The following is a 40,638-nucleotide window of genomic DNA, read 5'->3' as shown; positions in this document are numbered from 1 at the left end:
TTTTAAAAAAAAAAAAAAAATAATATAAAACAAAAATTACTTTCAAATTTGGGCCGGGGGCTATTTTTTGGGGGGTGGCCAATGTGGGGGGGGCATAGGGGAATCGGGCGGGCAAGTCTCGCCGACCTGACCAGGAGGGCGGCAACAGAGGCTATCCCCGGAATACTGGTTACAGGGGCGGGGGCGGCGTCTCCGCATGGCGCCTTCAGAAACTTTGGCATGGTGGGAACGGCAAGCCCTGAAGACGTGTATTCCGGATTGGAAACCGCCTGGGATACCCAGGTGATGTTTGGCAAGCTCATGCGGCGAATGGCAGAGCTTCACACGTTCAACGATAAAACCCCTTCCGACAACGCTCACAATTTCAATCCGGACGTTCCGGCCGGCTATACATATCTCGCGCAGTTCGTGGCGCACGACATCATTCGCAACTCTGTCTCCGTTGCCACTCTGACATCTCCTGAATACGGCCGCAGAAACATTCGGGAGCGTTCGCTGATGCTGGACGCGCTCTATGGCGAAGGCCCGGTTTTCAGCGAGTTTCTATACGAACTGCCCGTTGGTACCGAGGGATTCCGGACGATGTTACGAACCGGATCCGTTGCAACGAACACGGTTCCGGCATCTCCGGCCAAATGTCCTTATCCGCATCGCGACATTCCGCGGTTCCAGCAAATGGATCTGAGTGGCGCCAAGGTGGTGGGGTTGCCCGATATCCTCATCCCCGATCAGCGCAACGACGACAACGCTGTCATCGCCCAGATGACTGCCCTGTTTCATCACCTCCACAATGCAGTGGTGACGGCGTTGCGTGCTCTGCCCGACATGCCAGCGTTTGATCCGGCAGGTTCCCGAGGGCTGAACCTTTTTGAGAACGCGCGCCGCGTGACCACTGCGCTCTATCGTGGTGTTGTGCTGAACGACCTGTTGCCGCGCCTGCTTTCCGATGCAGTGTTGGATAGGTATCGCGCAAACAGATTCACACCGCTGGTCGACACGTCATCCGAGGGTATTCCTGTCGAGTTTTCACACGCCGCGTACCGCCTCGGCCACTCAATGGTGCGCATGGCGTATGTTTTCAACGGGGACCATCCCCAGGGAGAAGGTATCGAGGAGGTTCTGAAAATCCGCTCTTCGGTTCGCCCATGGAAATTTCCACCGTCCATCCAGTGGATCGCCGATTGGTCGAGATTCTTCCAGATCGGTGACTCGAGGCCCCAGCCAAGCCGCCGGATCGGACCGTCTTTCAATGATGTCCTGATGACGGATGCCGAGTTTGACGTCTCGCTTGTCGGCCCGGATTGTATCCTTCTCGACACGGCGGACCTCGGCGGTCTGTCCGCGCAGGACAGGGCCAGACTTCCCGACCCCGATCATTCCGGCCTTTTGTTCAAGGACCTTGTTCGGGGAACCATTGGCGGTCTGCTTACTGTACCTGCCATGCTGAAGGCCATTCCGGCCGACCTCAAGATTGCAGGAGGGTTGTCTTCACAATGGCCGTCCATGCAACTCCGCAAGTGGCTTGAGAATTCCAGTGTCGAATTCTCGCCGGCCGAACTTGATCATCTTTCCGGCAATCCGCCGCTCCTTTTCTGGCTTCTCTACGAGGCTGCGGAAGAGGCGAATGGCTGCAGCCTTGGAACCCTTGGCTCGGTCATTGTGGGCGACGTCTTCACCGCTCAGCTCACAGCGACAAGGGATAAGATCGAGGATGATCCGCGAACTGCTCTTCTGTTGCGGGCACTGTTTCACGGGAAAATGCCTTCAACCATGCCGGAAATCGTCCTTTTCACAGCCCGTATTCTCGGCCTCGAAAAGGCCGCCCCGACATTCGTTTCAACGTAGACCACACCATCAACCGAGGAGAAAGTAGCATGCCGGATCCTGTGGACAATGCAGAGGTGCTTCCTGAGCCAATGAAGATCCTGAACTTCAAGGAAGCCGGGAAAAAGGTTGTTGAATGGGCGCAAAACCCGAGCTCACGACCGCGCGATCTCGCCGAGTTCAAACAGCAGCTGGCTGGACTGGTCGACGTTCCCGCCCGCTTCAAGGAGATCCAGATCGTCCAGGGTTACGACCACGTCTTCTTTTTGCGCCTGCCTCCGAACAACCAGGTCACGCAATCGAAGAAGCAGCTCGAGACTGAAAAGGGTGGATTCCTCGACTACGGAATTCCGGACTTTTACCTCGATACGTTCAACAATCCCGACAGCAGTGATCCGGACAAGTTCGACCGTGAGAGCTTCTTCTATTCACGCATCGCCGACTACACCATTCGTGGCTGTCGCTGATCCGTAAGTCAATGATGGCATCGGGAGACAGGCTTGCGGAACGGGCAATCCCGCAAGCCCAAGACCGTGGCGCAGATTTTCTAGCGCGGGGGTGCCGGCTATCGGAAAACAATGCAGCAGCCATCGCACCACCTCGCTGTCGTCAGGTTCCTGCGGCGCGAACCAGTTGGAACGGATAAGAGACACAAACTTCTTTGACTCGGACCTAGCGGCAGCGAGCTCGCCGGTCAAGGCGTGTGCGGCCGCCTTCCATCCGCCGATGTAGAAGAGGCTGTCTTCGGCCAGTTCGGCGGCTTCGATGCACCCCGGAAAGTCCTCGAGCACAAACCTCACACCCGCCTGATAGCCCCAATGAAGCTTTGAGACGCCAAGGCCGATATCAAGCGCCAGCCTCGACAAACGCTTGGCGTTCTCGGCATCGTTGCAATACGCCAGGCCAAGTGAAGAGGACACCAGCGTCCAAGGATCGTTCGAATTGAGATCGCAGGCGAGAAGGAAATTGATGCAGGCTCGCTCCGGCATCCCGTTCATCGCATGCGACCAAGCCAGATGAAGTTGCGTCCTTGAATCGATAGGGTCGATCTGGGCTGCTTTCTTGGCAAGGCCGAGCGCTTCGGCATGCTCCTCGCTGTTCCGGAAGATGCCAGGAAATATGAGGTGCCGTGAATTCAGGATGCCCGCTATCCCGGCATAGGCCGGGGCAAAATCGGGCGCTTCTGCGACGATCGACCGGAAGAGCATTTCAGCCTTGGCCTCGTCCGGTGGCCGCCACCTGAAAATCAGCTCCTGTCCCTTCAGCCATTTGTCGAACTGGTCAAGTGACAGATCCGGGATGCTGGAAATCTGGGCCAGCCTTGATGACGACATACCGACGTCAAGCGCAATTGCAATGCGTCGTATTATTTGCTGCTGCGTCTGGTACCAGCCGGTTGCCTCGATTGAACATTGTTCGCTCCAGATAAAGCGGCCTGTTGTCACATCCTTGAGGGTGAGAACGAATCGCAGCCGTCCCTGGTCCTCGAAGCTCGTAGCCTCTATAAGGAAGGCAGGTCGATGAATATCGACCGGTATACTCCCTTCAAGCTCGACAACGCCCCAGTCCCGAAAGCGCACCAGGGAGGCGACAAGCTCGCGGCGAAAGATGCGCATTGACGCTTCCGCAAGCGGGCTTCCGGCGCTGATATCGAAGACGCCGACAAACAAAAGCAGCGGCTGATTAATCGCAAGCGGCGGAAGCCCGGGCTCCCATCCGCGAGGCAACTCGGCCGCCCGGGGAGGTGATACCCGCCCCATCTTGATGTCCAGAACCAGGTCCTGTGTTTTCTCCGAGGGCTCGGAATCGAAATCGTCTCCCAGGACGTCCCACAAGCTCTTGTAGAGGCGTAGTGCTCCCGCGGTGTCACCCAGACGTGCCGACGCTTCCATCGCTGCCCGGCACCCCCCCTCGTGGGTTGGATCAAGATTAAGCAGCGCCAGCCCGAGACGTTTGAGGATGACGAGCTCGGGTTGCGCGGCGATCATGTCCTCCAGATATCTCACAAACTCGTCATGGAGACACTGACGCTGCACCATCAGCCAGGTTCTGAAGGCGGGGTCCAGATCCTCGAACCCGGCAAGAAAGCTTTCGGAGATATATTTGCGCTCCAGCAACATCGGATCGATGATGCCGGCGGCGAGCAGATCGCGAATCCTGTGCAGGTCGACCTCAACCATTGGCAGGTGAAGCGAAAGGTTCAATCTGTCTGCGACGAACGGTGTGCTGTCGCAAATGCCGAGGCAAGCCTTCAGGTCTCCGACAGTCTGCCGCAGCGAGGCTCGCGCCCTTTCCTCACTCGATTCACTCCAGAGGATGCCGGCGAGACGCTCACGACTCTCGGAGCCATGCGCGGTATTTGCGAGATAGGCCAGTAACGCCAGGGATTTCCGGTTTACTATTGGTATTTCAGCATCGCGATATGCCACCGCAGGCTTGCCCAAAGTGGTCAGCCGCAGTGGCCCAGCATTTTCTGTCCTGTTACCTGGCACTGCCTTCTCGAGACCCTGCCGGCTGCGGTCGACCATTCCACTATCCCCATGGCCACTTCCCGGTCACTGCTAAAATAGATCAATTCCGTTCGAATAGGGAGATTTGTCTCGCGCTTGCGGAGGAGCTGACGAAAGACGGGAACTGACAAAGCTTGATGGATAAGGTTGCAGGCCGGGCACGACAACACGCGCCACAGGTATGCCAATCTCGGGGCGTGTCAGATCCACTGCAAATGCGTCGTAGCCGTGGCCGGCGAGTCTTTCGAGTGTTTCCTGCAATGCGCTGGCGTCACCGTCCGCCAACTTGGCACTAAATGAGACGGGTCCTGCAAGACCCTCAAGCAAACAGGTCTGGTCCGGCGCAATACCGGTGGCACGGTGCTCCTGTCTGAGGTCGTGATCATTCAACATTTCGGCGCCGGTTCTTTCGCGTTTGAGCGCCACGACCTCCTGACCAAGCTCCATCTGGCACAGTTCCACAAGCGCTGACCGGCACGCTTTTGCCGGATCGAGATTGCAACCAAAACCGGTCGCAAATCCCTCCGCCTCCCTGTTGAAAGAAACTGCTGCAATGCAGGGAACGTTGATGTCGCTGGTGATGTCGATCAGCGTTGTCACACGAGTGTCACATCCCTGTCTGATGCTGACGAGCAAATCGATCGATCCCATATCAAACAGACGCTCCATGGCCAGCGGCCTGCCAGCGCGACCGCCTTTCCACCACAGGGCGACAGCGTCCCTTTCGATGGTCTCGAAAAGTGCCGCCGTGACAGCACCCGTCCATGATGGCGCGGCGGCACAACCGCTTCCGACGCCGAGGCGATACTGCGCATTGTCGCTGTGCCCTGGATTGCGCAACACAAGATCGGCTGGCAACAGCCCGGTCTGGTTGTCATAAAGTCTCTCTCCAGCAATCCATTCGATGACGGTATGCCGGTCAGCTCTGTCCAACCCTAGCCACTCCCTCATACGTTCTGACAGGCGCGCGTCATTCCAGGGATCAATATCCGGCAATGTACCTGTTACCAGCTCATCGTCACCGCGCCTGAATTGGGAGAGATACTCTACCCCCTCGCCGATACACGCCTCGAAGGCCGCCTGGGCCGTATCTCCGGCACCATTGAGGCTAGCGGCAAGTTGCTGGCCGCCAGACGCCGAACAGGCGCCTGGACTTACACTGCCACCAAAAGAAAACAGTCCGGGGGCATTGCGCGAACGGAGCCGGAATACGCCCCCAAAGGCCGACGCCGCCCGCAGCAGGCAAATGCGATTCCGGTTCATCGCGGTATCCGGTGCCGCTTCGTCGTCCGGGCTGGAGTAGGACAGAAGCTGGAGAAGCCGGTGCGCCCGGTCAAAAGCTTCGCCTGAACCCGAAATTCTTTCCTCGAGAATATCCGCGGCGGTCCCGAAAACAGTCGTGACCTCGTTCGCGCCTGTGACGTTGAAAGACATCAGAGAGCAGACCCTCACCCAGACTTCGCACGCACCTTACGGCAGCAGCCGGCGTCCCGCGACCGCCCACGAGGGCCGCGATGAACGCCGCGTATACTGCTTCATTCCTTCTGTCGTTTGATCTCCGGCATTGCTTAACGAAATATTCCCATACGTTCCGGAAAGCACTTCTCCGTCACATCGCGCAGGTTCCGAAGATGCTGTATGCTACAAAAATTACTTCGCAACTAGGTTCGCGACGGAAAATCGTTTGCGCTGGCTCGTTGCTCCCCTTTCCGGTTTGCTATTCGTCTGTTCAGTGAATCCGTCGCCTGCCGCGACATTGTACGGGACGCCCCGGGGACCCGGTTACGATGCGGAGGGTCGGCAAATCGCCAACCGGACCTCCAACCTGTCCGAGCGCAAGCCGATCATTCTTGCTCCGGGTGACGTCCTGTAGCTTCTCGTCGACAATCGGACACCGCAAGCACAACCAGTTTTCGGCTTCGTTTGAATGTCTCAAAGACTGGAACTCCTACGTCTGCACCCCGTCGTCATTAGAGGTCTCGGGAGCCGCACGCGGATTGTCGGAAAGACCCTGGAAGTCCTGGGCACATGTGATGCTCCGGCCAGCACAGAGGAGAAAGCATGCGGTCAAGATCTGGCCGCCATCATCCCGGACGAAAGGGATGATCTTCTCGGCAGCCTGCTGGCTGCGCCCGAACCCGTTATAATAGATCCAGCAGGCAACAGAGCCATTCGCCATTAGCCATTAGCCCGCATGGCAATTCAAAGCTTCTTGCCATCGCAGCCTGTATTGATCTTGACGGCGTGAGCGGAGATAACCATCGAGACATTGCATTCGAGGACTGCTGGCTATCGTCCATACGCGCAGCCAAAGCAGCCGAATTGCCCTTCGCAATCTTCTCATAGATGGCGGAGTTGCGGGCTGGCGGTCAAGGGGTTCGAGCAGCGTCCCTGCACCTGATATCAGGGTTGAGAATGTAACCTGAATCCAGGACAACCGGCTACTGGCCGATCGGCAATGACGGGTTCTCCGTTGCCGTGGTGGGGGCAAACATCGGGCAAACACCCTTACGGGTGCGCCGGCGAGATGTGGATGCGAATTCCGTGGGGTTCGTCTCACCATGGCACCTACGACATTACAACGGTGCGTTGCTCGAAGGGTTGATATCGCCGGCTCATCATACCATATCTTGGGGAAAGCGGATCGACACTGTTTTTCGACTGCTTCAGATGGCTCTCGTACGATGAGTCCGGCGCAGACCTTCCACACCGGCGAGCCGGTTCGACTATGACGTCAGCAATAATGGGTTTCCGCCGAACTCAAGAAGATTTGAGGGTTTCGAATCCAGCGGACGACGTGCCGAACCGGGATTTGCCGATGCAGCCAACGGAGATTTCGCTCGGACGGGGACAGCAGCAGCTGGCCGCTCGGCCTTCACGGTCGTTCAGACAATAAGGGACGGTTGTCCTGTCAGGTGGCGCGCCGGATGCGTCATTTGGAGGTGCAATATCCCCGGATGGAACTCTCTATTCAGGACCGTCTGGCGCCATGTTTCTTCCGCCGCCCCTGAGCCTGCTGACTTCCGCCAGCGTCAGGGCAACCAAACCTCCAGCGTCCCGGCGTGGATATCAGTTATGGCTTTTGGGCTTGCCTCCTGTCCAAGCGCACGCAAGTCGGCGGCGAGCAGTTCAGCCGCTTTCTGGTCTACCTCATCTTCGGGGTCATAACGAACCTCGGCCGGATCGATTGAGGCCTTTACCCGCTCCTCACCGGGAACCACCCACCCGACCGCCTTCAATGCCTGGCTGACCTCGATTGCCCGCTCTCGGGAGGTCGTCCCAAATTGCAGATAGACTTTCTGACTGGCCGGGGGCTGAATCCTCAGAGAAAACACTAGATCATCCAGATGACTCTGGGTGGGAGGTCCCACCTCGACCTGACCAGCCATTTGCCGTAGGCGCAGGTCTCCAACAGCACGCCTTGCACTTGCCTTAAGATCGATCCACCCATCGTCATTCCACCTGGAGGCGGGAACGCTGGAGAGAGCGGACAGCAGGCTCAGGCGACCTTGTGCGGTAAGTGCCCGCATCGATGCGTCGCCAGCCATTTTCACGAGCGGTGCAACAATCAACTTTTGGTCGCTTGCTGACAATTCCTTGTCGGTGAGCGCCGCGGCTATTGCGTCCTCGGTTTCACGTCGAACGTCCTGAGACTCCGAGTTCAGGTCGCCCACACGCGAAGCCAGCAACTCGCCCAAGGTGATGCTTTGCGGCGGCAACTCGCCGACATGCATCACTGTCGGAAAATCGAGGTCCGTGCGCCTTTCAAGCTCGGCGACGGATATACGGAAAAGCTCCGGCGTGAACGCCGTGTCCTTTTGCCGACCAGTGTCAACATTCTCAGCGAGAAAAGCGTCCACGATCAGACGGTCTGTGCGCTGCGGATCCTGTGACACCGCGATTTTCCAGAAAAACTGCGGCACCTGCACTCCTGAATCCACGGGGTCAAGCGGACTGAATACCGGCCCCGAAAAGATGGTTATTCGCCGGGCCGTCGGGTTATGTTGTGTCAAAACCCAGTTCTCTAGCCTTAGCCACGTATGCCGGTTGAATTCATCGAACTGTGGCGTGGCGTTGGTATAGACATCAATCGCCCTGGCGAGACGCCTCGAGGCCATTCCGGGATCAGAACCGAAGAATGGACCCCATGCGATCTCTCCTCGTGTTACGAGGTGACCCCGGTCGAGAGAATTGTTTTCAAACCATGAAGGCAGGGCTTGGTAGCGGCGCTCGATCCTCGGATCGAAATCGAAGCCCCCGCCGTATCTCTGGAAGCGCTGAAGAGCGGCGCGATCCACATTGCTTGCAGTAACAATGGGCATGCGACGCGGTACACTGGTGATAATGCTGTAGTTCGGGTACGCTGTCGGCTTGCCGTGGTTCAGGGCCGATGCAGCAAGCGCATCTCCCATGGCCGGCATCGGCAGGTCAACGTCCAGGAAGTCCTTGTGGTAGCCGTTGATGCCAAGGCCGAGAAGCGGAAATACAAGCTCCCTGAGTTCCTCCGGGACTTGATCCGGTGTGATCGTGTTGTTTCTGGCAAGCGTTTCAATGTAGTCAAATGCGTCAACAAGCTGTCCCGTGAGCTCCCTGCGCTCTTGCGCGAACTGCTCCTGCTGCTCTGTATTGTTGGAAATCAGTGCAGCGAGCTCCGCCGCTTCCTTCTGCGCCTTTTCCGTCTCGTCGTTGGCCTTTATGCGCGCTTCCTCAGCGCGCTGCCTCGCCTCCTCGGCTTTCACGCGAAGTTGATCGGCATTTGACTTTGCTTCCAGGGCAATCTGCCGCGCCTGCTCAGCCACCTCTGATTTGTAGTAGGCAAGGCCGGCTGCGACGCAGGCCAGGATCGCAAGAACTGAAAGCAGGCCTATGATGATATTCTTGTTGCGGCTGGCCAGCCTGATTGCTGCGGCCTCATTGGCCTGGCTGGCAGCAACAAACCGGTCTATGTCGTCATCGCGATTGCGATATTGGGCAGCCTCTTCCAGAGCTACGCCGGTAAGTAGGTAGCCCTCATCTTCGCCGGCGTCGCGCCATTGCCTCGACTGTGCCAAAAGTCGAATGACATGCCGGCCCGACGGAACCCCCGTTTGAGCGGTTGCATCCACAATATCGTCTGCCTCGCGCAAATCGAACTGTGCGGTAATGCCATCTCTTGCGGGCTCTGCCAGTCGTGCTGGCCTGAAATCGGTTTGACTGATGCCCCGGCACGCGAGCAGCTCGGCGCTCCAGTAATCCAGGATGCGCTGCGCCGCCTCACGCTCCAATTCGTCATGAAGTCGAGTTCCGGTTTGCCGCGCCTTTTCACGAAATGCACGTACCTGGCCCGGATCCAGTCCTTGCGTGGTGTCCTTCGCAGCGGTGGCGCTCCTGATGAAGGCAAGATGAGCCTCCCGCAGCGCCTCCAGTGTTTCGAAACCCTCAGCCATTATCATCCAGCCTCGCCAGAACAGCCTTTATCGGGTCGCTGATTGCAACCAGCGCCTCGCATTCCGATTTTAGCTCGGTGTCGACAACCAGGAACTGGAAACGGGTTTCGCGCCAATAGTCGCCGAACGCTCGCTTGAGCCCGGCACCATCGTCACCCTCGCGCTCGATTTCCTGATCTATTGCCTCGGAATATCTGCCAACATTGGTCGACCATTCTTGGCCCGGCGACAACGCGGCAAGCTCCGTCACACGCCGTTTGGCGTCATTCCAGTAAGGAAGAAATTCGTCTTCTTCCTGTGGTTTTTTGCGATCGAAAAGCTCGTCCAGTGCGGCGATGCAATTGTCCGCGTCCTGCCACCTCTTGTGCTCGACCACTCTGGCATCGATTGTCGGACGCACGATCTGGATTGCGCTGTGCGCCTTCTCGATTTCCGAGTTTTGAGCTCCGATTGCCTCGGCAACTTTCCTCAGAACACCTGAAAATACATCCAGCCTGATCCCTTCCACCATCAGGAATATCTGCTTGTTGAGATGGCTGGGGACGCGCCGCATCGTGCCCTTGATGTCGCGCAGTGCGAGAAGCGTTTCCTCCTTGCTTTTCTGATCGATGCCCGACTGGAGGCGTTTGATTGCGTCCGTGAGCTCGACGTGCCAGACGTTTTCCATCGGTTTGAGCTGTGGATTGTCAATTCGCTTGATCTGCTTTTCGATTGTGACCGAGGCGTTCCTGAGCTGAGCCTGGTATTCCTGCAGCATTTCCTGACGAAGCGCATCGGTCGGAAAGTCGCGCGCCGCCGCCCTGAGGCTGTGGTACTGCCTGACCTGAAGCTGGTGGAGGCAGTCGTGCAGCCTCTTGTAGACGTCAAGCAGGACAAGCGCCTCGGCGACCCCTTTCAGTTCCGTCTTTGCCCTGGCAATTTCTGATCGCACGGCGTCCTTGTCCATGCGCAGCCTGATCTCTTCAGTTCCCTTGATGATGTCCCTGACTTGGCTCGCAGTGTCCGGCAGGTCGTTAAGAGCTTCCGGGCAGGCACGGCCAATCAGGTCCCTAAGCTGATTGTCTCCTGCTTTGAGGGACAGCATTGCGCTGAGAACGACGAGATGAGTACCGAGATCGTCGAGACGCTTGACCAGATCGAAGGCCATCGTCTCGCGTGTCTGATTTTCGCCCTTGGCAAAAGCCTGGAACAGACCCTTGCCCGTTGTTTTCATAACAATGCGGTCGAGCTCCCGGGTATCAAATGCCGCTGCAATGGCGAAAGCCAGCGGCTCCAGCAACTCGTGCGGAATTTTTCCGGTCATACATTGCCATCAGAATTCACGGGTCAGCCTGTATTGCTGGGCCGTGACCCTTGTTGACGATCCTGTCGTGAACCAGGCCAATCGGAATTCCCTCATTATACTGTGGGGTACCCCAGGCGGGATCGCCGCTGTGATGCAAGGCGACAAGGTCCCAGTCCATGCTGAAGCAGGGCGATCCGGACGAGCCACGGTCAGTATTGGTAGTGTAGCGGACCCGGGTTCCGTTGGAATTGAGCGCAAGGATCGCCTGGGTATCCATGGCCAGTTTCATCGGCGCCCCGTCCGGGTGCTGTACGATGAGAAGCGGGGCATTGGCCTTGAGGCTCCACGCTTTGCCGGTAAGCTTGATAAAGCCGCGGCGCGCGCCCGCGTCAAGCACATCGTCTGCTACCGGTTCTGCCAGCGCCAGCAGGGCGTAATCCAGCTCTTCCGGTGTTGGCAAGGCCATGCCCTGGACCGGCTTGTCCTCACCCTCTGCATAGGGGCTGAAATCAACAAGTCCATCTTTCCGAACTTTTGACACGCGGCCTTCCGTCCGGGTCCCGTTGCTCAGCCGCACATGGTTGAAACGACAACACAGGCCGGAAAGATCATCCCGGGGAAGCTCCTCGACCACGTGCCAGTTTGTGAGTAGTGCCTGCGGCCCCACCAGAAAGCCGGTGCCAACTGCATTGCCGTCATGTTCTATCCGGCAGACCTGGTTCTCGATCCGGGCAAGTCGCTGCACCCAGACGTGAAGATCGAGCGTCTGAAGATAGGGCCGGACGTTGCGCTCAAGAGCCGGCGCATAGGCATTGACCGGAGCGTCGTCGCCCTGCTCGATCACGCCAGCGCGCTGACTCAGCACCGGTGCGGTTGGCAATGGTGGTTCAGCCGCAGCTTCGGGACACGCTGCAGCAACGGCATTCCTGACATCCTCGCGCCCAGGTCTGTCGCGATAGATCTTGCCGAGGACCTTCCGTTCGATGCCACGCGCAGACAGGCGCGTCAGCAACTGGAACAATGCCTCGTCCAGGGTCGCGTTTTCGCTGACATACTGTTTGAACAGTCGGTCACCGGTTGAAGTGTAGACAATGCGGTCGAGCTCGGCTGCGTTATCAAGTGTGTCACTCAGCAGCGGAACCAGGTTGTCTATGTCTTTGGCAGCAAGTGTCAAATTCCACCCCGGCAGGCACCTTTGGCGAAAATTTTGCATTTCACAATATGACGTGAATCTACTGCATTCGTAAGAGGAGCCGTTTTTTATCTGATAGAGTTGTGAACTTCTGGGTGTGTATTCAGGAACATTTTCGTCAAGGTGACCGCGCGTAGTCCGACGCTGGCCATGCCCGGTCACTTCTTCACCGACACATGCACATGGGCGCTGTCCTCGAAGAACACCCAGTCAAGCCCCGCATCGACCGCTAGCCGCCCCAGCCGCCCAAGCTTGGCGCCATCGCGCGGATCGGTGGTGAGGTCGGCGCCACGCCCCTCGTAATGTAGCGAGTTGCCGTGGTGCTCGTCGTTCTCGTCCCATGCCTCGGTCACGCGGAGCTTGAAGCCCGGCCACTCTGCAGCCACGAGGACCGCCAGCGCGTCCAGCCCTGTTTTCATACGCGGCCACATCATGCGGTCGGCACCGGTGCCTTCCTCGTTCTTGAGACTATGGCCGGGTTGAGGTTCTCGACGAGGGCATCAAACTCGGGATCGGTGCGCTTGATCTTGCTGGCGACTGTCCCGCAGATGCTCGCCTCGCTGGCATTGGGGACTTTCTGGTGCAGTGCCAGCTCGTCAGGGAGGGCGGCAATCTCGATCCCGATCGCCTTTTCGAAGCCGAACGGCATTCCGTGGCCAAAATTGGTTTCCGCCTGCGCAGCCAGTGCACAGAAATCCACGGCTACCGAGGCAAGGCTGGTCGAGTTGAGATAGGTTACTTCCACACGGGCGACCGGATGGCCGGACCGCCGCACACCGGCCAGTGCCTGGGCCAGCAGATCGGCCTGACCCGGTGGTTTCAGCGGGAATGCTGTGGCCAGCGGATCGCCGAACTCGGCCAGCGCCTTGACCAGCCTTTCCCGGTAGTCGGCTACTCCGCCGCCATTATAGGTAACCGCGCCGTCGACAAGGCGATCGCGAGAGAGGTCACCGCACTGGTAGCTGCGGTCGCCGGCATGCGTATTAATGCGATGGATCAGATAGAGCGTGCCCCACAAATAGCTGTGCGCCGGGGCGAAAGCAGCGTTCTCGTGGCCGTCATTCAGCTTGGCCAGCAGGCTCCGTTGGGCAGCGGGGAGGAAAGCAGCATCTTTTTCGGCGGCATCGCCAAGCTCGTTTGCCCAGAGGTTGCCGAGGTCCGGAAAACGGACGAACCGCGAACCGTTGCCGAGCTGGCCCGTGAATTCTTGCCACCATGTGTCCTTCGGGTTGCCGCATTGGATGGGATCGCGCGCCGGCTGGTTCTTGCCGGTGGTCCCGTGGCGGCTCTCGACAATTGATACGGCGCGCAGGATCGCCAGCAGACGTGCCCTAGCAGTGCTGTCGATCGCCTCGTCGTGGCCGGCCCCCTTGCGGCAGCCGAGGAAGCTTATGGCGAAATCAAGTGCTTGACTGGCCGTAGCCTCCTGTAGTTTCCAGAGGGCGGCCTCGGATGCCGCCTTGCTATTCCTCTTCCCGGGCCTGTGTGCCATCACCTTTTCCTTCGTGAAACGTGGAGGGCGACCTGGCTCCATTGGGAGCCGGGACTGATGGACCTTTAACGATCGAGTGGACGGCTGCTTCTTGCCGGTCTGAAAATGCGAACGAGCGCGATGCCGGCAAGGAATATTGAGAGGCTGGACATCGCGGCAATGAAGATCGGCTGGACTATCGGAAAGAATGTTGTCGATCCATCAGCCGAGTCGGTTCTGTCACCGTAGTGATAGGCATTGCTCCAGCGGCTGCCTTCTGCTCCAGGTTGCGGACTTACGAGCGAATAGCGGCCGGCATCGGGGTGAGTGCACAGATGCACACTTTCTGTGTCGCAGAGCTGTCCCGTCGCCCTCAGCCCGGCTGCGTCATAGCCAAACCGTGCCGGATAAATGTAGACATAGCCTTCGTCATGGAACTGCCGGATGAAGTGCACCTGAGCGGCCAGTGGCAAAACAACAAACGCGATAATCCCAAGCGCAGCTGCGACGCGGCCGGCAGCAGGTCGTGGCAGTGTCTCGAAACTCCCGAATGAGGGGACCCGCATCCACCAGTCGTGCTCGCGAAATGCGGTAGCAAATGCTATCAACATCACCAGCAGAGCCGGCAGGAAGAAAGCCACGACATGCATGCCCCAGAACGTGGATAGCTGTTTGTGGGCACCGCCAATCGAAAAGAAGCGGAATGATTCAATGCCCCGGTCGACTGCCCAGTGGCTGAGGATAAGAAAGAAAACCGCAGCCGCGTAAAGCGTCCAGACGCGCCCGAATGAGGGCGTTAGATTGTGCGTTTCGAAAGGCAGATCCGGGGCGACACTCAGGATGTCCGCCGTCGGGATCATGTATGCGATGCGCTGCGATTTCGACACATTGCGCGCAACAACCATGCCGACGACGGCCTTGTGGACTGTGTCCCAAACAGCAGCTCCGCTGTAGCCGGGTTCTATGAAGGCACCGGACTCATTGGCACCATCGATCTGCACCCAGGCAGCAGTTGTCGACCCCATGAATCTCGCATCGACGTGGTAACCGACGCGATGGCCGGGAGGAAGACCGAACACGCCGAGCGGATCCGCATCGAGAGGCACTGACGTGACATCAGCCAGTAACGCGAAGCCAGCCTCTTCAGGCGGGCTCTTTTCAAGTTTCAGTATTGCGATGTCGTCGCTCGGGGCGTCCCCGGGTCCCTTCCAGCCCACGATGGCTGCTTGCAGAATGGTATCTGCAGCGATCATCGGAAAGGTCAGCCGGACACGCGCGGTGTCGGGGGCGCGCACCGGCTGATAGATATCCTCCACATCAAGTGCTGCATTGACGACATGGGCACAGGTGATTACGTGTCCCGCATCAACCAGGATGCCCATGCCCACGTGATCTTTGCCTTCCAGAGCCAATATCCTGGCTATGCCGGCATTCTTCCCTTTCAGTCTTTTTACCATGGTGGTACCCCCGGCCGACGCAGCAAGTTCACTTCGGCGGCGGCGCCTGGACCATTCCGTGCACCACGTCACGCTCGCTTATCGCCGGGCCGAGCGGGACGCAGTCTTTCCTGATAAGATCAATGACGCCGGCGGCACTTTCCTTACCGGTTTGTTTGAGCTGCCACTCCGCCCAGAGCGCCGCCACGCCGGCAACGTGCGGTGTCGCCATGCTGGTCCCGCTCATCGCTACCAGATCCGTTGCACCGGCTCTTGCCGACCAGATCTCCACGCCGGGAGCAGCGACCTGTGCTCCCTCGTTCGAGAAGGGTGCAATGACAAAATCCTTTCCTTTGCCGGGTCCGAGCGCGGCGACAGACATGAATTCCTCAGCGGCGGCGGGGGGAGCAACGATAATCGAATAGTTCGGACGGTCGCTTTCATTGCCTGCTGCCGCGCAAACTACTGAGCCCGCCAGAAGGCCGCCGTGACCGACCGTCGCCTTCGACAGATCATCGAACAGTCGCGTATTCAAGCGATACCCGGCGAGAGCAATTGAGGTTGCCTGCATCGCGGGCAATCCGTGTTCTTCCATCAGGATTTTCTGGTACCCTGGAAAGTCCATCCCGAGCGACATCGAGATTACATCGGCATCATTCAACTGGGCCCACTGGATCGCCTTAACGATCGACTCAGTCGATCCGCCATCCTCGCCGATGACCTTTCCGATCAAGGCCCTGGTTACCCCCCTGGCAATTCCAATCCGGGTACCATCGACATCGCGGCCGAAAATCGTGCCGGCACAGTGAGTCCCGTGGCCGTCGGTGTCCTTGCCGGATTTGTCTTTGGTAAAGTTATGGGTGACGAGCTCCACGCCGTCAAAGGCCGGATGGTTCGGGTCGATACCTGTGTCGAGGACAGCGACAACGACGCCGGCACCCGTAGCTTCGCCTGAAGTGGCCCCGACGGCTTCAACACCCCAGCTTGTCTTTGCCGGTTTTGCCTTCGGTTTCGCCGAGGCGAGCGACCGGATGAGAGTAATCGGCATTTTGGGCACAACGCCCAGCACATCCTTCTGTTGACGAACCTCTTCAGTCTCGCCCGGGGACATTTTTTCCGTGCTGACGTCGAACGCACCGCCCCTCGGTTTCTTCGCCCCTGCGCCTGCAGTGCCGGCCGTGAGTTCGGTGTGCGGATCCCGCCCGGCTCGACGGCTCTCAAGCCCGGATCTGCCTGCTTCGGGAGCCCGCGATTTGACTACAACCCAGTCCAGCTTGAATTTCCCGGCCATCGTCTCTTCCTTTCGTCAGGTGTTCCACTTTCTTCATCGATGGACTGCCGAAACCCCCGCCGGCAGCCCAAAATAAGTGCAAGCTCCGGATCTAGACCCTGATGTCCGACAGCGTCTTGATGCGCGACGAGATCGTAAGCCCGTCCTGCGCATCTTCCTCATTCGAAAAGCCGTCATAGCTGGCAAGGGGACCGAAAGAGATTCCGGAAATCTCCTCGATGTGCTTCACACTACGCTGATAGGTCTTATATGCGCCGAAGGCTGCCTCAAGGCCGGAAAGCTCCTGGTCCTGCTCGACAACATAGGCTGTCGCCGATGGTTTTCCCTCGTTCGAAATGAACGCCACGACCTTCCAGAAGGCTTTGGGGATAGACACGTCGCGATAGCGTAGGTCCGATTCTGAACAGACCGGACCTGTGAACACGCTGCAGGATTCCTTCCAGGCCCTGGCGTTCTGAAGGAGGTACTCCTCGAGGCCAAGCCAAGTCCTTTGATTGACGACATCCATCTGCGGAGCACAATTCGTGAAATGGAAAGTGTCTTCGTTCGCTGCTTCGGCATCCTCGCCCCAGTTGGGGTCCTCGCGCCTTACAAGATGTCCCCGGTCGAGGCGATTTCCTGCATAGAGATCTTCGCCTATCTGTGCCTCGACCGGTATCCGCCCGTCGAGAAACCATGTGTCGCCGTCGCGTGGAACCTTTACCGATCGCGCTCCCGCGATGTTGACAGCGGTAAACATCGCCGTGCGCCGAGAGGCTGACACCACGATTGAAAAGTGGTGGTAGTGGAGTCGTCCTTCCCTGTCCGCGCCCACCGGAGTGACATCACGCGCCTGTGCCCCTTTTGGTTTGGGGAAATCGACCCTGAAGCCCTCCAGAAAATTCGGCGAATATCCGACTCGCCCCCTGAACTTTTCGGGGGGTGATATGCGCAGCTGCGCCGCAGCCTCCGCCACCGCTGAAGTTCGCTCCAGCGCCGACTTGCTTGCCGGGTGGAGGGGAAGCACACGCTTGAGATTGGCGAGACGCGGGTGGTAGTCCAGGTCGATTTTTTTCGGTCCTTCGTGTGAAGTCATTTCTGCCCCCTTCAGGCGTGTTCCGTTTGCAAGCTGACTAGCGACAGAGGCTTCAAATAAAGCCTCCGAAGGCTGAAAGATCGACCAGACCTTTTTCGGACTGGACCGCCGTGCGTATCGCGAAGAGGCTGTGCGCCAGATTTTGCCGAAGTGGCTGGCCGCCGAAATGCAAACCACCTGCCGCAAACGGCGCGCCGAGACTGACAACCGGCGAGCCGGAGGCGCCTCCAAGAGTGGTCGCATCATGGCTCAGCGCCCATCGACGGGCGTCGCCGGCAATCTCTCCAGGCCCGAGGGCTACTTCACCCGGGCTGAGATATTTGTGGCTGTAGTCGTTCTGGAACAACTCCCAGAGCCTGTCCCAGATGGCTGTTGAGACCTCCCCTGTTGCCGGGTCGGTTGCACCCTCAAGTGACGGCTTCGCTGGATAACCTATAACGACAAGGGTCTTCTTCCCGTCAGGTTCCGACACCAGCGCTCCGGAAGGCAAGGCGACCGGCAATGCCTTGCCTTCGTCGTTGCTTGTCTCGACTTCGAGAATTGCCACGTCCAGTTTGGACACGTCGGCATAGGGACCGATCGGTGTCGGCCCCGCGGCGACAATGCTTTTCACCTTGAAGCGCCGTGTGGGATCCTTTCCCTTCTCGTCAAAACAGATCGACACCGGAAGGTTGAGCAGGAATTTTGGCTTGCGACCCCTAGTCGGCATGGGCTCCGAAAATACTTCGATGACGTGCCGGTTGGTCATGAGGAGACCTTTTCCGATCACCGACCCTGTGCCGACATGATGGAATTCGCCATCGACTTCGACATCAATCCTGCCAACGGCATCCACCAGTGGTTTCAGCGCCTTTCGCGCCGGTCCAAGATCGCCTGCCCAGGCTTCGATCTGCGGATCGGCCGGATCGATCATCCCATCGGTAATCCGAAGTGCAGGCCTGCCGGTAAGCTTTACCAAAGCCTCCAGCGCAACTCTTGCCGAGCCGTGGAAGTCCGCGCTGGTGCGGGCACCCCTGGCGAGGCCCGTTGCCACTTCCTCCGCGCAGGACAGCACCTCACGCCTGAGCTCGGAAACAGCCGGGCTTCTGTCCCTGGCAGGATCGTATTTCTTCAGCCTGGCTTCGAAACCATCAAGAATTTCCTTGCGGCCGGATCCCTTGAGATAGGAGCGGACTGCAGCTTCGCTGAGGCCTCCGCCACGCTCTGCGCTGCCCGACTTGTGTCCGGCGAGAAAACGCAGCGCATCCTCCGGACCGATGTAGGGGGTCAGTGGAGAGACGACGACAGAAGGCGCAGCGGCGAAGTGCCGTTTGGCGCCTGACTTGCGCAGGGCGGCCGCGAGCGCGCTGCTGGGAGCCGGACCGATTGCGCTCTCAAGGGCACCAAGGCGCCCCGGAAGGGCGCGTTGGGCACGGGCGGCCTCCAGATAGCCAGCCTCCGCAACAAACCGGCCCGGATCGGCGACGGACTGAAGAACGCTGTTGCCGGGATTTGCGCTTTCGACTTCCACTGGAGCCGGAATATCGGAGAGAGCCAGAGCCAGCAGATTCTCGGCATTGACAATGCCCGCACCCATTGACCGTGAATTCCAGCCGGAGGGCTTGCGTGCCGTCTTGCGCACCGCAGACCGGAAAAGCTCCTGAACAGGGATGCCGCGTTTTTCGGCCTCCTTGCGGACAAGTGCTGGCGTGAAGTGCGCCAGCCAGAGCGCTGCGCAACCTGCGGTGATTGCGACCGCGAACGAGGTACCTTGGCCAGGCTCGACGAGCGACTTGTCCATATCGGTGGTCTTGTCGCGCCGGGCGATGTAGACATTTTCACCTGGTGCGGAAATATCGACCTTCCGCCCCCGCGACGACCCCTTCCACGGCTTGTCGTGCTCGTCGGTCCCCGCCACCGCAATCACGTTCCTGTCCCACGCGGGATATACAACAAACGGGACGCAGTTGCCCGCTGCGGCAAGCACGATCATGTCAGCCTTTACCGCGCGTTCGATCGCCCGCTTGAGATCAGCGCCCTCGATCGGACCGCCAAGGCTCATGGTGATGATGTCGCATTTCGCAAGCCTGGCGTGATCGATAGCGGCCGCAACAGCGGACCCTCCCCCGATAACGACCGCGTTTATGCAGCGGACGGGTACAAGAGTTGCGTCGGGAGCTGATCCTGCAATCTTAAGTGAGGTGCGGCTGACGACGGCGCTCGACGTTGCAGTGCCGTGCCCGGGGTTTGACATCGAAGAGGCAAGCGGATCGATCGGCTTGCCGCCGCCTGCAAGGATGTCTGTACCCTTGTTGAGATCTAGAGCGTTGTCGAGCTCACGATGATCTGCCACGCCGGTGTCTGGCTGGCCGATCAGGATCCCCTGTCCCCGGGTTCCAAATTTGGCCCAAGACTTGTCGGCTCTGACGGCGCTGACTGCCCATGCAGGCTTCACTGGCAGTGTTGCGTCGGATTTGCAGAGAGCCCAGACAATGCCACCAACAGATTCCGGCGCAGCACGGTCAAGTTCATCTCCGGCTAACCAGCCCGGATGGACGTCAGGCACGCAGGATTTCAGTTTCAGGTCGTCGGTCAGGCGCTGCGCCACCTCAAAGAGAAAACCGGCGGACTGCAGACGGGGCACACCCGGAAACTGAAGTATGTAGATGAGCGGGTCTTCGCCAGGCGGCAGGTTGAAAAACTCAAAGCCTGTCCCGTTGATCAAACGGGCGATGCGGGTTCTCTCGGTTTTCGGGTTCGGGGGCCTGGCGTATTCAAACGTGAACCGTAAAATTCCGGGGGTCAGGAGACTTTCATTGGCCGACCGCGCAGCCGAGGCAGCCGCAGTTAGGAACTCTAGATATTTGTTCTCGTCAGCTTTCAATGTGGCCTCCTCTGCCGGTGGCCGGACATGCGACAACGCACGCGTCCCACCTCGTCCTTTGCCGTATCCAAATCGCCCTGCCAGTTCCCCGGGGAGGGACGGAGCCGCATTGGAGGTCAAGACTCCGTCCCGGACGAGGTACCGTGCGCGCCGGCCTCGCCAGTTGGACAAGTCTGATCACGTTACAAACCTGCACAGCAGTCAGTGACCTGGCTCGGCGGAAGCTTTGCCATTGGGATCGCTCTTGCAACGAACCTCGAGGAGACTTCGGTTGCGGCCGCCGACAGCACCTGTGCCTTGAAGCCCGCCCAGTCAAAGTGGCGCCCCGGGTCGCTTCTGCGCTCCGGATCGAGTGCGGCGTGCGACACTACAGTCTCGATGTTGGGGTACTTGGCCCAGCAGTACCGGACGATCTTTGCGGTGACGGCTACCTGCCAGTCGGAGAACTGGTCGCCAGCTCCGTTCTGGGCATTCACAACCTCGATGCCCAGGCTCCAGTGATTGACCCTGGTCGCACCACCGTTCACCTGCGGATGACTCTTGTCGTTCCGGACGTGCCAGGCAGCGCGTGCTTCGGGCGCGCACGCCCATGCGATCTGCCCGTGCTCCGGCTCATTCTCATCAGGCACCAGCCAGTGAAAGCTGGCATGTCCGTCCCGCATGACAGACATGGCGCCGGCAGAGCTGACGCCTGCAGTTGCGTGAATCACGACTGCCTTGATGCCGAGGATAGCGTCGAAGATTCTCGAGGATGTGCAGCTCGGCCAGAATTCCTGAACGCCTGGATACCACTCCTCGGGAATCGAATGCGGATTGGGTCTTCCGCGCGAAGGAAAGTCAAAAATGTATGTCCGGGGATCAGCCATTGAAGCCTCCTGCTCAATCACGGTGCCGGATTTCCACACACCGCGTGAACCCAGCGTGAAACTCAGGAGGCTTGCTAGCTGCAGGACTTCGCGAGTTCGCCGGCTATCTTGGCCTGTAGAGCCCCTGCTATTTCATCCTTGAACACGTCGATGACGTCTCCGAACGTGCCACCGGTTTCGGTAATCCGGAATTCCAGTCGGCTGATCTTGCATGTTGCGAGATTCATCTCGACATCAAGTTCGAACGTCGCGGAAGCATCTCCTTGCACGAAAGCGTTGTCGGAAGTCCTGCAGGTCAGACTTGCGATCGCTTTCGCGGACGCGACATCCCCATTCACGACTATCTCAGCATTCCCGATGCTGGTTCCCCCGAACTTGTCCACGCCCACCGAACCCAGCGGTGTTTTTACCTTGAGAGATTGACATGGCTGAGCGGACTCGACAGCATTTTCGAGAACATTCGCGGAAAAAGCCGGCCGGGATTGAAGGATCAGTGCGGAGATTGAACCGAGAAAAACCGTCAGACTCAACTTGGAGAAGTTTCCCATGATCCCCTCAGCTTGCTTACAGCCGCAAAAACACTGACATTTTGATCGTAGAGAAAGATTTTCTCCGCCGCCAGACAGCTTTTTGAGGCCGGGAGAAACTAGATGTGGGAATCACGAATTTTCGATGCTACCTGCAAGGGAGCGGTGATGGCGGCAGAACGGGCCGACGTCGGGCTACTTGTGCGTCGCTCTCCAGTTGGTCCGGCGTTGCCTTGACCCGCAGCTCCAGACCCATGATGGAGCGCGCCAGACGGGCTGACGAACTTATCCTCGAATGCCACCTTCTGCCCGATGATGACGCGATGGCTATGCCTGACGTGGCTATCACCGGCGCTGTGCCAGGACTGGGTCAGAACGTCAGTCCGCACCGCGCCTTTCGCGACGGCCTGGCGAAATGCCTGTACCTTGCTCTCGTTGAGCGCCGAATCTCGGGCGGCGCGGGCGCCAGGGTCGAGACGCTCCGACTATTACAATCAAGCGTAACCTGCTTTCCATCTAACCGGAGCGATTCCCGATAGTGCTTGCGGAAGCGACAGACGTTACCGGTTACACGAAACTAATATGTAAAAGATCGATAGGATTTGTTTTCAGGAGCCCTGCAAGCGCTTGTGCTGACGAGAACGCAGTTGCGCGACATGCTGACGGAAGCTGCGAGACAAGGATCTGCCCTCGCCGTGGCAGAACACCGTGCAGACCTTCACCGGACACCAGAAGATGCAACTTTACAAAAGCTCCGCAGCTACCTGGCCGACCCCGGCTCCCTTGCCAATCCGAGTGAGCACTGGGCGCATAGCGGGCTCATCCGCCGGATTCAGACATCGGCACCCGGCAAGCCAAGATCCACGGCATGGTTCATGAAGTTCCAGAATGGGACCGGCCTGAACAAATGTTATAACCGCCAGAGCCCCGCCTACGGCCGACGAATGGACATTCGCCGACATCAGGCTGGCATGGGACGCGTACTACAAAGCGTCGGCATCTTGGCCAGCCGCGTTTGCGACCGCCGTTACGAAGAGACGGACCACAATTGCGCCTAGGACCGCAATCCAGAGCGGACAGCCTATGAGTAGATCCAAACGCATGCGAGCAATGTCACCTGAACCAGCGTCTTCATGTCTGTCAAACCGGCTCTATTTCTTCTTTTTCACCCTTTGCGTAAGAGCGGATCCCGCGACCGATTTGACTGCCTTTGAGGAGCTCTTAGAACGAAGCAACTTGGATGCCGTAGAAGCAATTTTCTTGCTCGTCGTCTCATTAGGTTTCTTTGCCATTGGTTTTCCCCGCGCGGTTGAGTTGGCGTAATACGCATTGTGATGCGTCTGCAATCAACTGCCGGAGAGCACTGTCCCCAACTTTTATTTTCTAACACTCGCTCCGGTCCGCAAACAACTAAGCGGAGCAGGAACTATGCTCGCCATCATTGTCTTTCCCCTTTGTCGGTCGGCATCGGCTGTTCTGTCGTTCTCCGCAATCAGCCACGCCTGGCACTCAGGATTCAAAATATGCGCGCACACCTTCGATGAAGGATGTTGACGATGCAACGTTTCTCATCCCAGCATTTGACAAGGTATCCGTTGCGACCGCCGAGCCTGCTGCCGTTGAACCAATTACCAAGTCTCGCTGTCCATGTCGGCATCTCTCATTATCGGTGAGATCGGCGACGGCATAACTGCGAAGCCGGCGGCGCTTCGCGTTCTCGCGGCTGTGAGCGTGATCTCGCGGCGCTTCCCCTCCGCTGCGACCTATCCGCGCCGGCCGATCAACGCGTCAATTGGCACAAGGTCATTGTAAGCGTAACTTGAGATATTCGGGCCTCGACAAGCCGGCACCGAGGATCGCCTGTCGGATCTTATGCAGCGCCTGCTCGATGGATCCTATTGGTGGTGCGGTCTTGACATAATCCGCAGTGAATGCCCTTGGGTCTTCACGTCAGTAGGCGAGGATACGTGGTCGCAATTGAGGGCTGTACGAAACGTCGAAAAGTTGCGCGATTGTTGGCCAGCACGGCAACCCATCCCGGTCACGCAAATGGTCAAACGGCAGCAGTCTTCCGAGGTCGATAAATTCAAGGGCATCGAAATTGGGCAGCCGGACCCACTCCCGGTTCTGCCACACATCGGGTCGTGTCGAGTAGTGCGAACTGTTCGCCGGTCACAGCTGCGAGAAATCGTCCCCTTATCGGACACGACCATTTATGAGATGGAACAGCGTGGCGAGTTCCCACGACGCTTCAATCTGACCCCCCGCTGTGTTGTTTGGGATCTGGCGGAGGTCGAAGCCTGGGTTCAGGCAAGGCGAAACGCATCGTCTGCCGGCGCGATCGAAATTGCCCCAGGTCCAGACGTGCGGTCGCGGAAGACGAGACCTGTCAAATCGGATCGAGGATGATCGCCGCCACGGCAGCCGGCTGGAGTACGGGCGTGTGCTTCTTGTCCGCCGCCCATGCCTCAACCATGTCCGCCCATTCCTGCAGCATATGACGACGCTGCGGCTCATATTCAGCCTTGTTATAAACACCGCGCGAGGTACGGCTGTCTTCGTGGGCAAGGCATTTTTCGATCCAGTCGCGATTGAATCCGATCTCGTTTAGGAGTGTCGAGCCGGTCCGCCGTAGGTCGTGCACTGTAAAGGGCGCTAGCGGCAATTCTTGTTTTTTTGCGCGGTCGACAATGGCCATGGTGACCCGATTGAAGGTGGCGCGCGACATGGGTTCGTCGGCGTCATAGCGAGATGGCAGCACGTATCGCGAGTTCGCTGCGCAAATCTTGAGCGCAATCAGGATATCGAGGGATTGGCGGGACAGGTAGACATTATGCGGCTTTTTCCGTTTCATTCGCTCTTTGGGAATGCTCCAAACAGCGTTCTCAAAATCGACCTCGTCCCACGTCGCGTCCAGCAGCTCACCCTTCCGCACCATCGTGAGCAGTATCAGCTTTAGGCCGAGCCGTATCGTCGGCAACGTTGGCACATTTTCCAACTCATTCAGCATGATTCGGATTTCTGCGGGGGACAATGCTCGGTCTTTTGCCTCGAACGTGGCAATCGAAGCCGGCCCTACCTCGTCCGCTGGATTGGCAATCTTCTCGCCGTGCAGAATGGCATGGCCATAGATCTGCTTAACAATATCCCGGACATGAATGGCTGTTGCCGGCGCGCCACGGTCGCGCACCTTTGCGCAGAGCGCCCTCAAATCGTCAGCTGTTACTTCTGTGAGGAGCCTTTTGTTCCAGATCGGCAAGATGTCTCGATCGAAGACGGCCTTGCGCATTGAGCGCGTGCTATCCGCCATCTTGGCCTCCTTAAACCAAGCCAGGCCGGCATCGCCGAAGGTGGCCATTGCAGACAGGCGCCGCTTTTCACGCTGCTTTTCATGCGCCGGCGATCGTCCGGCTGCCACCATTTTTCGGGCGGCAATGCAGCGGTCACGCGCCTCTGCTAGCGAGATGCCACCCTCACCATAGCGGCCCAGCGTGACTGTCTCTCGCCTTCCATTCATTCGGTAGTCGTATCGGAACGAGATCTGCCCGGCCGTGGACACCGTGGCGTACATACCGTCACGATCAGCGACCTTGTATATTTTGTCTTTTGGTTTCAGCTTCTTAAGTGCAATGTCGGTCAGCATGGCGAGGGCAACCCGAGCGCGTGGCCGCATATCCAGCGCCAGATTTTACCGTCATCAATTTTACCGTCAAGGCATGATAATTTCGTTTGAAATTCAATAACTTACCTAAGAATTACCCAACGCGCTAGGAAGTAAGGTGGTGACGGTATTAGCTTCGAGCGAGAATGATGGGGAAAGGATGCCGTCAGGTCTACCGCCAAATGATTCCGCTTGCGGGCGATAGTTAGCGATAGGAAACGAGGGGAAAATGATTACAAGTCAGCTAGTTACGTATATGGCGTCGATAGCCATCGAATGCTGGCGAACGACCGAGCTTTATTCCCACTCGATTGTTCCGGGCGGCTTGCTCGTCACGTCGTAGACGACGCGGTTGATGCCGCGCACCTCGTTGATGATGCGGGTGGCGGCGGCGCCGAGGAACGCCATGTCGTAGTGGTAGAAATCCGCCGTCATGCCGTCGACCGAGGTAACGGCGCGCAGCGCGCAGACGAATTCATAGGTGCGGCCGTCGCCCATGACGCCGACGGTCTGCACCGGCAGCAGCACGGCGAAGGCCTGCCAGATGGCGTCATAGAGGCCGGCCTTGCGGATCTCGTCGAGATAGATGGCATCGGCCTCGCGCAGGATCTCCAGCTTTTCGCGGGTGATGCCGCCCGGGCAGCGGATGGCAAGACCGGGTCCGGGAAACGGGTGCCGGCCGACGAAGCTGTCGGGCAGGCCGAGCTCCTTGCCGAGCACCCTGACCTCGTCCTTGAACAGTTCGCGCAGCGGCTCGACCAGTTGCATGTTCATGCGCTCGGGCAGGCCGCCGACATTGTGGTGCGACTTGATCGTCACCGACGGGCCGCCGGTGAAGGAGACGCTTTCGATGACGTCGGGATAGAGCGTGCCCTGCGCCAGGAAATCGGCGCCGCCGAGTTTCTCGGCCTCTTCCTCGAACACCTCGATGAACAGCCGGCCAATGGTCTTGCGCTTCTTTTCCGGATCCGACTCGCCCTCGAGCGCGCCGATAAAGCGGTCCGAGGCGTCGACCAGGATGAGCGGCAGATTGTAGTGCTGGCGAAACATCTCGACCACGCCTGATGCCTCGTCCTTGCGCATCAGCCCGTGGTCGACAAGGATGCAGGTGAGCTGGTCGCCGACCGCCTCGTGGATCAGCAGTGCTGCGACCGAGGAATCGACGCCGCCCGAAAGCGCGCAGATGACCTTGCCCTTGCCGACCTGCTTGCGGATCGTCTCGACCGCGTGCTCGCGGTAGGCGCGCATCGTCCAGTCGCCTTCGATGCCGGCGATCTTGTGGACGAAGTTTTGCAGCAGCCGGGCGCCGTCCGGCGTGTGCACCACTTCGGGGTGGAACATGATGCCGTACATCTTGCGCTCGACATTGCCGAAGATGGCGAAGGGCGAGCCTTCCGATTTGCCGAACACCTCGAATCCCTTGGGCAGCGAGATGACGCGGTCGCCATGGCTCATCCACACCTGATGGCGCTGACCGGGCGCCCACAGGCCCTCGAACAGCGGGCTGTCCTTCTGGATCTCGACGAAGGCACGGCCGAATTCGCGATGGTCGGAGCTTTCGGCGACGCCGCCCATCTGCACGCACATGGCCATCTGGCCATAGCAGATGCCGAGCACCGGCACGCCGGCGTCGAAGACAATCTGCGGCGCGCGCGGGCTGCCGATGTCGCCGGTCGAGGCCGGGCCGCCGGAGAGGATCACCGCCTTCGGATTGATGCGCCTGAACGCCGCTTCGGCCGACTGGAACGGCACGATCTCGGAAAAGACGCCGGCCTCGCGGATGCGCCTGGCGATGAGCTGCGTGAACTGGCTGCCGAAATCGACAATTAGGACGGTGTCTGGCAGGACGGTGTCGGGCAGGACGGTGTCGGGACGATTGGCTATCTTCATGGCGAGCGTTTAGAGAAAGAAACGAGTCGGCGCAATGGGTTGCGAAGGCGTCTCTGTCACTCCGTTTCCGCGTCACGGGATGGTCCAAATTGCAGCGCGCCGGAGCCGATCGCCTGTTCCAGCCGCATCACCGCATCCGCCAGCTTCTCGTCGATGACATGGAGATACTCCTTCCAGTCCCCGACATGCCTGAGATCGGCAGCCCCGTCGGAAATGCCGCGCAGGCCGACGAGCGGCACGCCGAACAATTGGCAGGCACGCAGGAAGGCGAAGGTCTCCATATCGACCATGTCCTCGCCAATCGCATCATAGGCGCTGCCGGAGATGATTGCCGCGCCCGTCGACAGCGTCGCCTCGCTTATGCCTGGAATCCTGAACGGCAGCGGCACCGTCACCGGCAGGTCGAGAAACGGCGTCGCGCCCTTCTCGAAGCCCAATGGCGAAGCGTCGATGTCGCGGTAGGCGACCGAAACGGCCTGGTAGATTTCCGTCTGTTCCAATGTCCGGCTGCCGGCCGAGCCGAGCGAAACGACGAGGTCCGGCAGCGCCTTTTCAGATTTGAGCCATGACAGTTCCGCGCCCAGCCTGACACCCGCTTCGACCGGCCCCACCCCTGTCATGACAGGGGTGAACAGCCGCTGCAGATGCGGCCCGTATTCGGCCTGCGCCGCCATCACGAAGAGGACGTCCCTGCCGGCAATTCTGACGGCCTTGCGCATCGGATCAGCCTTCGATGCCATCGCGACCGACCACCGTCATCATCGTTCCGGTCATGGTGGCGATCAGCTTGGCCTCGCCGTCGACGGCGAAGGCATAGGCCTGGCCATCGGCGACGATGATGGTGCGGCCGGGCTTGGTCACCGAGCCGCGGAACAGAAAACGCTCGCCCCGGCCCGGCGCCAGCAGATTGACCTTGAACTCGATGGTCAGCACACTGGAGCTTTCCGGCATCAGCGAGAACGCCGCATAGCCGCAGGCCGAGTCCAGCGCCGTCGAAATGACGCCGGCATGGAGGAAGCCATGCTGCTGGGTCAGCGCTGCCGAATAGGGCATCTCGATCTCGATGATGCCCGGCGTCACCAGCGTCAGCTCGGCGCCGATGGTCGTCCTGGCGTTCTGGCGCGCGAAGGACGTCCTGACGCGATCCTCATAGTTGGGGGCGGGTACGATTTCTGCTGCCATGGCTTGTCACGCTCCTGTCAGAAAAGCTTATTGCAGAGGCATGAGCGGCAGGCAATCGCTATTGCTGCACTGCAGCAATCAGGCCCGTGGCAAGGTTCAGCCACCCCTGCGCAGCGCACAGACATAAAACCCATCGGTACCGCTCAGCGCCGGCGACAGCGAAATGCCGCCTGCTGCGCCGATACGCGCGGCCGTCTCGTGGCCCGGAAAGCGGCTGTCCCAGTGCTGGCGGTGATCGACCGGGACAAAGCCGCTGTTACGATCCCTGAAGGCAGCGACCTGCTCGCCATTCTCCTCGTCGAACACCGAGCAGGTGATGTAGACCAGCAGCCCGCCCGGTTTGACGAAGGTTTTGGCGACATCGAGGATCGCCGATTGCTCGCCCTTGCGCGCATCGAGCTGCTTCTGCGTCAGCCGCCATTTGGCATCGGGCCGGCGCCGCCAGGTGCCGCTGCCGGTGCACGGCGCGTCGACCACGACGATGTCCATGTGGCCCGCGAGGGGGGTGAGTTCCGTCGGCTTGGTGACGATTTGCACGTTGCGGTTTTCCGAGCGGCGGATGCGGTCGAAGATCGGCGCCAGCCGCGCTTTTTCGGAATCATGGGCAAACACCTGGCCGCGATTGTCCATCGCCGCCGACAGGGCCAGCGTCTTGCCGCCGGCTCCGGCGCAAAAGTCGAGAACCTGCATCCCGGCCTCGGCGCCAGCCAGCGTGGCGGCGATCTGCGAGCCTTCGTCCTGAACCTCGAACCAGCCTTTCTGGAAGGCCGGTTCGGCCTGCACGTTCGGGTGCCTGCCGTCGCCCGCGATCGGCGGGATGCGGATGCCGTGCGGCGCAATTCGTGCAGCCCTAGCGCCGGTCTCGGCCAGTTCGGCGAGCACCTTGCCGCGGTCGGCCCGCAGCGTGTTGACCCTGAGGTCCAGCGGTGGGCGGGTCGCCAGCGCCGCACCTTCGTCGACCCAGCTGGCGCCGAAGGCCTGCTCAAAAAGCGGTTCGCACCAATCCGGAATATCAGCCCGTACCGCCGACGCCGCAGCGTCGAGCCGGCGATCGGTGACGGCCCTCAGTTCACCGTCGTTCAACAGCGGCGGCGCAAACTTGTCGCCGTCGAGCGCTTCGTTCAGCGACTGCGCCGTCTGGTTCCATTCAAGCAGCAGCGCGCCAAAACCGATGGCGCGTGGCGTATCTTCGCCCATCAAAAAGCCGGCTGAGCGCTTCCGGCGCAGCGCGTCGTAGACGATGTTGCCGATCGCGGCGCGATCGCCGCCGCCGGCAAAGCGGTGCGACAGGCCCCAATCCTTCAGCGCATCGGCCACCGGCCGGTGCCGCCGGCCGATATCTTCCAGCACTTCGATGGCCGCTGCCAGCCGTCCGCCCAGTCGCATATTGTTATTCCGTTACTCAGCAAATTAATTCCGGGGCCTGCTCTATCGCATCGGCCCGAAAATCGGAATCGATTTTCGGTAGCACGATGCGAAGATTCAGAGTCTTGAGACGCGTACTTTGTCCGTCCAAGTGGACGCACGTCGCTCTAAAGCTCGCGACAAGCGGCGGAGCGCCAGATCGAACGCCTTGTCGGCATCCGAGACTTCAACCGGCGCATTGCTTGTACTTTCAAACTTTTGAAGTTGCGGTAGTCTTCCGCTGCGTGATTCGCGAAGAACTGCAAGCGGATCGGCGGGAAATTACGAGGAGAGGGCAATGAAGACTTATCTGGCGGAAGTTCTAGGCACATTTCTACTGGTGTTCATCGGCACGGCTTCGGTGGTGACGGGCGGCTTCGGCGGCGCGCTGCCACTCGGCCAGGAAGGCATCGGTCTTGCATTCGGCATCGGCCTGATTGCGGCGGCCTATGCCATAGGCCCGATCTCGGGCGCGCATCTCAACCCGGCGGTGACGCTCGGCGTGTTCCTTGCCGGCCGAATGCAGGCCAAGGACGTCATCCCCTATTGGATCGCACAGATCATCGGCGCCATCATTGCGTCGCTGGCGCTGTGGATCATCGTCTCCGGACAGGTCGGCGGCCATAGCGGCGGCTTCGGCGCCAATGGCTGGGACACGACAAAATGGGGCGTCAGCTCGGCGCTCCTGTGGGAGCTGATCGGAACCTTCACCTTCGTCACGGTGATCCTCGGCGTCACCAGCGGCAGCCACGCGACGGCCTTTGCCGGCCTTGTCATCGGCCTGACGCTGGCGGGACTGCATTTCGCCATCATTCCGGTGACCGGAACATCGCTCAACCCGGCCCGCTCGATCGGCCCCGCGCTGTTTTCGGGCAGTGCCGCGATCGGCCAGCTCTGGCTGTTCATCGTCGCGCCGCTGATCGGCGGCGCCATCGCCGGCGTGGTCGCCAAGACCCGTATCTTCGAGAAGGACTGACAGGCTTTGGTCTGACAAAAGGCGCGGGACCCGGCCCGCGCCTTTTTGTTAGAGAATCACTTGCCGCCTCAGGATCGGGCAAGATCGAAGCGGTCGGCGTTCATCACCTTGGTCCAGGCAGCGACGAAATCCCTAACGAACTTCTGCCCGGCGTCCGCCGACCCGTAGACCTCGGCAAGCGCACGCAACTGCGCGTGCGAGCCGAAGATCAGATCTGCGCGGGTGCCGGTCCACTTGACCGCCTTGGTCTTGCGGTCGCGCGCTTCGTAGACTTCATCGGAGCCGGCGGCCGGATCCCAGACCGTGTCCATGCTGAGCAGGTTGACGAAGAAATCGTTGGTCAACGTGCCCGGCCTGTCGGTGAACACCCCGTGCTTCGACTTGCCGGTGTTGGCGCCGAGCACCCGCAACCCGCCGACGAGCACCGTCATCTCCGGCGCCGTCAAGGTCAGCAGCTGCGCCCGATCGACCAGCATCGCTTCGACCGACATCGGCTGCTTGCCCCGGACATAATTGCGGAAGCCATCGACTTTTGGCTCGAGCGCGGCGAAGGACTGGACATCCGTCTGTTCCTGCGAGGCGTCCATGCGGCCTGGCGTGAAAGGCACCTCCACGTCATGGCCGCCGTCCTTCGCTGCCTTCTCGACCGCGGCGACGCCGCCGAGAACGATCAGGTCGGCAAGCGAGACCTTCTTGTCGCCTGTCTGCCCGGCGTTGAACTCGCTCTGGACGCCTTCGAGCTGCGCAAGCACCTTCGACAGTTCGGTCGGCTGATTGACGTCCCAGTCCTTCTGCGGCGCCAGGCGGATGCGTGCGCCGTTGGCGCCGCCGCGCTTGTCGGAGCCGCGGAAAGTCGAGGCCGAGGCCCAGGCGGTCGAGACCAGTTCGGAAACAGACAGGCCAGAGGCCAGGATCTTCGCCTTCAGCGAGGCGCTGTCCTGCTCGCTGATCAGTTCGTGATCGATGGCCGGGACAGGGTCCTGCCAGATCAGCTCTTCGTTCGGCACGAGCGGGCCGAGATAGCGGACAACCGGACCCATGTCGCGATGGGTCAGCTTGAACCAGGCGCGAGCGAAGGCATCGGCGAAGTGATCCGGATTCTCATGGAAACGCCGCGAGATCTTCTCATAGGCCGGGTCGACCCGCAGGGCGAGGTCGGTGGTCAGCATCGCCGGCGCGCGGCGCTTCGACGGATTGTGCGCGTCCGGCACGGAGCCTGCACCGGCGCCGCCCTTCGGCGTCCACTGATGGGCGCCGGCCGGGCTCTTGGTCAGTTCCCATTCGTAGTTGAACAGATTATCGAAGAAGTTGTTGCTCCACTTGGTCGGCGTCGTGGTCCAGGTCACCTCGAGGCCCGAGGTGATGGCGTCGCCGGCAATGCCGGTGGCATGCTTGCTCGACCAGCCGAGGCCCTGCGCCTCGATGCCGGCGCCTTCCGGCTCCGCCCCCACCAGCGATGCATCGCCGGCGCCGTGGGTCTTGCCGAAGGTGTGACCGCCGGCGATGAGCGCCACGGTTTCCTCGTCGTTCATGGCCATGCGTGCGAAGGTTTCACGGATGTCGCGTGCAGAGGCCAACGGGTCGGGCTTGCCATTCGGCCCTTCCGGGTTGACGTAGATCAGCCCCATCTGCACGGCGCCGAGATGGTCCCGAAGTTCGCGGTCGCCGGAATAGCGCTCGTCGCCGAGCCACTTGGTTTCCGACCCCCAATCCACGTCCTGCTCGGGCTCCCAGACATCGGCGCGTCCGCCAGCGAAGCCGAACGTCTTGAAGCCCATCGATTCCAGCGCGACGTTGCCGGTGAGGATCAACAGGTCGGCCCAGGAGATCTTCCTGCCGTATTTCTGCTTGATCGGCCACAGCAGCCGGCGTGCCTTGTCGAGATTGGCGTTGTCCGGCCAGCTGTTGAGCGGCGCGAAACGCTGCTGGCCGGCGCCGGCGCCGCCACGGCCATCGCCGATGCGATAGGTGCCAGCGCTGTGCCAGGCCATGCGGATGAAGAGCGGGCCGTAATGGCCGAAATCGGCCGGCCACCAATCCTGCGAATCGGTCATCACCTGGTGCAGGTCCTTGATAACCGCATCGAGATCGAGGCTCTTGAACTCCTTGGCGTAGTCGAAGTCCTCGCCCATCGGGTCCGAGACGCTCGACTGCTGGTGGAGAACGGCAAGGTCAAGCTGGTTTGGCCACCAGTCACGGTTGGTCCTGCCGGCCGACCCATGCGCGACCGGGCATTTGCCGGCGCTGGTGTCATCGGTCTTTGCGTCCATCGTTCTCTCCGACTTGTTGATTTCCGGGATTTGTTGATTTCCGGGATTGTTGATTTTCCGGACGGGCCCTGAGCCACGCCATTCTGGAATGGTTCCAGACTAGGCCGCCTTGCCGATAAAAACAAATTGCCTTTCCTGTTTGTTGCGATAGGTTTTGCTTATGATAGGTCTCACCGTCCGGCAGATGCAATATTTCGAGGCGCTAGCACAGACGCTGCATTTCGGCCGTGCCGCGAAGCTCGCCGGCGTCAGCCAGCCGGCGCTGTCGTCGCAGATTGCAGAAATGGAGTTGCGGCTGAATTGCCGGCTGTTCGAGCGCGGCGGCAAATCGGTGCGGATGACCGACGAGGCACTGGCCATGCTGCCACGTATCGATCGCATTCTTGCCGACATCCGCGAGATCGAGACCACGGCCCGGCGCGGCCGCCCCGCCATGGAAGGGCGCTTCCGGCTCGGCATCATCCCGACGGTGGCGCCCTATCTGCTGCCGCATGTGCTGCCGGAACTAAAACGGCATTTCCCGGCCTTGCAGCTCGAATTGCGTGAAGCGATGACCGCCTCGCTGGTCGAGGACACCGCCCTGGGAAAGCTCGACGCCTTCATTGCGGCCCTTCCCCTCGATCAGCCCGGACTGATCACCGAGCCGCTTTTCTCCGACCGGTTCTTCCTTGCCGTGCCGGCCGGCGATTCAGCCTTCGCCTCGCCGCCGGTGCCGCCGGAAAGCCCGGCATTGGAAAGGCTGATGCTGCTGGAGGAAGGCCACTGCCTGCGTGAACAGGCGCTTGCCGTCTGCGGCAGCGTGCGGCCGGTGGCAATGGCGAGCTATGGCGCGACCAGCCTGACGACGCTGCTGCAGATGGTGGCGCACGGGCTCGGCGTCACGCTTATCCCGGAGATGGCGGCAGGGCCGGCCAGCGCCATGCGCGATTTGAAGATCCTTCCGTTCCAGGAGCCGATGCCGCAGCGCACGATCTGCCTCGCCTGGCGGCGCAACAAGGTCCGGCATGACGAATGCGTCGAACTCGCCAAGATCATCCGCGGGCTGGACGAGGCGGTACTGGCTGCGTGAGGGTGGGGACGTTGGCCAGAGGGTCCGACCGCCTTGGCATGCCGCGCAGCAGTCCTACATTCGTTATGGAGGCCAGAACAAGGATAGGCGCCGACTACAAAAAATCGTCGAATGCGGAAACATATTGGCGCTTGTGCCAGACCGAGCGCCCGATGCCCCGATGTCACCGGCAGCGAAACTGGTTGCGCAAGGGGCGAGTTCGCATATTCTGGTTGTGGCAGAAGCGTTTACAACAATGGGAGGAGTAAATGTCCGACAAGAAAATCTCGCGTCGCGGGTTCCTGGAAAAGTCGACCGCCATCACCGCCGGTGCGGCTGCAGCGACGACGCTCTCGGCCCCGGCCGTGCTGGCGCAGGCGCCGGTCACCATCAAGATGCAGACCTCCTGGCCTGCTTCGGACATCTGGATGGATTTCGCGCGGCAGTACATCGAGCGCGTCGAAAAGATGTCGGGCGGCCGGCTGAAGTTCGAGCTCCTGCCCGCGGGTGCGGTCGTCGGCGCGTTCCAGGTGCTGGATGGCGTCAATGACGGCGTCATTGACGCCGCGCATACCGTCCCCGTCTACTGGTACGGCAAGCACAAGGCCGCGTCGCTTTTCGGAACTGGACCTGTGTTTGGCGGCAGCGCCACCACCATGCTCGCGTGGTTCCACCAGGGCGGCGGCAAGGATCTCTACCGCGAGCTGACGCAGGAGATCATGGGCCTTAACGTGGTCGGCTTCTATGGCTTCCCGATGCCGGCGCAGCCGTTCGGCTGGTTCAAGAATCCTGTCACGGCCACGGCTGAACTGCAGGGATTCAAGTATCGGACGGTCGGTCTTGCCGCCGATCTCATGCAGAACCTTGGGCTCAGCGTGGCACAGCTGCCCGGCGGTGAAATCGTGCCGGCCATGGAACGTGGGGTCATCGACGCCTTCGAATTCAACAATCCGTCGTCCGACCTTCGCTTCGGTTCGCAGGACGTCGCCAAGCACTACATCCTGTCGTCCTACCATCAGGCGAGCGAGTCGTTCGAATTCCTGTTCAACAAGGACGTATTCGACGACCTCGACGACGATTTGAAGGCCATTCTCGAATACGGCGTCGAGGCGGCCAGCACCGCGAACACCGCGCTCGCCCTCGACAGCTATTCGGCCGACCTGCAGAAGCTGCAGACCGAGCACGGTGTCACCGTGCACCGCACCTCGAAGGAGATTCTCGACGCGCAGCTCGAGGCCTGGGACAAGATCATCCCGACGCTGGAGGCGGACGAGTTCATGAAGCGGGTGCTCGATAGCCAGCGCCAATGGGTCGAACGCGTCGTCTACTACGAGCTTATGAATTCAGCCGATTTGACGCTGGCCTACGAACATCACTTCCCCGGCAAGCTGAAGCTCTAATTCGCGCCTCCGCTTCGGCAATCCGGCGGTCTTATGGACCGCCGGATTGCACCTGACGGGAACCCTGCACATGCTCCGTTACATTGCATTCGCCGATGAACTTTCGGCATGGTTTGGCAAGGTATTCGCCTGGAGCGTCGTCGTCATGACGCTCGGCGTGAGCTATGAAGTTGTCGTGCGATACCTGTTCAGCGCGCCGACCGCATGGGCATTCGACCTCAGCTACATGCTCTACGGCACGATGTTCATGATGGCCGGCGCCTACACCTTGTCGCGGGACGGGCACGTGCGCGGCGATTTCATCTACCGTCTGTGGAGGCCGCGCGTGCAAGCGGCGGTCGAACTTGTCCTCTACATCATCTTCTTCTTCCCAGGCGTCACGGCGCTGATTCTGGCCGGCTGGAAGTATGCCGCGCGCAGCTTCCGCTATCTCGAGGTAAGCTCGAACAGTCCGGCCGGGATTCCGATCTTCCAGTTCAAGGCAGTCATCGTGGCGGCAGGCATCCTGCTCTTCGTGCAGGGGATTGCCCAGGTGTTCCGCTGCGTCGTCTGCCTGCGAACCGGAACATGGCCGCGCGCGGCGGAAGACGTGGAAGAGACCGAGAAGGTGCTGATGGAAGCCAAGACGCTCGATGTTCTGCATCACGGTTCGGAAGCAGTCGACCTCCCATTCCTCCACCCCGACAATAAACCCGACCGCGACGGAGAAGACAGATGAGCGATCCCCAGGTCGCCGTCGCGATGCTGCTCATTCTGCTTCTGGCGATCTTCCTTGGCTTCCCGGTTGCGTTCACTTTGATGGCGCTCGGGGTCGCCTTCGGCTACTACGCTTATTTAAATCCGGGACGGATGTGGCGCGCCTACGAACGCGCGGTTGAGGATGGCGCCGACGGCTGGACGCTTGCGGAGCATTGGATCGGCGGCTTCTTCAACAACCGAATTTTCGATCTGTTCGTGAATCAGACCTATTCCGTGATTTCGAACGACGTGCTGACTGCCATCCCGCTGTTCCTGTTCATGGGCTATATCGTCGAGCGGGCCAATATCATCGAGCGCCTTTTCGGCACCCTCTATATCGCCACCAGGCACGTTCCTGGCTCCATGGCGGTCGCCGCCCTCATCACCTGCACCCTTTTCGCAACGGCCACAGGCATCGTCGGCGCGGTCGTGACACTGATGGGCCTGCTGGCGTTTCCCGCCATGCTGAAGGCGCGTTACGACGTCAGCTATGCCTCGGGAGTGATCTGCGCGGGCGGAACCCTAGGCATCCTCATTCCGCCGTCGATTCTGCTCATCGTCTATGGCGCGACGGCGGGTGTGTCGGTGGTCCGCATGTATGCGGCAGCCCTGCTTCCGGGACTGCTGCTTGCCGGCCTTTATCTGATCTATGTGGTGACGATGGCGGTGCTGCAGCCGCAGCTGGCGCCGAAGCCGACCCGAGACGAGGTTGGGCACTATTCGGTCCTGCAAATCAGCTGGATGCTGCTGACCTCCTTCGTCCCTCTGGCGGCCCTGATCCTCGCGGTGCTCGGCGCTATCCTGTTCGGCCTTGCCACGCCCTCGGAGGCTGCCGCCATCGGCGCGCTCGGCGGCGTCGTGCTGGCCGCCGCCTACCGGGCCCTGACGTGGCAACGCCTGAAGGAGTCCGTCTATTTGACGGCGCGCACGACCGCGATGGTGTGCTGGCTGTTCGTCGGCTCCGCGACCTTCGCCTCGGTCTTTGCCTATCTGGGAGGCCAGCAACTGATCAGCGATTTCGTCACCGGCCTCGACATGTCGCCGCTGATGTTTCTGATCGTCGCCCAGATCATCATCTTCATCCTGGGCTGGCCGCTGGAATGGACGGAGATTATCGTGATCTTCGTTCCGATCTTCCTGCCGCTATTGGCGCATTTCGAGATCGATCCGCTGTTTTTCGGCGTGCTCGTCGCAGTCAACCTTCAGACGGCCTTTTTGTCGCCGCCCATGGCGATGTCGGCCTACTACCTCAAGGGCATTTCGCCGCCGCATGTTCAGCTTTCGGATATTTTCCGCGGAATGATGCCCTATATGCTGATCGTCATCCTGTGCATGGTCATCATCTACGTCTTCCCGCAGATCGTGTACGGGCTGCCCAACATGATCTACGGGGGCTAAGGACGGGCGAATGGAGGACAACAGATGAATTTGAGCCGCTTCCTGGCCGTCCTGGCGTTTGTAGTCTTTCTGGCGTTTTTCGGCGTCGTAATCCGGTTCGTCCCGCATCCCGATCTAGGCGTTGCGGTCGGCATCGGCGTCCTCCTTGCGGGCTACGATCTATGGAGCCAGTTGAGGTCTCGCGCGAGGTAACAGCCGGGCTTTGGGCGGTCGCAGGTAAGCTGCAAGGCTGCAGCGTCGATGCGGGCAATGAGCCGAACCGTCCGCTCGGCCTGAGAAACATCAATTCAATCAAATCCTCGTGAATTGTACCGGACGCCCGGAACCGCAGACGCGTTCCCGGCATTGATTTTGTGGAGGAATCTGCGTCCAGAACAGGGAGCAGTGTTATGGCTTACCGTGATTATATCCATACGCCGGTGACGCCACGCGACATCCGATGGGGACTCCAGCAGGGGGCCGTCGCGGGCATTGTCGCAGGCATCGTCTTTGCGGCGTTCGAAATGGCGGCGAGTGCGTTCATGATGGGCGCGGAAGCGTTCTTCATGCCCCTACGCATGATCGGCGCTATCGCGCTTGGATCGGAAGCCCTCGATCCCGGCTACCCGCTCTTGACGGCCAGCATCGCCGGCGTTGTCGTGCATTTGATCCTGGCTATCGTTTATGGGATCGTGTTCGGGGAGATTGCCGCAATGCTGCGAGGGCGAGCCGCCTTCATCGGTCTCGGGAGCGTCTTTGGCCTCTCCTTGTGGCTCGTCAATTTCTATGTGATCGCGCCGATCGCATTCCCCTGGTTCCTGCAAGCAAGCCCGGTCGTGCAGTTCATTGCCCACACATTCTTCTTCGGTACCGTCCTCGGCTGGTACCTGTGGAAGGCGCACGAGAGAAGCGGGCTCGAAGGACCGGCGGTTTAGCATTGCCAGCACCGAGCTGGCACAGTCGGATTGAAGCGGAAAGAGTGCTCACACCCCGCTTCAAGCCGTCTTCGGCGTCACCAGGCCGAGTTCGTCAACCATCGCCTCGCGCATGAGAAACTTCTGCGGCTTGCCGGTCACGGTCATCGGCAATTCAGTGCGGAAGCGGATGTGGCGCGGGATCTTGTAATGGGCGATCTGGCCGGCGCAGAAGGCCTTGATCTCCTGGTCGGTGGCGGTCTGGCCCGGCTTGAGCACGATCCAGGCACAAAGCTCCTCACCAAATTTCGGATCGGGGATGCCGAACACCTGCACTTCCCTGACCTTGGGGTGGCGGTAGAGAAATTCCTCGACCTCGCGCGGATAGACGTTCTCGCCGCCGCGGATGACCATATCCTTGACCCGGCCGACGATGTTGCAATAACCCTCGGCGTCGATGGTGGCGAGGTCGCCGGTGTGCATCCAGCCGTCGGGATCGATCGCCTCGCGGGTTTTTTCCTCGTCGTCCCAATAGCCCTTCATCACCGAATAGCCGCGCGTGCAGAGTTCGCCCGGCGCGCCGACCGCAACGGTCGCGCCATCGGCATCGATCGCCTTGACCTCAACATGCGGGTGGACGCGGCCGACGGTCGAGACGCGCTTTTCCAGCGGGTCGTCGACGCTGCTCTGGAACGACACCGGGCTGGTCTCGGTCATGCCATAGGCGATTGTCACCTCCGCCATGTGCATCAGTGACACCACCTTCTTCATCACCTCGATCGGGCACGGCGAGCCGGCCATGATGCCGGTGCGCAGGCTGGTGAGATCGAAGGTGTCGAAATCCGGATGGTCGAGCAGGCCGACGAACATGGTCGGCACGCCATAGAGGCCGGTGCAGTGCTCGCCCGCCACCGCTCTCAGCGTGGCGCCGGCATCAAACCCCTCGCCCGGGAAAACCATCGTCGCGCCCTTGGTGACGCAGCCGATCGTGCCCATCGACATGCCGAAGCAGTGATAGAGCGGCACCGGGATGCACAGCCGGTCGTCGACGGTGAGCCTGATCGCCGAGGTGACGAAATTGCCGTTGTTGACGATGTTGTTGTGGGTCAGCGTCGCGCCCTTGGGCGCGCCTGTCGTGCCTGAGGTGAACTGGATGTTGATGGCATCGCCGGGCTTCAGCCCCTCGGAGATCCGGTCGAGGCTATCATGCTCGTCGCGCCCGCCCATCGCCAGCACGTCGGTGAAATTGAGCATGCCGGGCGAATGCTCCTCGCCCATGCGGATGACGATTTTTAGCGCCGGCAATTTTTTCGCATCGAGCTCGCCCGGTGTCGCCGTCGCGATCTCCGGCGCCAGCGTCTCGATCATGCCGAGATAGTCGGAGCTCTTGAATTTGACGGCCGTGACCAGCGCTCGGCAAGCGACCTTGTTCAGCGCATAGTCGAGTTCGGCCAGCCGATAAGCCGGGTTGATGTTGACCAGGATCAGGCCGATGCGGGCGGTGGCGAATTGCGTCACCAGCCACTCCCAGCGGTTCGGCGACCAGATGCCGACGCGGTCGCCTTTTGCCAGGCCGAGAGCCAGGAAGCCTGCGGCCAGCGCGTCCACCGTGTCTGAAAGTTCGCTCCAGGTGAAGCGCTTGTCCTGGTCGACGAAGACGGCGGCATCGAGCGTGCCGTATTTGCTGACGGTGTCCGAAAGCAGCGCCGGGATCGTTTGCTGCAGTAGCGGCACGGTGCGCTCGCCCGATACATGCGCCCTGCCGTCGACCGGCGCGACAAACGTGGCCCCATTGCCCGGGCGGCGGCCGCGCAGGCTGGTGGCATTCTTCAACTCGTCGAGATTGATCGGCATTGCCGTCTCCTCCGCAGGCGACCCGAGTCTATCAGCCTGCCGGGGTGGTGGAAATCCCGTTGATGGTTTTGGAGCGCAATCCCCTCCCCCTTGAGGGGAGGGTGGACAGCCGCCGAAGGCGGATGGACGGGTGGGGTCGTTGCGGCAGTGCTCGACGC

At 60.2% G+C, this 40,638-nt stretch carries 29 protein-coding genes; 9 read left to right on the top strand and 20 right to left on the bottom strand.

Translation table 11 applies throughout. The features are described from left to right. Nucleotides 1-219: 219 nt before the first annotated feature. Together AC0L3H_RS29585 and AC0L3H_RS29580 are read left to right on the top strand one after the other, a co-directional pair. Nucleotides 220-1,845, top strand: coding sequence for a peroxidase family protein (locus tag AC0L3H_RS29585; RefSeq protein WP_473587838.1), 1,626 nt, complete (start codon nt 220-222; stop codon nt 1,843-1,845). A 29-nt stretch (nt 1,846-1,874) separates the two neighbouring features. Then, a complete protein-coding gene (locus AC0L3H_RS29580) occupies nt 1,875-2,291 on the top strand; it encodes a hypothetical protein (protein ID WP_473587837.1) in 417 nt (138 codons plus the stop codon). On the opposite strand, the gene AC0L3H_RS29575 is transcribed toward AC0L3H_RS29580, so the two are convergent. The 13 genes from AC0L3H_RS29575 to AC0L3H_RS29515 form a co-directional block, all read right to left on the bottom strand. Then, nucleotides 2,253-4,352 carry a BTAD domain-containing putative transcriptional regulator gene (locus tag AC0L3H_RS29575; protein ID WP_473587836.1) on the bottom strand — a complete coding sequence of 700 codons (2,100 nt, stop codon included), beginning with the start codon at nt 4,350-4,352 and terminating at the stop codon, nt 2,253-2,255. The two genes, AC0L3H_RS29580 and AC0L3H_RS29575, sit on opposite strands and share 39 nt — an antisense overlap. Nucleotides 4,353-4,385: 33 nt before the next feature. After that, nucleotides 4,386-5,768 carry a YcaO-like family protein gene (locus AC0L3H_RS29570; protein WP_473587835.1) on the bottom strand — a complete coding sequence of 461 codons (1,383 nt, stop codon included), beginning with the start codon at nt 5,766-5,768 and terminating at the stop codon, nt 4,386-4,388. A 1,598-nt stretch (nt 5,769-7,366) separates the two neighbouring features. Continuing rightward, on the bottom strand, nt 7,367-9,760 hold the full coding sequence (locus AC0L3H_RS29565) for a DNA/RNA non-specific endonuclease (protein ID WP_473587834.1): 2,394 nt from the start codon (nt 9,758-9,760) through the stop codon (nt 7,367-7,369). Then, nucleotides 9,753-11,063: a hypothetical protein gene (locus AC0L3H_RS29560; protein ID WP_473587833.1), complete on the bottom strand. Its 1,311-nt coding sequence runs from the start codon at nt 11,061-11,063 to the stop codon at nt 9,753-9,755. The genes AC0L3H_RS29565 and AC0L3H_RS29560 overlap by 8 nt, the downstream gene beginning before the upstream one ends. A gap of 16 nt (nt 11,064-11,079) precedes the next feature. Further along, nucleotides 11,080-12,219 carry a trypsin-like serine peptidase gene (locus tag AC0L3H_RS29555; protein WP_473587832.1) on the bottom strand — a complete coding sequence of 380 codons (1,140 nt, stop codon included), beginning with the start codon at nt 12,217-12,219 and terminating at the stop codon, nt 11,080-11,082. A 176-nt stretch (nt 12,220-12,395) separates the two neighbouring features. Then, nucleotides 12,396-12,671 (bottom strand): hypothetical protein, encoded by a 276-nt coding sequence (locus tag AC0L3H_RS29550; RefSeq protein ID WP_473587831.1) that lies wholly within the window; start codon nt 12,669-12,671, stop codon nt 12,396-12,398. Further along, the gene (locus tag AC0L3H_RS29545; RefSeq protein ID WP_473587830.1) at nt 12,668-13,729 is read right to left on the bottom strand and encodes a hypothetical protein; all 1,062 of its coding nucleotides are present in this window, start codon (nt 13,727-13,729) and stop codon (nt 12,668-12,670) included. Before AC0L3H_RS29545 ends, AC0L3H_RS29550 begins: the two co-directional genes overlap by 4 nt. 65 nt (nt 13,730-13,794) lie before the next feature. Next, nucleotides 13,795-15,165, bottom strand: a complete 1,371-nt coding sequence (locus AC0L3H_RS29540) for a S1 family peptidase (RefSeq protein WP_473587829.1) — start codon at nt 15,163-15,165, stop codon at nt 13,795-13,797. A gap of 28 nt (nt 15,166-15,193) precedes the next feature. Then, nucleotides 15,194-16,435, bottom strand: coding sequence for a S8 family peptidase (locus AC0L3H_RS29535; RefSeq protein ID WP_473587828.1), 1,242 nt, complete (start codon nt 16,433-16,435; stop codon nt 15,194-15,196). A gap of 91 nt (nt 16,436-16,526) precedes the next feature. Continuing rightward, complete coding sequence (locus AC0L3H_RS29530) at nt 16,527-17,510, bottom strand: DNA/RNA non-specific endonuclease (RefSeq protein ID WP_473587827.1); 984 nt, start codon at nt 17,508-17,510, stop codon at nt 16,527-16,529. A 52-nt stretch (nt 17,511-17,562) separates the two neighbouring features. Continuing rightward, nucleotides 17,563-20,373: a S8 family serine peptidase gene (locus tag AC0L3H_RS29525; RefSeq protein WP_473587826.1), complete on the bottom strand. Its 2,811-nt coding sequence runs from the start codon at nt 20,371-20,373 to the stop codon at nt 17,563-17,565. Nucleotides 20,374-20,555: 182 nt separating this feature from the next. Continuing rightward, nucleotides 20,556-21,239, bottom strand: coding sequence for an N-acetylmuramoyl-L-alanine amidase (locus AC0L3H_RS29520; protein ID WP_473587825.1), 684 nt, complete (start codon nt 21,237-21,239; stop codon nt 20,556-20,558). A gap of 74 nt (nt 21,240-21,313) precedes the next feature. Further along, nucleotides 21,314-21,787 (bottom strand): hypothetical protein, encoded by a 474-nt coding sequence (locus tag AC0L3H_RS29515; protein WP_473587824.1) that lies wholly within the window; start codon nt 21,785-21,787, stop codon nt 21,314-21,316. A 1,851-nt stretch (nt 21,788-23,638) separates the two neighbouring features. Here AC0L3H_RS29515 and AC0L3H_RS29510 point away from each other — a divergent pair. Further along, on the top strand, nt 23,639-24,175 hold the full coding sequence (locus AC0L3H_RS29510; protein ID WP_473587823.1) for a helix-turn-helix transcriptional regulator: 537 nt from the start codon (nt 23,639-23,641) through the stop codon (nt 24,173-24,175). Here the strand turns inward: AC0L3H_RS29510 and AC0L3H_RS29505 are convergent. The 5 genes from AC0L3H_RS29505 to AC0L3H_RS29485 form a co-directional block, all read right to left on the bottom strand. Then, on the bottom strand, nt 24,156-25,409 hold the full coding sequence (locus AC0L3H_RS29505) for a tyrosine-type recombinase/integrase (protein WP_473587822.1): 1,254 nt from the start codon (nt 25,407-25,409) through the stop codon (nt 24,156-24,158). The two genes, AC0L3H_RS29510 and AC0L3H_RS29505, sit on opposite strands and share 20 nt — an antisense overlap. 315 nt (nt 25,410-25,724) lie before the next feature. Next, nucleotides 25,725-27,317: a glutamine-hydrolyzing GMP synthase gene (gene guaA, locus AC0L3H_RS29500; protein ID WP_023800374.1), complete on the bottom strand. Its 1,593-nt coding sequence runs from the start codon at nt 27,315-27,317 to the stop codon at nt 25,725-25,727. Nucleotides 27,318-27,373: 56 nt separating this feature from the next. Beyond that, the gene (locus tag AC0L3H_RS29495) at nt 27,374-28,036 is read right to left on the bottom strand and encodes a 5'-methylthioadenosine/S-adenosylhomocysteine nucleosidase (protein WP_473587821.1); all 663 of its coding nucleotides are present in this window, start codon (nt 28,034-28,036) and stop codon (nt 27,374-27,376) included. Between the two features lie 4 nt (nt 28,037-28,040). Then, the gene (locus AC0L3H_RS29490) at nt 28,041-28,499 is read right to left on the bottom strand and encodes a PaaI family thioesterase (protein WP_473587820.1); all 459 of its coding nucleotides are present in this window, start codon (nt 28,497-28,499) and stop codon (nt 28,041-28,043) included. 96 nt (nt 28,500-28,595) lie between these two features. After that, a complete protein-coding gene (locus tag AC0L3H_RS29485) occupies nt 28,596-29,885 on the bottom strand; it encodes an RsmB/NOP family class I SAM-dependent RNA methyltransferase (RefSeq protein ID WP_473587819.1) in 1,290 nt (429 codons plus the stop codon). Nucleotides 29,886-30,201: 316 nt separating this feature from the next. On the opposite strand from AC0L3H_RS29485, the gene AC0L3H_RS29480 reads away from it, so the two are divergent. Then, entirely contained in the window at nt 30,202-30,879 is a 678-nt protein-coding gene (locus AC0L3H_RS29480; protein WP_473587818.1) for an aquaporin, read from the top strand. A 68-nt stretch (nt 30,880-30,947) separates the two neighbouring features. Here AC0L3H_RS29480 and katG read toward each other — a convergent pair whose 3' ends face one another. Beyond that, nucleotides 30,948-33,149, bottom strand: a complete 2,202-nt coding sequence (gene katG, locus AC0L3H_RS29475; RefSeq protein ID WP_473587817.1) for a catalase/peroxidase HPI — start codon at nt 33,147-33,149, stop codon at nt 30,948-30,950. A gap of 160 nt (nt 33,150-33,309) precedes the next feature. Here katG and AC0L3H_RS29470 point away from each other — a divergent pair, with 160 nt between their 5' ends. The 5 genes from AC0L3H_RS29470 to AC0L3H_RS29450 all read left to right on the top strand — a co-directional run bounded on the left by AC0L3H_RS29470 (nt 33,310) and on the right by AC0L3H_RS29450 (nt 38,647). Next, nucleotides 33,310-34,218, top strand: coding sequence for a hydrogen peroxide-inducible genes activator (locus tag AC0L3H_RS29470; RefSeq protein WP_473493428.1), 909 nt, complete (start codon nt 33,310-33,312; stop codon nt 34,216-34,218). Between the two features lie 248 nt (nt 34,219-34,466). Then, on the top strand, nt 34,467-35,597 hold the full coding sequence (locus AC0L3H_RS29465; RefSeq protein WP_473493429.1) for a TRAP transporter substrate-binding protein: 1,131 nt from the start codon (nt 34,467-34,469) through the stop codon (nt 35,595-35,597). Nucleotides 35,598-35,667: 70 nt separating this feature from the next. Beyond that, entirely contained in the window at nt 35,668-36,315 is a 648-nt protein-coding gene (locus AC0L3H_RS29460; protein WP_027152428.1) for a TRAP transporter small permease subunit, read from the top strand. Continuing rightward, nucleotides 36,312-37,733 carry a TRAP transporter large permease gene (locus AC0L3H_RS29455; RefSeq protein ID WP_473587816.1) on the top strand — a complete coding sequence of 474 codons (1,422 nt, stop codon included), beginning with the start codon at nt 36,312-36,314 and terminating at the stop codon, nt 37,731-37,733. Before AC0L3H_RS29460 ends, AC0L3H_RS29455 begins: the two co-directional genes overlap by 4 nt. Nucleotides 37,734-38,122: 389 nt before the next feature. Further along, on the top strand, nt 38,123-38,647 hold the full coding sequence (locus tag AC0L3H_RS29450; RefSeq protein ID WP_473587815.1) for a hypothetical protein: 525 nt from the start codon (nt 38,123-38,125) through the stop codon (nt 38,645-38,647). Between the two features lie 60 nt (nt 38,648-38,707). On the opposite strand, the gene AC0L3H_RS29445 is transcribed toward AC0L3H_RS29450, so the two are convergent. Further along, nucleotides 38,708-40,480, bottom strand: coding sequence for an AMP-binding protein (locus tag AC0L3H_RS29445; protein WP_473587814.1), 1,773 nt, complete (start codon nt 40,478-40,480; stop codon nt 38,708-38,710). Between the last annotated feature and the right edge of the window lie 158 nt (nt 40,481-40,638).

The organism is Mesorhizobium sp. WSM4816, assembly GCF_055811535.1.
Note: the sequence above shows the minus strand (reverse complement) of the source record. Positions and strands in the feature narration are given on the sequence as shown.

What these genes read in the sequence shown, in the direction of transcription:
- AC0L3H_RS29480 (WP_473587818.1), top strand. Translation starts at nt 30,202, where the DNA reads ATGAAGACTTATCTGGCGGAAGTTCTAGGCACATTTCTACTGGTGTTC.
- AC0L3H_RS29485 (WP_473587819.1), bottom strand. Translation starts at nt 29,885, where the DNA reads ATGCGACTGGGCGGACGGCTGGCAGCGGCCATCGAAGTGCTGGAAGAT.
- AC0L3H_RS29465 (WP_473493429.1), top strand. Translation starts at nt 34,467, where the DNA reads ATGTCCGACAAGAAAATCTCGCGTCGCGGGTTCCTGGAAAAGTCGACC.
- AC0L3H_RS29495 (WP_473587821.1), bottom strand. Translation starts at nt 28,036, where the DNA reads ATGCGCAAGGCCGTCAGAATTGCCGGCAGGGACGTCCTCTTCGTGATG.
- guaA (WP_023800374.1), bottom strand. Translation starts at nt 27,317, where the DNA reads ATGAAGATAGCCAATCGTCCCGACACCGTCCTGCCCGACACCGTCCTG.
- AC0L3H_RS29530 (WP_473587827.1), bottom strand. Translation starts at nt 17,510, where the DNA reads ATGACTTCACACGAAGGACCGAAAAAAATCGACCTGGACTACCACCCG.
- AC0L3H_RS29560 (WP_473587833.1), bottom strand. Translation starts at nt 11,063, where the DNA reads ATGACCGGAAAAATTCCGCACGAGTTGCTGGAGCCGCTGGCTTTCGCC.
- AC0L3H_RS29570 (WP_473587835.1), bottom strand. Translation starts at nt 5,768, where the DNA reads ATGTCTTTCAACGTCACAGGCGCGAACGAGGTCACGACTGTTTTCGGG.
- AC0L3H_RS29505 (WP_473587822.1), bottom strand. Translation starts at nt 25,409, where the DNA reads ATGCTGACCGACATTGCACTTAAGAAGCTGAAACCAAAAGACAAAATA.
- AC0L3H_RS29470 (WP_473493428.1), top strand. Translation starts at nt 33,310, where the DNA reads ATGATAGGTCTCACCGTCCGGCAGATGCAATATTTCGAGGCGCTAGCA.
- AC0L3H_RS29455 (WP_473587816.1), top strand. Translation starts at nt 36,312, where the DNA reads ATGAGCGATCCCCAGGTCGCCGTCGCGATGCTGCTCATTCTGCTTCTG.
- AC0L3H_RS29515 (WP_473587824.1), bottom strand. Translation starts at nt 21,787, where the DNA reads ATGGGAAACTTCTCCAAGTTGAGTCTGACGGTTTTTCTCGGTTCAATC.
- AC0L3H_RS29580 (WP_473587837.1), top strand. Translation starts at nt 1,875, where the DNA reads ATGCCGGATCCTGTGGACAATGCAGAGGTGCTTCCTGAGCCAATGAAG.
- AC0L3H_RS29545 (WP_473587830.1), bottom strand. Translation starts at nt 13,729, where the DNA reads ATGGCACACAGGCCCGGGAAGAGGAATAGCAAGGCGGCATCCGAGGCC.
- AC0L3H_RS29520 (WP_473587825.1), bottom strand. Translation starts at nt 21,239, where the DNA reads ATGGCTGATCCCCGGACATACATTTTTGACTTTCCTTCGCGCGGAAGA.
- AC0L3H_RS29460 (WP_027152428.1), top strand. Translation starts at nt 35,668, where the DNA reads ATGCTCCGTTACATTGCATTCGCCGATGAACTTTCGGCATGGTTTGGC.
- katG (WP_473587817.1), bottom strand. Translation starts at nt 33,149, where the DNA reads ATGGACGCAAAGACCGATGACACCAGCGCCGGCAAATGCCCGGTCGCG.
- AC0L3H_RS29490 (WP_473587820.1), bottom strand. Translation starts at nt 28,499, where the DNA reads ATGGCAGCAGAAATCGTACCCGCCCCCAACTATGAGGATCGCGTCAGG.
- AC0L3H_RS29540 (WP_473587829.1), bottom strand. Translation starts at nt 15,165, where the DNA reads ATGGTAAAAAGACTGAAAGGGAAGAATGCCGGCATAGCCAGGATATTG.
- AC0L3H_RS29535 (WP_473587828.1), bottom strand. Translation starts at nt 16,435, where the DNA reads ATGGCCGGGAAATTCAAGCTGGACTGGGTTGTAGTCAAATCGCGGGCT.
- AC0L3H_RS29510 (WP_473587823.1), top strand. Translation starts at nt 23,639, where the DNA reads ATGCAGCGCCTGCTCGATGGATCCTATTGGTGGTGCGGTCTTGACATA.
- AC0L3H_RS29575 (WP_473587836.1), bottom strand. Translation starts at nt 4,352, where the DNA reads ATGGTCGACCGCAGCCGGCAGGGTCTCGAGAAGGCAGTGCCAGGTAAC.
- AC0L3H_RS29550 (WP_473587831.1), bottom strand. Translation starts at nt 12,671, where the DNA reads ATGATGTGGCCGCGTATGAAAACAGGGCTGGACGCGCTGGCGGTCCTC.
- AC0L3H_RS29445 (WP_473587814.1), bottom strand. Translation starts at nt 40,480, where the DNA reads ATGCCGATCAATCTCGACGAGTTGAAGAATGCCACCAGCCTGCGCGGC.
- AC0L3H_RS29450 (WP_473587815.1), top strand. Translation starts at nt 38,123, where the DNA reads ATGGCTTACCGTGATTATATCCATACGCCGGTGACGCCACGCGACATC.
- AC0L3H_RS29565 (WP_473587834.1), bottom strand. Translation starts at nt 9,760, where the DNA reads ATGGCTGAGGGTTTCGAAACACTGGAGGCGCTGCGGGAGGCTCATCTT.
- AC0L3H_RS29585 (WP_473587838.1), top strand. Translation starts at nt 220, where the DNA reads ATGGTGGGAACGGCAAGCCCTGAAGACGTGTATTCCGGATTGGAAACC.